Annotated in this window: 53 protein-coding genes and 1 pseudogene (2 of these 54 only partly in view); 21 read left to right on the top strand and 33 right to left on the bottom strand. The window is 68.9% G+C overall.

Annotated elements, in window-relative coordinates; all coding sequences use genetic code 11:
* Positions 1-107: 107 nt before the first annotated feature.
* A complete protein-coding gene (locus tag HYU53_08100) occupies positions 108-413 on the bottom strand; it encodes a hypothetical protein (protein MBI2221157.1) in 306 nt (101 codons plus the stop codon).
* A 92-nt stretch (positions 414-505) separates the two neighbouring features.
* On the opposite strand from HYU53_08100, the gene HYU53_08105 reads away from it, so the two are divergent.
* Complete coding sequence (locus HYU53_08105; GenBank protein MBI2221158.1) at positions 506-1,831, top strand: hypothetical protein; 1,326 nt, start codon at positions 506-508, stop codon at positions 1,829-1,831.
* Between the two features lie 11 nt (positions 1,832-1,842).
* Here the strand turns inward: HYU53_08105 and rnr are convergent, their stop codons facing one another.
* From rnr to HYU53_08150, 9 genes and pseudogenes are all read right to left on the bottom strand, one after another.
* Complete coding sequence (gene rnr, locus HYU53_08110; GenBank protein MBI2221159.1) at positions 1,843-4,104, bottom strand: ribonuclease R; 2,262 nt, start codon at positions 4,102-4,104, stop codon at positions 1,843-1,845.
* A 92-nt stretch (positions 4,105-4,196) separates the two neighbouring features.
* Positions 4,197-5,300, bottom strand: a complete 1,104-nt coding sequence (locus HYU53_08115; GenBank protein MBI2221160.1) for a DUF4147 domain-containing protein — start codon at positions 5,298-5,300, stop codon at positions 4,197-4,199.
* 154 nt (positions 5,301-5,454) lie between these two features.
* Entirely contained in the window at positions 5,455-5,712 is a 258-nt protein-coding gene (locus HYU53_08120; GenBank protein ID MBI2221161.1) for a hypothetical protein, read from the bottom strand.
* 122 nt (positions 5,713-5,834) lie between these two features.
* Positions 5,835-6,728: an ABC transporter permease gene (locus HYU53_08125; GenBank protein ID MBI2221162.1), complete on the bottom strand. Its 894-nt coding sequence runs from the start codon at positions 6,726-6,728 to the stop codon at positions 5,835-5,837.
* Entirely contained in the window at positions 6,729-7,388 is a 660-nt protein-coding gene (ftsE, locus tag HYU53_08130; GenBank protein ID MBI2221163.1) for a cell division ATP-binding protein FtsE, read from the bottom strand.
* A gap of 31 nt (positions 7,389-7,419) precedes the next feature.
* Positions 7,420-8,847: pseudogene (gene gatB, locus HYU53_08135) on the bottom strand (Asp-tRNA(Asn)/Glu-tRNA(Gln) amidotransferase subunit GatB).
* Positions 8,828-10,420: a phosphoenolpyruvate carboxykinase gene (locus tag HYU53_08140; protein ID MBI2221164.1), complete on the bottom strand. Its 1,593-nt coding sequence runs from the start codon at positions 10,418-10,420 to the stop codon at positions 8,828-8,830. The pseudogene gatB and the gene HYU53_08140 overlap by 20 nt, the downstream one beginning before the upstream one ends.
* A gap of 69 nt (positions 10,421-10,489) precedes the next feature.
* Complete coding sequence (locus HYU53_08145; protein ID MBI2221165.1) at positions 10,490-11,581, bottom strand: response regulator; 1,092 nt, start codon at positions 11,579-11,581, stop codon at positions 10,490-10,492.
* 137 nt (positions 11,582-11,718) lie between these two features.
* A complete protein-coding gene (locus tag HYU53_08150) occupies positions 11,719-13,167 on the bottom strand; it encodes a sigma-54-dependent Fis family transcriptional regulator (GenBank protein ID MBI2221166.1) in 1,449 nt (482 codons plus the stop codon).
* 175 nt (positions 13,168-13,342) lie between these two features.
* On the opposite strand from HYU53_08150, the gene HYU53_08155 reads away from it, so the two are divergent.
* The 4 genes from HYU53_08155 to HYU53_08170 all read left to right on the top strand — a co-directional run bounded on the left by HYU53_08155 (position 13,343) and on the right by HYU53_08170 (position 16,868).
* Positions 13,343-14,302 carry a SpoIID/LytB domain-containing protein gene (locus HYU53_08155; protein ID MBI2221167.1) on the top strand — a complete coding sequence of 320 codons (960 nt, stop codon included), beginning with the start codon at positions 13,343-13,345 and terminating at the stop codon, positions 14,300-14,302.
* A gap of 106 nt (positions 14,303-14,408) precedes the next feature.
* Entirely contained in the window at positions 14,409-15,050 is a 642-nt protein-coding gene (locus HYU53_08160) for a sigma-70 family RNA polymerase sigma factor (protein MBI2221168.1), read from the top strand.
* Positions 15,051-15,093: 43 nt separating this feature from the next.
* On the top strand, positions 15,094-15,651 hold the full coding sequence (locus HYU53_08165) for a hypothetical protein (GenBank protein MBI2221169.1): 558 nt from the start codon (positions 15,094-15,096) through the stop codon (positions 15,649-15,651).
* Between the two features lie 62 nt (positions 15,652-15,713).
* Positions 15,714-16,868, top strand: a complete 1,155-nt coding sequence (locus HYU53_08170) for a 4-hydroxy-3-methylbut-2-enyl diphosphate reductase (GenBank protein MBI2221170.1) — start codon at positions 15,714-15,716, stop codon at positions 16,866-16,868.
* On the opposite strand, the gene HYU53_08175 is transcribed toward HYU53_08170, so the two are convergent.
* Positions 16,837-17,184 (bottom strand): hypothetical protein, encoded by a 348-nt coding sequence (locus HYU53_08175; protein MBI2221171.1) that lies wholly within the window; start codon positions 17,182-17,184, stop codon positions 16,837-16,839. The genes HYU53_08170 and HYU53_08175 overlap by 32 nt on opposite strands.
* Before the next feature lie 246 nt (positions 17,185-17,430).
* On the opposite strand from HYU53_08175, the gene HYU53_08180 reads away from it, so the two are divergent.
* From HYU53_08180 to HYU53_08210, 7 genes are all read left to right on the top strand, one after another.
* Complete coding sequence (locus HYU53_08180; GenBank protein MBI2221172.1) at positions 17,431-17,874, top strand: periplasmic heavy metal sensor; 444 nt, start codon at positions 17,431-17,433, stop codon at positions 17,872-17,874.
* A 60-nt stretch (positions 17,875-17,934) separates the two neighbouring features.
* The gene (locus HYU53_08185) at positions 17,935-19,545 is read left to right on the top strand and encodes a TolC family protein (protein ID MBI2221173.1); all 1,611 of its coding nucleotides are present in this window, start codon (positions 17,935-17,937) and stop codon (positions 19,543-19,545) included.
* A complete protein-coding gene (locus HYU53_08190; GenBank protein MBI2221174.1) occupies positions 19,545-20,810 on the top strand; it encodes an efflux RND transporter periplasmic adaptor subunit in 1,266 nt (421 codons plus the stop codon). The genes HYU53_08185 and HYU53_08190 overlap by 1 nt, the downstream gene beginning before the upstream one ends.
* Before the next feature lie 95 nt (positions 20,811-20,905).
* Positions 20,906-24,019, top strand: a complete 3,114-nt coding sequence (locus HYU53_08195; protein ID MBI2221175.1) for an efflux RND transporter permease subunit — start codon at positions 20,906-20,908, stop codon at positions 24,017-24,019.
* Between the two features lie 3 nt (positions 24,020-24,022).
* On the top strand, positions 24,023-24,202 hold the full coding sequence (locus HYU53_08200) for a hypothetical protein (GenBank protein MBI2221176.1): 180 nt from the start codon (positions 24,023-24,025) through the stop codon (positions 24,200-24,202).
* The gene (locus tag HYU53_08205; GenBank protein MBI2221177.1) at positions 24,199-25,776 is read left to right on the top strand and encodes an efflux RND transporter periplasmic adaptor subunit; all 1,578 of its coding nucleotides are present in this window, start codon (positions 24,199-24,201) and stop codon (positions 25,774-25,776) included. Before HYU53_08200 ends, HYU53_08205 begins: the two co-directional genes overlap by 4 nt.
* A gap of 4 nt (positions 25,777-25,780) precedes the next feature.
* Positions 25,781-26,998: an ABC transporter permease gene (locus HYU53_08210; GenBank protein ID MBI2221178.1), complete on the top strand. Its 1,218-nt coding sequence runs from the start codon at positions 25,781-25,783 to the stop codon at positions 26,996-26,998.
* Here HYU53_08210 and folK read toward each other — a convergent pair.
* The 7 genes from folK to HYU53_08245 all read right to left on the bottom strand — a co-directional run bounded on the left by folK (position 26,985) and on the right by HYU53_08245 (position 32,185).
* The gene (gene folK, locus HYU53_08215) at positions 26,985-27,443 is read right to left on the bottom strand and encodes a 2-amino-4-hydroxy-6-hydroxymethyldihydropteridine diphosphokinase (protein MBI2221179.1); all 459 of its coding nucleotides are present in this window, start codon (positions 27,441-27,443) and stop codon (positions 26,985-26,987) included. The two genes, HYU53_08210 and folK, sit on opposite strands and share 14 nt — an antisense overlap.
* Positions 27,444-27,452: 9 nt before the next feature.
* The gene (locus HYU53_08220; protein MBI2221180.1) at positions 27,453-27,941 is read right to left on the bottom strand and encodes a hypothetical protein; all 489 of its coding nucleotides are present in this window, start codon (positions 27,939-27,941) and stop codon (positions 27,453-27,455) included.
* Positions 27,938-28,012 (bottom strand): TraR/DksA C4-type zinc finger protein, encoded by a 75-nt coding sequence (locus HYU53_08225; protein MBI2221181.1) that lies wholly within the window; start codon positions 28,010-28,012, stop codon positions 27,938-27,940. Before HYU53_08225 ends, HYU53_08220 begins: the two co-directional genes overlap by 4 nt.
* Positions 27,994-28,227: a hypothetical protein gene (locus tag HYU53_08230; protein MBI2221182.1), complete on the bottom strand. Its 234-nt coding sequence runs from the start codon at positions 28,225-28,227 to the stop codon at positions 27,994-27,996. Before HYU53_08230 ends, HYU53_08225 begins: the two co-directional genes overlap by 19 nt.
* A 96-nt stretch (positions 28,228-28,323) precedes the next feature.
* The gene (locus tag HYU53_08235; protein MBI2221183.1) at positions 28,324-30,879 is read right to left on the bottom strand and encodes an FtsX-like permease family protein; all 2,556 of its coding nucleotides are present in this window, start codon (positions 30,877-30,879) and stop codon (positions 28,324-28,326) included.
* Complete coding sequence (locus HYU53_08240; GenBank protein ID MBI2221184.1) at positions 30,876-31,547, bottom strand: ABC transporter ATP-binding protein; 672 nt, start codon at positions 31,545-31,547, stop codon at positions 30,876-30,878. The genes HYU53_08235 and HYU53_08240 overlap by 4 nt, the downstream gene beginning before the upstream one ends.
* Complete coding sequence (locus HYU53_08245) at positions 31,544-32,185, bottom strand: arylesterase (GenBank protein ID MBI2221185.1); 642 nt, start codon at positions 32,183-32,185, stop codon at positions 31,544-31,546. Before HYU53_08245 ends, HYU53_08240 begins: the two co-directional genes overlap by 4 nt.
* Positions 32,186-32,228: 43 nt before the next feature.
* Between HYU53_08245 and HYU53_08250 the strand changes: the two genes are divergently transcribed.
* Genes HYU53_08250 through HYU53_08265 form a run of 4 tightly spaced genes read left to right on the top strand, consistent with a single transcriptional unit; the run spans position 32,229 to position 34,215 of the window.
* A complete protein-coding gene (locus tag HYU53_08250; GenBank protein MBI2221186.1) occupies positions 32,229-32,585 on the top strand; it encodes a carboxypeptidase regulatory-like domain-containing protein in 357 nt (118 codons plus the stop codon).
* 12 nt (positions 32,586-32,597) lie between these two features.
* The gene (locus HYU53_08255; protein MBI2221187.1) at positions 32,598-33,380 is read left to right on the top strand and encodes a metallophosphoesterase; all 783 of its coding nucleotides are present in this window, start codon (positions 32,598-32,600) and stop codon (positions 33,378-33,380) included.
* Complete coding sequence (locus HYU53_08260; protein MBI2221188.1) at positions 33,356-33,568, top strand: L,D-transpeptidase family protein; 213 nt, start codon at positions 33,356-33,358, stop codon at positions 33,566-33,568. The genes HYU53_08255 and HYU53_08260 overlap by 25 nt, the downstream gene beginning before the upstream one ends.
* Complete coding sequence (locus HYU53_08265) at positions 33,565-34,215, top strand: M23 family metallopeptidase (protein MBI2221189.1); 651 nt, start codon at positions 33,565-33,567, stop codon at positions 34,213-34,215. Before HYU53_08260 ends, HYU53_08265 begins: the two co-directional genes overlap by 4 nt.
* A 6-nt stretch (positions 34,216-34,221) precedes the next feature.
* On the opposite strand, the gene HYU53_08270 is transcribed toward HYU53_08265, so the two are convergent.
* Positions 34,222-34,500 (bottom strand): hypothetical protein, encoded by a 279-nt coding sequence (locus tag HYU53_08270; protein ID MBI2221190.1) that lies wholly within the window; start codon positions 34,498-34,500, stop codon positions 34,222-34,224.
* A gap of 53 nt (positions 34,501-34,553) precedes the next feature.
* Between HYU53_08270 and HYU53_08275 the strand changes: the two genes are divergently transcribed.
* On the top strand, positions 34,554-35,849 hold the full coding sequence (locus HYU53_08275; protein ID MBI2221191.1) for an amino acid permease: 1,296 nt from the start codon (positions 34,554-34,556) through the stop codon (positions 35,847-35,849).
* On the top strand, positions 35,850-36,932 hold the full coding sequence (locus HYU53_08280) for an aminotransferase class I/II-fold pyridoxal phosphate-dependent enzyme (GenBank protein MBI2221192.1): 1,083 nt from the start codon (positions 35,850-35,852) through the stop codon (positions 36,930-36,932).
* A gap of 18 nt (positions 36,933-36,950) precedes the next feature.
* Here the strand turns inward: HYU53_08280 and HYU53_08285 are convergent, their stop codons facing one another.
* The 6 genes from HYU53_08285 to HYU53_08310 all read right to left on the bottom strand — a co-directional run bounded on the left by HYU53_08285 (position 36,951) and on the right by HYU53_08310 (position 42,588).
* Positions 36,951-37,379, bottom strand: a complete 429-nt coding sequence (locus HYU53_08285) for an OsmC family protein (protein MBI2221193.1) — start codon at positions 37,377-37,379, stop codon at positions 36,951-36,953.
* 22 nt (positions 37,380-37,401) lie between these two features.
* Positions 37,402-38,772, bottom strand: coding sequence for a NapC/NirT family cytochrome c (locus HYU53_08290; protein ID MBI2221194.1), 1,371 nt, complete (start codon positions 38,770-38,772; stop codon positions 37,402-37,404).
* Positions 38,772-39,611, bottom strand: a complete 840-nt coding sequence (locus HYU53_08295; protein MBI2221195.1) for a hypothetical protein — start codon at positions 39,609-39,611, stop codon at positions 38,772-38,774. Before HYU53_08295 ends, HYU53_08290 begins: the two co-directional genes overlap by 1 nt.
* The gene (locus HYU53_08300; protein MBI2221196.1) at positions 39,604-40,902 is read right to left on the bottom strand and encodes a hypothetical protein; all 1,299 of its coding nucleotides are present in this window, start codon (positions 40,900-40,902) and stop codon (positions 39,604-39,606) included. Before HYU53_08300 ends, HYU53_08295 begins: the two co-directional genes overlap by 8 nt.
* A 107-nt stretch (positions 40,903-41,009) precedes the next feature.
* Positions 41,010-41,249 (bottom strand): hypothetical protein, encoded by a 240-nt coding sequence (locus tag HYU53_08305; protein ID MBI2221197.1) that lies wholly within the window; start codon positions 41,247-41,249, stop codon positions 41,010-41,012.
* A 37-nt stretch (positions 41,250-41,286) separates the two neighbouring features.
* Positions 41,287-42,588, bottom strand: coding sequence for a hypothetical protein (locus tag HYU53_08310; GenBank protein ID MBI2221198.1), 1,302 nt, complete (start codon positions 42,586-42,588; stop codon positions 41,287-41,289).
* 207 nt (positions 42,589-42,795) lie between these two features.
* On the opposite strand from HYU53_08310, the gene HYU53_08315 reads away from it, so the two are divergent.
* Positions 42,796-45,081, top strand: coding sequence for a nitric-oxide reductase large subunit (locus HYU53_08315; GenBank protein ID MBI2221199.1), 2,286 nt, complete (start codon positions 42,796-42,798; stop codon positions 45,079-45,081).
* A gap of 42 nt (positions 45,082-45,123) precedes the next feature.
* Here HYU53_08315 and HYU53_08320 read toward each other — a convergent pair whose 3' ends face one another.
* On the bottom strand, positions 45,124-48,177 hold the full coding sequence (locus HYU53_08320; protein MBI2221200.1) for a PAS domain-containing protein: 3,054 nt from the start codon (positions 48,175-48,177) through the stop codon (positions 45,124-45,126).
* A 322-nt stretch (positions 48,178-48,499) separates the two neighbouring features.
* Between HYU53_08320 and nifJ the strand changes: the two genes are divergently transcribed.
* A complete protein-coding gene (nifJ, locus tag HYU53_08325; protein ID MBI2221201.1) occupies positions 48,500-52,099 on the top strand; it encodes a pyruvate:ferredoxin (flavodoxin) oxidoreductase in 3,600 nt (1,199 codons plus the stop codon).
* 9 nt (positions 52,100-52,108) lie between these two features.
* On the top strand, positions 52,109-52,642 hold the full coding sequence (locus tag HYU53_08330; protein MBI2221202.1) for a hypothetical protein: 534 nt from the start codon (positions 52,109-52,111) through the stop codon (positions 52,640-52,642).
* Here HYU53_08330 and hypB read toward each other — a convergent pair.
* The gene (gene hypB, locus HYU53_08335; protein MBI2221203.1) at positions 52,625-53,332 is read right to left on the bottom strand and encodes a hydrogenase nickel incorporation protein HypB; all 708 of its coding nucleotides are present in this window, start codon (positions 53,330-53,332) and stop codon (positions 52,625-52,627) included. The genes HYU53_08330 and hypB overlap by 18 nt on opposite strands.
* A complete protein-coding gene (locus tag HYU53_08340; protein ID MBI2221204.1) occupies positions 53,325-53,672 on the bottom strand; it encodes a hydrogenase maturation nickel metallochaperone HypA in 348 nt (115 codons plus the stop codon). The genes hypB and HYU53_08340 overlap by 8 nt, the downstream gene beginning before the upstream one ends.
* On the bottom strand, positions 53,665-54,495 hold the full coding sequence (locus HYU53_08345; protein ID MBI2221205.1) for an enoyl-CoA hydratase/isomerase family protein: 831 nt from the start codon (positions 54,493-54,495) through the stop codon (positions 53,665-53,667). Before HYU53_08345 ends, HYU53_08340 begins: the two co-directional genes overlap by 8 nt.
* Positions 54,496-54,521: 26 nt before the next feature.
* Positions 54,522-55,280 (bottom strand): hypothetical protein, encoded by a 759-nt coding sequence (locus HYU53_08350; protein MBI2221206.1) that lies wholly within the window; start codon positions 55,278-55,280, stop codon positions 54,522-54,524.
* The gene (hypE, locus tag HYU53_08355; protein MBI2221207.1) at positions 55,274-56,305 is read right to left on the bottom strand and encodes a hydrogenase expression/formation protein HypE; all 1,032 of its coding nucleotides are present in this window, start codon (positions 56,303-56,305) and stop codon (positions 55,274-55,276) included. The genes HYU53_08350 and hypE overlap by 7 nt, the downstream gene beginning before the upstream one ends.
* A protein-coding gene (gene hypD / locus HYU53_08360) for a hydrogenase formation protein HypD (GenBank protein MBI2221208.1) crosses the window boundary here: on the bottom strand, positions 56,302-57,464 show its 3' portion. Its footprint extends 4 nt past the window's final position; only the last 1,163 of its 1,167 coding nucleotides appear in the window; the start codon falls outside the window, past its right edge; its stop codon occupies positions 56,302-56,304. The genes hypE and hypD overlap by 4 nt, the downstream gene beginning before the upstream one ends.
* Positions 57,461-57,464 carry the final stretch of a HypC/HybG/HupF family hydrogenase formation chaperone gene (locus HYU53_08365; protein ID MBI2221209.1) on the bottom strand. It continues 323 nt past the right edge of the window, so the window shows 4 of its 327 coding nt (coding positions 324-327); its start codon lies beyond the right edge, outside the window; its stop codon occupies positions 57,461-57,463. The genes hypD and HYU53_08365 overlap by 8 nt, the downstream gene beginning before the upstream one ends.

Here is a 57,464-nt window from a genome sequence, read left to right on the forward strand (position 1 = left end):
TCTTGCCGTGATCGATGTGCCCGGCGGTGCTGACGACGAGGGAGCGCACGACGATGATCGTGCCACGCCGGCGCGGAAAAGCGAAAGGTGGCCGTCCGGGGCGAGGCCTACTCGGCCGCGCACCGGACGATCGAGGCCGCGTTGGGACAGAGCCGGCGGGCTTCCTCGACGGAGGTCGTGCAGCCGGCCGGCTGCCGGTTCGCGCCGAACGCGCACAGATATCCCACGCTCGACCCGGTTGCCGTCACGCAGCAAGTGCCGCCGGAGACCTGTTGCGGCACCAGTGGGGACTGACAGTACAGTGCCCCGGCGCACTTGGCCTGGGCCAGCACGCTTGGGGCGGTGGGCAGGCACGCGGCCAGGAAAAACGACAGTACGACGGCAAACAGAGTTCCACCGGTCAATCGGCGCATCCGAGCGATCTCCTTTTTTGAGCGATCGGTTGACGTGTTTGCCGACGTTGCGCTCTACCGCTACACTTCGCAAGCGACAAAACATGACAACGATGGACAGTCGGCGGCGGCTGGGCTCCTGGAAGGAGATCGCCGCCTATCTCGGGCGTGACGTTCGCACGGCGCTGCGGTGGCACAAGGATCGCGGACTTCCGGTGCACCGCCCTCCGGGCGGACGCGGCCAGTCGGTGTTCGGCTACACCGACGAGATCGACGCGTGGCTGCGCCCGGCGCCGCCCGCGCCGGCCGTCACGGATCGGGACGTCGGGCGGCGGCAGGCCGCTCCTCCTCCCGCTCCTCCTGTTCCGCCTGCACGGGTGACGCGGCCGCTGGCCGTGGTCACGGTGGGCGTCGCGATCCTCCTTGCGCTCGGCCTGCTGTCGAAGGGCCTGCCCCCGGACTCCGCGCTGGTGAAGGAAGGCCGCCTCATCGCGCTGGACCGGGATGCGCGCGAGGTCTGGAGCATCGACCTGCCAGGCAAGGATGCGAAGCTGGCGACGGCGCCGGGCAGCGGACGATCGATCTACGTCGGCGACATCGACGGCGATGACCGCCCCGAGGTGATCGTCAGCGTCGTATCGCTCCGCGGCCAGCCGGGCACCGCTGATGCGGCGCTCCATTGCTACGAGCACGACGGCCGATTGCGCTGGACGCGGCGGCTCGACACACGCCTCACGTTCGGCTCCGGCGAGTTCGGGCCCCCGTGGATGGGTGCGGACCTGACCGTGTTCGGCCACGGCCGCCGGACGATCGTCTGGGCAACGCACCATGAGATCTGGTGGCCGGCGGTCGTCGCCCTGATCGCACCCGATGGCGCCGTCACGGGCACGTTCGTCCATGCCGGGTGGATCACGCGGGCGGAAGCCACGGCGGAAGGGGATCGCGTGGTGCTGGCCGGCATCAGCAACGCGCAGCGCACGACGATCCTGGCGCTCGTCGACGCCCGGCATCCCGATGGTCACGCGCCGGAAGCGGCCGGGTCGCCGTACGAGTGCCTGTCGTGTCCGGCCGGAGCGCCGTTGCGCTACCTCCGGTTGCCCCGCGCGGAGGCGGGCCGCGTCGACAACGTGCCGCTCGACGCCACGGTGATCGACATCGATTCGGCCAGAACGGTGCGGCTGCGCGTCACCCAGTCTCGCGTGGTCCGGCCGGTGCCCGAAGCGATCTACGAGTTCACGCCGGACCTGCGGTTGAGACGCGCGAGCTACAGCGACGGCTACTGGATGTGGCACGACGCGCTTGCGCGGGCCGGGTCGGTGGCGCACGTGGGCGCCGCCTGCCCGGAACGCAGCGGTCCCGTGGTCGAGGAATGGGTTCCTTCCACCGGCTGGCGCCCCCTGCCGGTCGCGGCGAGCGCCAGGGCGGGGCGGGAGCGCTGACTCGCGGCCGCTCAGCGGCGGCCGCGCCCCGCGGCGCGGTCGCGGCGCCGCGGGCGCTGCCTGCGCGACGGCGTGGACTTGAGGTGCTGCTCCTTCCTGGGCTGCGCCTTGCCGCGGCGCGGCCCACGGTTCCGTTCTGATCGCCGCACGGACTCGAGGATGTCCACGAGACCGAGATCGATCTGCCGGCGCTCCATGTCCACGCGCACGACCTGCACGGTCACTTTGTCCCCGAGCCGGTAGACCTTTCCGGTGTTCTCCCCTTTGAGCGTGTGCGCGTTCTCGACGAACCGGTAGTAGTCGTCCGCCATTGTCGAGATGTGGACCAGGCCCTCGACGAAGTGCTCGATCAGCTCGATGAAGAGCCCGAAGGCGGACACGCCGGTGATGTAGCCGTCGAACTCCTCGCCGACCTTGTTCGCCATGAAGCGGACCTTCTTCCACTGCACCAGCTCGCGCTCCGCCTCGTCTGCGCGGCGCTCGCGCTCCGACGTGTGGCGCGCGACCTCCGGCAGGTCCTCCGTCAGCTCCGCCCGGCGCTCGTCGGCCATGCCGCGCCGTGACTCGCGGAGGGTGCGGTGGACGACGAGATCGGGGTAGCGGCGGATGGGGGAGGTGAAATGCGTGTAGCTTTGCGCCGCGAGCCCGAAGTGCCCGAGGTTGGCGGCGTCGTAGCGGGCCTTCTGCATGGTCCGCAGCATCAGGAACGCGATCGGCTTCTCCTCGGGCGTCCCGTGGATTCGTTCGACCAGCTTCTGGAAGTGCTTCGGCCGCAGCGCATTCTGGGGCGCGCCGAGCGAGTAGCCGAGCGTCGACACGAATTCCTCGAACGCCTCGACCTTGACCGGATCCGGCTCCTCGTGGACCCGGTACAGCGTGGGCACGTTCTCATCGTCGAGATGCTGCGCGACCGTTTCGTTGGCCAGCAGCATGAATTCCTCGATCAACCGGTGCGCCACGTTGCGCTCGAGCGCGATGATGTCCTCGACCAGGCCCTCGTCGTCGAGCACGATCTCGGGCTCCTTGAGATCGAAATCGATGGACCCGCGGGCGTGCCGCCGCGTGTTGAGGATTTCGAACAGCTCGCGCATCGACTCGAACATCGGCACGAGGTCGCGGTACTGCGCCATCAGTTTCGGATCGCGATCCGCCAGGATGCCGTTCACGGCCGTGTAGGTCATCCGGGCGTCGCTGTGGATCACGCCGTCGTGGATCTCGTAGCGGACGACGTGGCCGCGCCGGTCGACTTCCATCAGGCAAGAAAGGACGAGGCGATCGACGTTCGGGTTGAGGCTGCACAGGCCGGTGGCCAGTTCGGCCGGGAACATGTGCACCGCGCGCTCGGGGAAGTACACCGAGGTTCCGCGCTCGTAGGCCTCTTCGTCGAGCGCGCTGCCTTCGGTGACGTAATGCGCGACGTCCGCGATGTGCACCCCGAGCCAGTAGTGGCCGTTCGGCAGCTTCTCGATCGTGATCGCATCGTCGAAGTCGCGCGCGTGCTCGCCGTCGATCGTGACCGTCTGGAGGTGGCGGAAATCCGTGCGCGAGGCGATGTCGCGCGGCCGCACCTCGGCGCCGAGCCGCGTGGCTTCGGCCACCGCCTCCTCCGAATGCTGGTCGGGGATGTTGAACTTGCGGATGATGATTTCAGTATCCACGCCGGGCTCGTCGATGCTCCCCAGCACGTCGGCGACGCGCCCCATGGCGTTGCGCGCCGGCGTCGGCCAGCGCGTGATCTCGATGGTGACCATCTGCCCCGGCTTGGCGCCGCGGGCGTCATCGCGCGGAACGGCGATATCCATCATCACGCGCCGGTCGAACGGGACGACGAAGCCCAGGCCGGACTCGTCGACCTCGTATCGGCCGACGAGCGTGCTCGAGGCGCGCTCGATGATGCGGATGATTCGCCCCTCGGCGCGGTCGCCATCCTTGAATCGCTCGATGCGTGCCGCCACCAGGTCGCCGTGCATCGCCTGATTCAGGTTGGAGCCCGCGATGAAGATGTCGCGGGACACGTTGGCGACCGGGCGCTCGGGGACCACGAACGCGAAGCCCCGCGGGTTCGTCGTCACGCGGCCGACGACGAGGTTCATGCGGTCGGGGACGCCGTAGCGCTCCCCGCGAACCTGGATCAACTCGCCCGACTCGACGAGCTGTTTCAGCTGCCGCTTGAACGCGGCGCGCTCTTCGCGGGGAACTCGGAGCAGCTTGAGAAGCTCGCGCGGAGTGGCGGGGTGGTCGACGCGTTCGCGGATAAGCTTGAGGAGCGTCATAGGGGTCAGATCTAGAATCTTCACTTTTTTCTCGACCTGACCCCTTCACTCTGTCGGATCGCGGGGGTCAGGTCGAGAAAAAAGTGAAGATTCTAGATCTGACCCCAACAAACAATTTGCAGGTCGCCGACGTTGGTGCCGGTGGGGCCGGTGCGGACCAGATCGCCGAGGCGATCGAAATAGGAATGGCTGTCGTTTGCGTCCAGCGCGGCGGCCACCGACGGCGCGCCGAGGGCGGCGGCGCGCGCGAGGGAATCGGCCGTGGCAATGGCGCCAGCAGCATCAGTCGGACCATCAACGCCGTCGGTGCCGACACTGACCAGGACAACGGGCCAGGGAGACTCCGCGAGCGCGGACACCGCCGCCAGGGCCAGTTCCTGATTGCGCCCGCCGCGGCCGGAGCCGCGGACGTGCACCGTCGTCTCGCCGCTGCTGATCACGCAGGTCGGACGCATCCCGGCATCCTCTCGACCCCACGCAAGCGCCCGCGCGACAAGCGCCGGACCGGCACGCCTCGCCTCCCCGAGCGTGGGCTCGTCGATCACGACCGCGCGATACCCGAGTGTCTCCGCCACGGCGCGCGCCCCTTCCATCGCGTCGCGGCGGCTGCCAATCACGAACGCACTCGCGCCGGCCATCCGCGGCTCGCCCGGCTTCGGCGTCTCGCTCACCTCACCCCGCTCCCCTTTCGACAACCGCGCGCGTACTGCGGCGGGCACCTCGTCCCAGAGCCCGTGCGCGCGGAGCGCCCGCACCGCGTCTGCGAACGTGGAGCGATCCGCCACACCCGGGCCGGATCCGATGACGCTCGGATCGTCTTCGGCCGCGCCAATCACGTCTGAGATCGCCAGCGTGCAGCACGCGCGGGCGCGCACCGCGAGCCACCCCCCTTTGACGGCAGAGAGGTGCTTGCGAACGGCGTTCATCTCCGCAATCGGGACGCCACGTGCGAGCATGGCCTGATTGACGGCAATCTTTTCGGCGAGGGTCAGGCCGTCGGCAGGCATCGCCATGATGGCCGACGCGCCTCCCGAGAGCAGGAGCACCAGACACGAGGCCGCGTCCACTCGCGACGCCAAATCGAGCGCGGCACGCGCGGTCGCGACGCTGTCTTCTCCCGGCAAGGGGTGCGGGCCGGTGGCGAGCACGACGTCGCGCACGTTGGCGGGGGCCGCCGGAGCAAATCCGTCCAGCATGCCGCGCGCGGCCTTGCCGACCGCGCAGACGACATGCGATCGGTAGCGCGAGAGGGTCGCTCCCGCCGCGCCGGCGAGCGCGCGCGCGACGAGCGTACAAGGATCGACCGCGTCGAGCGCCCTCAGGGCGATCGCCGTGGCGTGGTCGCGGAGATCAGTGGAATCTGGACGGATGATCCGACCAGGTGGAATACGCGGACAGCCCTGTCAGCGCATCAAACTTGCGCAGCAGCCGGCCGAGGACCAGGTCCACGTCCTTCTTCGCGCACAGGTCATCGAGCTGCTTGAGCACCATGCCGAGGGCCTCCTCGAAGCCGCTAATCGCGCGCTCCGAGTAGAGGTCCCGCTGGCGCTCGAGGCACTCGCGATGCTTGATGAATTCTTCCCGGTAGAAGGCGGTCAGTACTTCCATGGACGCGTGCACGGAGCGTCGATCGCTCTCCAAGCGCATACGACTCCTCTGGGTCAGTTCGCCATCAACTCGCGGATATTTTGAGTGTAGCCATCCATTCGAATCGGTGTCAACGGGAGATCTCAGTTCGTGCGCACGCCGCGCGCCGCGATGTAGCCGCCCACGCAGCCGATGGCCATCCCGCCCGCGACGAGCGACACGGCCAGCCCCGCGGTCATGAAGGACAGCTCCGAAAGTCCAAGAGCGCCGGTCAGTAGCGTCCCATAACGAACCTGTAATGCCAGGAACCCGGTCCAGAGGCCGAGAACGGCCAACAGCGCACCGGCGCCTCCCTGCAGCACGCCCTCGGCGACAAACGGTCCGCGGACGTACACCGCGGGCGCACCCACGAGCTGCATGATCTCGATTTCCTGCCGGCGGGCAACCGCCGCGAGCCGGACCACGTTGGCCACCGTGAAGGCCGCGGCCACGGCGAGCAGGAGAGCCACCACGAGCCCGAGCGCCCGGACCAGGCGCATCAGCGCGGCCAGGCGCGCCAGCCAGGCGCGGTCCGCTCGCACGTCGGCCACACCCGGCATCCTGCCCAGCCGCGTGGCAAGGCCATCGACGTCCGCGCCCGCGGCACGGTCAGGCCGGAGCCTGACCTCGATTGATGCCGGAAGGGGGTTCTGGTCGAGCGCCGCGGCGGCGGCGCCGAGATCCGGGAAATCGCGCCCGAACCGGCGCAGCGCCTCCGATTTGGCAATGAACGACCGGCGGGCGGACACGCCGCTCGCATCGATCTGCCGCTCGATCGCGGCAATGTCATCCGGGCTGGCGTCATCGCGGAGGAACACGGACATTTCGGCGCTCTCCTGCCACCGCGCGAGCAGGCCCTCGACGTTGCGGACGCCCACGGCGAATCCGCCGGGAATGGCCATCGCCGCCGCGATGGTGATGACGGCGAGCAGGCTCGCGCCCCGACGCCTCCAGAGGCTCGTCGCCGCCTCGCTGAGGAAGTAGCGCGCCGCACCCATTCAGAGGACCTCCGCGAGGCGCCCGTGTTCGAGGCTCAAGGATTTTCGACCGACGCGCCTGATGAGCTCGCGATCGTGCGTGGCGACCAGCACGGTGGTGCCCCGCGCGTTGATCTCGCGGAACAGATTCATGATTTCGAGCGACAGGTCCGGATCGAGGTTGCCCGTCGGCTCGTCCGCGAGAATCACGAGCGGATCGTTGACGATCGCGCGCGCGATGGCGACACGCTGCTGCTCGCCGCCGGACAACTCGGGCGGGTAAGCCGTCATCCGATGCTGCAGTCCCACCCACTTGAGCACCTGGTACGTCCGCCGTCGCTGCTGCGAATCGGAGAGCCCGAGCACGCGCATGACGAACGCGACGTTCTCGAGCACGGTCTTGCCGGGAATCAGCTTGAAATCCTGGAACACGAACCCGAGGCTGCGGCGGTACGCCTGGACCTGGGGCGGCCGCATGTCGGACAGATCGCGGCCGTTGACGACGATCCTCCCGGTTGTCGGGAGGTCCTGCCGCAGCAGCAGCCTGAGCAGCGTGGACTTACCCGCTCCACTCGGACCGGTGAGGAAGACGAACTCCCCCTTGTCGATCCGGAGCGACAAGTCCCGAAGCGCATACACTCCCCGGCTGTACACCTTGGAAACGCGGGAGGCTTCGATCACGGGTGTGCGAGGAGGATAACACGGCCCCCTCCACGTGCCACGTGCCGCCGGTGGCCTTCATGACCTGGCCCACCAGGAATCCGAATGTCTTGCCCTTGCCGGCCCGATAGTCCTCGGCGGCCGACGGGTTCGCTTCGAGCACGGCGCGCACGGCCGCACCGATCGCATCCGCATCGTCAATCCGCGCGAGCCCCTCGGCGCTGACGATGTCCGCCGCGGTGCGACCGGTCGCGCACATCTTCTCGAACACGTCCTTCGCGGTGGAACCGCTCACGGCGCCCGTGTCGATGAGGCGGATCAGCTCGCCCAGGCGCTCGGGGGGAATCGGGGCCGACGCGATCTCGGCGCCCGTTTCCTTCAGCTTGCGCTGCAACTCCCCCATCACCCAGTTCGCCGCGGCCTTCGCGTTCCCGGCGCTCGCGGCGGTCGCTTCGAAGTAGCGGCCCACCGCTGCTGTCTGGCTGAGCAGGGCCGCGTCCGCTTCGGGCAACGCGTAGCTGCGCATGAATCGCTGCTTGCGCGCGTCGGGCAACTCGGGCAGCGCGGCACGTGCCGCGGCCACCATCGCGTCGGACACGGCGAGCGGCGGCAGGTCGGGCTCGGGGAAGTACCGGTAGTCGTGCGCTTCCTCTTTGCTGCGCATCGAGACCGTACACCCTTCCCCGCTGTCCCAGAGCCGCGTCTCCTGCACCACGCGGTCGCCCGCGGCCAGGAGGTCGACCTGGCGGTCGATCTCGAACTCGAGGGCGCGCTGCAGGTAGCGGAACGAGTTCACGTTCTTCACTTCCGTCTTGACGCCGAGCGCCGCCGTTCCCGCAGGACGCACCGAGACGTTGGCGTCGCAGCGGAGGCTGCCCTCTTCCATGTTGCCGTCGTTCACGCCAAGGGCCATGAGGATCGCGCGCAGCCGCGAGAAGAACTCGGCGGCGTCGGCCGCCGAACGCAGGTCGGGGCGCGTCACGATCTCCACGAGCGGCACGCCGCTCCGGTTGAAGTCCACGTAGGTCCGCCGGTCGGAGTCCGGGAAGCCGTCGTGCAGCGACTTGCCGGCGTCTTCCTCCATATGGACGCGGATGATCCCGACGCGGTGCGATACGCCGCGGGCGGTGTACTCGAGGAACCCGTCGGTGGCCAGCGGCCGCTCGTACTGGGAGATCTGATAGCCCTTCGGCAGGTCGGGATAGAAATAGTTCTTGCGCGCGAAGACGGACGTCGGCTGGATGGTGCAGTTGAGCGCGAGCGCCGCGCGGCAGGCGTACTCCACCGCGCGGCGGTTCAGAACGGGCAGGGCGCCCGGCAGGCCGAGGCACACGGGACAGACGTGCGAGTTGGGCGGCGCGCCGAAGCTGGTGCTGCAGCCGCAGAAGATCTTCGACGCGGCCAGCAGCTGCGCGTGAATTTCGAGGCCGATGACCGGCTCGAAGGCCGCCGGCCGGGACTCACGCGCGCGGTCCGGCAGCGCCCACCTCGTGCTCGACGGCGTCTTCGTACGCCTTGAAATTGTCGACGAACATCTGCGCCAGCTTGCGCGCCTGCGCGTCGTACGCCGACGCGTCGCGCCACGTGTTCCGCGGCTTCAGCACCTCCGAGGGGACGCCGGGACAGGCCGCCGGCACCTCGAGGTTGAAAATCGGATCGGTCTCGTACGGCACCTTGTCGAGCGCGCCCGACAGCGCCGCGTGGATCATCGCCCGCGTGTGGCCGATCTTCATCCGCGCCCCGACACCATGCGGCCCGCCGGTCCACCCGGTGTTCACGAGCCAGACCCGCACGTTGTGTCGCGCGATCTTCTCTCCCAGGAACTTCGCGTACACGTTGGGGTGCAGGACCATGAACGGCGCGCCAAAGCAGGTGCTGAACGTCGCCTTCGGTTCGGTGACCCCCTTCTCGGTACCGGCGACCTTGGCCGTGTAACCGGAGAGGAAGTGATACATGGCGCCCGCCGGCGTCAGCCGCGCGATGGGGGGCATCACGCCGAACGCGTCCGCCGTGAGCATGACGATGTTCCTGGGGTGCCCGGCGACGCCGCCCGGGATCGAATTGTCGATGAACGACAGCGGATACGCGCCGCGTGTGTTCTCGGTCAGCGACTCGTCATCGAGGTTCAGCCGCCGGGTCGCGTCGTCCATGACGACGTTCTCGAGCACCGTGCCGAAGCGCCGCGCGGTCGAATAGATTTGCGGCTCGGCCTCCGGCGACAGCCGGATCATCTTCGCGTAGCAGCCCCCTTCGATGTTGAAGACGCCGCGGTCGCTCCACCCGTGCTCGTCGTCGCCGATCAACTGCCGCTCGGGGTCGCTCGAGAGCGTGGTCTTGCCGGTGCCCGACAGGCCGAAGAACAGCGCGACGTCGTCGGCGCGCCCCACGTTGGCGGAGCAGTGCATCGACAGCGCGTTGCGCAACGGCAGCAGGTAGTTCATCACCGTGAAGATCGATTTCTTGATCTCGCCGGCGTAGCTGGTGCCGCCGATGAGCACGAGCCGCTTCGCGAAGTTCAGGAGGATGAAGACCTCGGAGTTCGTCCCGTGGCGCGCCGGATCGGCGGTGAAGCTCGGGATGTCGATGACGGTGAACCCGGGCTTGTGCCTGGCGAGCGCCTTCGTGTCCGTCCCGTTGATGAACATGTGCCGGGCGAACAGGCTGTGCCACGCCATCTCGGTAATGACGCGGATCGGCAGGCGGTAGTCCGGGTCCGCTCCGGCGTATGCGTCGAGCACGAACAGCTCCTTGCCCGCCAGATAGGACAGGAGCTGCTCGTGGAGCGCGTCGAACCGCTCCGGATCGATCGCGCGATTCACCTTGCCCCACCAGACGCGATCGGCGCTCGAAGGCTCCTTGACGATGAACTTGTCGTTTGGCGACCGGCCGGTGTGCTGCCCGGTGCGGCAGACGAGCGGTCCTTCCTGCGCCAGCAGGCCTTCACGCCGGCGGACCGTCTCTTCGTAGAGCGCGGGCACGCTCAGATTCCAGTGCGCGCGCGCGAGATTCACGATGCCCTGCGTTTCGAGTCCCGACTCCTCGACCTGCGACATGAAAGCTCCCCTGCCTCCCCCGGTAAGGGACGCGGCAAAAAGAGAAATCGTACTACAAAAGACGGGAATTCAGTGCGTGCGCAGGAGGGTGACGAACAGAGGCGCGAGCGCCGCGTCGAACTGCGATCCCGCGCCGCGCTCGAGTTCCAGCAGGGCCTCGCTCGGGGGCAACGGATCGCGGTACGCGCGCGTGCCGATCATTGCGTCATAGGCGTTCGCGATCGCCACGATGCGCGCGCCGAGCGGGATCGCCTGGCCGGACAGTCCATAGGGAAAACCGCGGCCGTCCGGGCGCTCGTGCGCGCAGCGGACGAGTGCCGCCGCGTCGGCCAGGAAGGGAATCGCGCCGAGAAGACGGAACGCGCGCTCCGGGTGCGTGCGCACCAGCTCGTACTCTTCGCCGGTGAGCGGCGCGGGCTTGTCGAGGACGGCGGCCGGAATCGCGCTCTTGCCGACGTCGTGGAGCAGCGCCGCGCGGCGAATGACCACCTTTTCCGCGTCGGGGCGCCCGAGGTGATCGCAGAGCAGCACCGCCAGCGAGGCCACGCGCCGCGCGTGCGCGTACGCGGCCTCGTCGTGCCGTGTGAGCGTGGAGAGCAGCCTGTCGACCGCTTCATCGGTGTCGACCACCAGGCCCCGCATCGCCTCCATCAGGCGCTGTTCGAGCTCCAGCGATTCCCGTTCGAGCTGCGCCGCCCACTTCCGCTCGGTCGCCAGATTCAGATGCCAGTCCATCGCGCGGCGGACCGCGGCACCGAGTTGATCGGGCGTGAACGGCTTGGTGAGATAGTCCACGACGCCGCGGCGCAGGCTGACGACGGCCGGCGCGACTTCGTGCGAGGCGGTGGCCATGACCACGGCGGTATCCGGGAACTCGTCGCGCAGGCGGTCGAGCAGCCACAAACCGTCGCGCCCGGGCATCCGGATGTCGCACAGCGCGACGCCCGCGGGCTCTTCGGACATGCGGATGAGGGCCTCATCGGCCGTCGCCGCCGTGCGCACGCGGTACCCGCGCGAGCGCAGCCAGCGCGACATCACCTCGCGGATCCCGTCTTCGTCGTCGACGATCAGGACCGGGTGAGGGCACTGGCGGCGAATCCATTCGGCGAGCAGGGCCGCGCCGGCGACCTGCGGGCGCGATTCGGTCGGTTCGATGGCCATGATGGCGAACAAGGTGGTGCGTGTGCAAACCGGCTGCCGCACGAGTGGCGCGGCTCCGAGGCCGTTTTCACGGCGTTTTTACGCGGGGGCTCCGTGCGCGAGCGCGCCCCGCTGAGCGGAGCGCGCACACGCGCGGATTACATGTACGTCGCAGCCGACCGCCGGCGGCGCGAAATCGTATCCGCGAGCTCGAGGCGTTCGAGCCGGCGGTACAGCGCGCGCCGGCTCAGGCCCAGCATCTGCGCCGCCGCCTTCTTGTTGCCGCCCGCCCGATCCAGCGCCCGCTGAATGTGCTCGCGCTCGATGGTCGTGAGCCGCTCGACCTCGCTTCGCTCAGCCGTGACGGGACCGGCGGCGACGACCGGACCCCCCACCAGCGGATGGACGGGATATGGCGGCAGCGACGGCATCGACGCCCCCACCTCGCGGTCCGTCACGAACTCGGTCTCCGTGAGAATGCAGGTGCGTTCGATCACGTTGCGCAGCTCGCGAACGTTCCCGTCCCATCGCGCCGAGACGAGCAGGCGCTCGGCCGCCGGCGTGATCCCCACGATCTTCTTCTCCAGCCGCTCGCTGCACGATCGGATGAACGTGGCGGTCAGATAAGGAATGTCCTCGCGGCGGTCCCGCAGCGCGGGCAGCCGGATCTCGACCACGTTGAGGCGGTAGTACAGGTCGCTGCGAAAACGACCCGCGGCGACCTCGTTGCGGAGGTCGCGGTTGGTCGCCGCGATGACGTGGACGTTCACCTTGCGGGACTCGAGGGAGCCGACGCGGTTGACCTCACCGGACTCGAGCACGCGCAGCAGCTTCGCCTGGACGGTCAGCGGCAGCTCGCCGATCTCATCGAGGAAGATGCTGCCGCCGTCTGCGACTTCGAACAGGCCGGGCTTGGTGTCGGTGGCGCCCGTGAACGCGCCGCGAACATGACCGAACAGCTCGCTCTCGAACAGCGTCTCGACGACCGCCGAGCAGTTGATCGTGACGAACCGCTTGTCGCGGCGCGGCCCGAGCTTGTGGAGCGCGCGCGCGACCAGCTCCTTGCCCGACCCCGTTTCGCCGGTGACCAGCGCGACGTGGACGTGCGGCGCGAGGCGGCGCACCAGACCGAACAGCTCCTGCATGACGGGGCTGCGCCCCACCATGCCACAGAACTCGAGGCGTTTGGCCACGTCGCTTTCGATGGCCATCAGCCGCTTCCGGCGCTCGATTTCCTCGCGCACCGTCGTGAGCAACTGCTCGACGCGCGCGAAATCCAGCGGCTTGTTCAGATAGTCCATCGCGCCGAGCTTGATCGCCTCGACCGCCGTGTCGATCGTGGCGAAACCGGTCATGAGGATGGCCTGGCAGCGCGAGTCGGCTTCGCGAATGGCACGGAGCACCTCGAGGCCGCCGATTTCCGGCATGCGCAGGTCAATCATCGCCACGTCCACGCGGTGCGCCGAGAGATACTCGATCGCCTGCCGGCCTCCCGAGCAGGTGATGACGTCAAAGCCGGACCGCCGGGCGAACCGTGCGAGGACGTCGAGGATGCCGGGCTCGTCATCGACGAGCAGAACGACAGGACGGTCTGAAAGTGTTGCCATGCTCCACCCAATGGCAAGAGGTGGGCCGCCCACGGGATGCCGCACCCGGCCGCTAAGTCGTTGGTTTGCGGTAGGTTGCAACCTCGCGATGCGGGACGACCGGTGTGCGCAAGCGTGCGCGCCTGTGCGGCGCACACGCGTCGCGCCACGAAAAGCCGAGAATAGAAACATAACGATGCGAAGGATCCTCGTCGCGCTCGTGCTTGCGATGGCGGCGGCGTGTGCCCCCAGGCCGCAGCCGCGCCTGCCGGCGCCGGCGCCGACCCCAGAGGCACCGCGGCTGGTGCGCGTGCGGATCTCGACATCGCCAGGCCGACACGAGGTCGTAGGGGTGCCGCTCGAGGAGTACGTGCTGGCCTCCGCCCTGTCGGAGGTCGCTCCGCCGGCCAAAGACACGGCGGTGGTGGCGCGGGCGTTCGAAGTCCAGACCATCGTCGCGCGCACCTATGCCGTCGCAAACCTCCGGCGGCACGCGGCCGAGGGGTTCGACGTGTGCGACAGCACGCATTGCCAGCTGGTCGATCTCGATCGCCCGCGCCGATCGCGCTGGGCGAACATCGCCCGCGCGGCCGTGGAGGCGACGCGCGGCCTCGTGCTGTATCACGGCGAGCACCCGGCGCTGGCGCTTTTTCACGCCGACTGCGGTGGGTATCTCGCGGCGGCCGCCGACGTGTGGGGCGGGACGGCCGTGCCCTACCTGCGTGGGGGCGCGGACCGCCTCCCGGACGGCAGCGCGCACGCCTCCTGGCAGCTGGCGATCGAACGCGAGCAGCTGCGCGCGGCGCTGAACGCGAGCCCGCGGACCGCGGTCGGCGCGCGGCTCGACACGATCGACGTCCAGAGCCGGGACGCGTCCGGGCGGGCGCGCCTGCTGCTGCTCAACGGCGCCCGCGCGCCGGTGGTCCGTGGTGAGGATTTTCGGGCCGCCCTGTCGGCCGCGCTCGGCCCGCGCGCGGTCCGCAGCGCGCGCTTCGACGTGCGCCGCGAAGGGGACAGGTTCTTCTTCGAGGGGCACGGCTTCGGCCACGGGGTCGGCCTGTGCCAGCGAGGCGCGCTCGCTCGCGCCGCCGCGGGCGAGCCGGTGGAGAAGATCCTGGCGTTCTACTACCCCGGCACCCGGTTACGAAAAGCGTAAAAAGGGGTCGGGAGCCTTTTCCGCGGAGTGCGGCGGCGCGGAAAAGGCTCCCGACCCCTTTTTACCTATAATGTAAACACCTCGTAAGTCCCCGACGTAACAGCACATGAAAGCCGTCGCTCACCCGCTTCCGCCGGCCGAGGCCGCCCGACAGGCCGACCGCGAGGCCGCCCGTGCCGTTCGGGCCCTGCGGCGCGAGGGAGAGCACGACGCCGCGTCAGAGCGCTACGCGGAGATCGTCGAGCGTCACCAGCGACGGGCCTCGCGCATCGCGTTTCATTACTTGCGCGATGCCGCGGACGCAGACGATGCAGTGCAGGACGCGTTCATCAGGGCGTTTGTGAACCTCGACACGTATCGTGACGAGCTGCCCTTCGAGGTGTGGTTCACCCGCATTCTCGTGAACGGTTGCCTCGATCGCATCAAGGCACGGACGCGCCGATCCCGGTGGATGGTCGCGCTCGAAGACCACGGCCCGGGGGGCGGGAGGGAAGCGCTGGATCCGCCCGCGGCACAGCCGACGCCGGAAGCGCAGGCGCTCTCGGCCGAACGCCGGCGCCAGCTCTCCGAGGCACTGGCCCGGCTTTCCGAGCGGCAGCGGGCGGTGTTCGTGCTGAGCCACGAACAGGGCTATTCGTCTCGCGAAGTGAGCGCGATGACGGGCATGAAGGAATCGACGGTCCGCGTGCATCTGTTTCGCGCGATTCGGAAGCTGCGGACCTTGCTCCACGGAACGCTTGATGGCTGACGCACCACGCCTCGCCCGCCTGCTTCGACAGCTGGGCCGCCGTATGCGCCACCTCAGCGACGAAGACCTGCTCGCGCTCGTCGAGCGCGCGACGCCGCACGCGCACCTCGACAGCTGCGATCGCTGCGCGACGCGGCACGCCGAGCTGCTGTGCGTTGTCGCGGAGCTGGACATCGTGCACGCCGAGGCGGACACGGTGTTCGACGACCAGCGGCTGCTGCATCAGCGCACGCATATCCTGCGGCGGCTCGACCGGAACCACGGGCCCGCGCGCGTCCTGCCCTTCCCCGCCGCGATGGAGGGGGCGCGGAGCATGCACGTGCTCAGCGCGGCGGGCCGGCGCTGGGTGGCGGCCGCGGCGATTGGCGGCGTGCTGGTCGGCATCTTCTCCGGCCGCCTGCTCACCCATCGCAGCGACAGGACGCCCTCCGAGCCGATCCGCGAGGCGCGCAGCGTCGCGGTGAGCCGCGGCATCGTGCCGGCCGACCTGCGCGGCGCGGGGCGCGAGGAGGCCATCCTCGAGGAAGTCGATTCCGTGCTCGCGCATCCCCCCGTGGGCGAACTGCGCGCGATCGACGCGATCACGCCCGCCGCGCGCTGATCGCACCGCGTTCACCGTATAATTTCTCTGTGCCGCAGCTGATTTTCCGGAAGGGCCTCGGCATGAAAGAGGCCGTCGCCGCCGAGCTCGCGGCCGAGTACCACAGCGGTCTCGTGCAGCGAATTCGCGACGAGGGTTTCGTGCTCCGCAGCGGCCGCCTCACGATCCACCTGGCGAAGGAGTTCGGCTTCTGCTACGGCGTCGATCGCGCCGTCGATTATGCCTACCAGGCCCGGCGGCGGTTTCCCGAAAAGCACGTGTTCCTCACGGGCGAAATCATCCACAACCCGCACGTCAACGACCGGCTGCGCGCGGCCGGGATTCGCTTCCTGACGGATCCGGGCGAGAGCCTCGATCGCGTGGCCTCTGCCGACGTCGTGATCCTGCCCGCCTTCGGCGTGACGATCAGCGACATGGAACGCCTCGACCGCGTCGGGTGCACGCTCGTGGACACGACGTGCGGATCGGTGCTGACCGTGTGGAAGAACGTCAAGCGGTACGCGGCCGAGGGTTTCACGTCGATCATCCACGGCAAGGCCCGGCACGAAGAGACGCGGGCCACCGCGTCGCAGGCGCTCAAGTCGCCGAACGGCCACTACCTCGTGGTCCTCGACAAGGACGAAGCGCAGTTTGTGTGTGACTACATCCGTCACGGCGGTAATCGCGACGCATTCCTCGCCCGGTTTGCCGGGGCCGCGTCGCCCGGGTTCGATCCGGATCGCCACCTCGAGAAGATCGGCTGCGCCAACCAGACGACAATGCTGATGTCGGAGTCGCTGGAGATCGAGCGGATGTTCCGGCGCTCGTTCGTCGACCGCTACGGCGAGGCGGCCCTGACCGATCGGTTCCGCGCGTTCGACACGATCTGCAGCGCCACGCAGGAACGCCAGGACGCCGTCATCACGCTGCTCACCTCCGAACGGCTCGACCTGATGATCGTGATCGGCGGGTACAACAGCAGCAACACGTGCAACCTCGCACGGATCTGCGCGGAACGCGTGCGGACGTATCACATCGCCAGCCCGGACTGCGTGGTGTCGGCCGATGAAATCCGCTGCCGGCCGGTCGGCCAGCCCTCAACCGGCATCGTGAACGAGACGATCGAGCGGGAGTGGCTGCGCGGCCGCGACGTGGTCATCGGCCTCACGGCCGGCGCCTCGACGCCGAACAACATCATCGGGGAAGTCATCGAACGGCTGCAGTCGCTGACGGCTTGAGCCGGCGGCTGATTTCGCCGGCGCCACGCCCGCTGCCGGGCCCGAGCGCGGGCTCCGTGCGCAGCCCGTCGCGCGTCACGCCAATCATGAGGCGGACCCGTTGGCCGCGGTGGGCGGCGAGCCAGCTGTGAAGCTCGGAACCCGGGCGGACGACGACCGTCGCGCGGTCGCCAAACGAGAAGTACCCCTCGTCCACCTCGTGATCGGCAGCCGTCAAGTGCGCCACGACCGCCGTCTCATCGAGACCGGCCGCCACGGCGCCGCCGAACGCGCCAAACACCGCCGCCGCCACGAACCAGGCCAGATGACGTCGCATCGCGGTCCTCGCGCGAGATCGGCGCCCAGGCTGGCCGTCACGCGCTCACGGGTTCGGTAAGCAACTTCGGTGCCCGCAGGCAGGTGCGAGGCACGAGTCCCCGGCACGAGGAAATACACGCGAGTTTACGGTCTCGTGGGCGCTGCTCGTGCCTTGAGCCTTGTGCCTCGTGTCCGCCTGCGTAAACGCCCACCCACCCGGCGGGCGTATTCCTCACAAATGACGGTTTATGGCAGAGGTGTGCCCATGGCAGGCGTGCTGGCCGCAGTGATGGCGGCCGTACTGGTGGCTCCCCCCCTTTTCGCGGAGGCGCAACAGCAGCAGCGCTGGAAGTGGTGGCAGGACGAGAAATCCAGGGTCGAGATCGGATTGACCGACGAACAATCCGGCGCGGTCGAGGAGGTCTTCCAGGCGGCGCTGCCGAAGCTCAAGGCGGCCAAGGCGCAGCTCGACCTGCTGCAGGCTGATTTGTCGCGGATGATCCGCGAGCGCACGGCGGACGAGAGTCTCGTCGCGGCGCACATCGACAAAGTGGAGGCGGCACGGGCCGAGCTGAGCAAGACGCGCACCTTGATGCTGTACCGGATGCACCGCATCCTCACCCCCGAGCAGAACACCCGGCTGCAGGCGATCCACGATCGCTGGGAGAAGGAACGCGGAAGAAGTCCCCGCAGGCCGGAGTCCAGATAACGGGTGGGATTCCGGACCATCGACATCGCCCAGAGACGCATGCGAAGAATGCCAGGAACGTTGTTGCTGCCTCTTTTTGCCGCGGCCGTCGCGCTCGCGACGCCGGCCGGCGCCCAGACCACCGCACCCCCGCTGCGCGCGGTGGTGGACTTGACGATTGACGAAACGGCCAAGCGGGCGCTCGAGCGCAATCTCGACATTGCCGTCGAACGCCTGAACCCACAGACCTTCGACCTCTCGCTGGCCGCGCTCGAAGCGAACTATCGGCCGACCTTCACGTCCACGACCGGTTATCGCGACGCCAACCAGTTCACCACGTCGCAGACGGCGGGGGCCGACATCCTGAACACCGTGACGTTCACCGCGAACACCGGCCTCGCGCAGAACTTCAAATGGGGCGGGGGCAGCGCCGCCGTCGCGTTCAACAACAACCGGATCGAGAACTCGAACCGCTTCGCCACGCGCAACCCGACGCTGAACGCCGGGTTGACCGCCACGCTCGTGCAGCCGCTGCTGCGGGGGTTCCGGATCGACTCGAGCCGCGCCACGCTCCGGGTGACCCGCCTGAACCAGCAGATATCCGAAACGCAGCTCGCGGCCACGATCACCAACACGCTGGCGACCGTCCGCAACGCCTACTGGGATCTCGTGTACGCCGTGCAGGCCGTGCAGGTGGCGCAGCGCTCGTTCGAACTGGCGACGCGGCTCGTGCAGGACAACCGCACGCGCGTCGAAGTGGGCACGATGGCGCCGATCGACGTGGTGCAGGCCGAGGCGGAAGCGGCCACGCGGCGGCAGACGCTCGTGCAGGCGCAGGCGGCACGCCGCACCGCCGACCTCGCGCTCAAGCGCCTCATCGTCTCGGGCACGGACGATGAGATCTGGAGGGCGGAGCTGAACCCGGTGGATCGCCCGTCGTTCACGACGGTGGCGGTCGACGTGGACGCGGCCGTGCGCCGCGCGCTCGCCGAACGGACCGATGTCGCGCAGGCGAAGCGGCAGCTCGAGATCAACGACACGAACGTCAAGCTGCTGCGCGACCAGACGCTGCCCGCGCTCGACCTGACGGCGAGCTACGGGCTCGCGGGGATCGGCGGCACGCAGTTCGTACGCAGCGGGCTGGGCGGCGATGTCACGCAGATCGTCGAGAGCGGCTACTGGAGCGCGTTGCGCACGCTGCGTGGCGTCGACGCCCCGACCTGGAACCTGTCGGTGGCGCTCAGCTATCCGATCGGGACGAGCAGCTCGGACGCGAACCTGGCACGCGCGCGCGTGCAGGTCCGGCAGGCGCAGGCGCAGATCAAGTCGCTCGAGCTGCAGATTGCGACCGAGGTCACCAACATCGCGCTGACGCTGCAGAGCAACGCCGAGCGCGTGCAGGCGGCGCGTGCCGCGCGCGAGCTTGCCGAGAAACGCCTCGAGGCGGAAAACAGCAAGTTCGAAGTGGGCATGTCCACCAACTACTTCGTCGTCCAGGCGCAGCGTGACCTGGCTGACGCGCAGAATACCGAGCTGCGGGCGCTGCTCGATTACAACAAGTCGGTCGTCGATTTCGACCGCGTGCAGCAGACCTCGCTCTCGCGCGCCAACATCACGCTCGTTTCCGGTGGAGGGGGCACGGCCACGACCACGACCCGCACCACGGGCACGACCGGCCAGGGAGGGTTCTGATGCGGAAGGAGGGGGTCATCGCGGTGGTCGTGTTCGCCGCGCTCGCCGGCGTGATGGTGTTCCGGGGCAACGGCGGCGAGCCCGCGGGCCAGCCCGCGAGCGCCAACGGCGCTCCCGCGCGCCGTGGCGGCCAGCGGGGCGGGGGGCAGCCACCCGGCGGCGCCCCGGGCGCCGGTATGCGCCCGCCGATGACCGTGGAGGTTGCGCCGGCACGCCGGGAAACGGTGTCGGAGCACATCACCGTGGTCGGCAACCTCATTGGCGCCGCCACGGTGGAGGTGGTGCCGAAGGTCAGCGGCCGTCTCCAGACCATCTCGGTGCGGCTCGGCGACGCCGTCCGCAAGGGACAGACGCTGGCGAAGGTGGAAGACCGCGAAATCCGCGAGCAGGTACGGCAGGCGGAAGCCTCGTTCGCCGTCGCCGGCGCCACGATTCGCCAGCGCGAGGCGGACCTGAAATTCGCCGAGACGAATCTCGATCGCTCGCGCAGTCTCTTCCAGCGCCAGCTGCTCCCGAAGCAGACGCTGGACGATGCGGAGGCCCGCTACCAGGCGGCGGTGGCGCAGCTGGACCTCGCGCGCGCGCAGTTCCAGCAGGCCCGGGCGCGCCTCGACGAGCTGCACATCACGCTGTCGAATACCAGCATCCTGTCACCGGTTGACGGCTTCGTCGCGAAGCGGAACCTCGATCCGGGCGCGTTCGCCGGCCAGAACTCCCCGATCGTCGCGGTGGTCGATCTCAGCACCGTCCGGATGGTGGCGAACCTCATCGAGCGCGACGCCCGGCGCGTGCACCCCGGAACGATGGCGGCCGTCGAGGTTGATGCGTATCCCGGCGAGCGGTTCGACGGGCGTGTGGCGCGCGTGGCGCCGGTGTTCGATCCGGCCACGCGCACCGCGGAAATGGAAATCGAAGTACCGAACCCGAGCGGACGGCTCAAGCCCGGGATGTACGCCCGCGTCAACCTGATGGTCGGCGAGCGCGCGAACGCCCTCGTCGTCCCGCGCAACGCCGTGGTGGACATCGAGGGACGCCGCGGCGTCTTCGTGCCGCAGCAGAACCGCGCGGCGTTCCGCGCCGTGGAGACCGGGCTGCAGGATGAGAACAGGGTGGAGATCACCAAGGGGCTCGGCGATGGCGCGCAGGTGATCACCACGGGCGCCGTCGCGCTGCGCGACGGCGATCCGATCCACATCCCAGAACAGCGCCAGCAGCCCGGCCGGCCGATGGGGACCGGCGGCCGGCGGCCGGACCAGGGCCGCTAGATCGAGCCGCCGGCCTTCCGCCTTCGCGCAAGGCGTCGGCGGACCGCCACAGCCGGGGCGGCGGCGGTCAGGCCGGCGGGGGAGAGTATCGCGTCATGTCGATTCCGCGTCTTGCCATCCACCGGCCGATCACGATGTTCATGATCAGCGCCGTGATCGTCCTGCTCGGCGCGATCTCGCTGCTGCGGCTCCCGGTCGACCTGATGCCGGACGTCTCGTTCCCGAGCATCACGGTGCGCGTCGGGTACGCCGGCGTCGGGCCGCTCGAGATCGAGGAGTTGATCGTCCGCCCGCTGGAGCAGGCGGTGAGCGCGGTCGCGGGGCTCGAGCGCCTCGAGTCGACGGCGGCGGAGGGCAGCGGACGCGTCACGCTGAACTTCGCGTGGGGCACGGATTTGAACGAAGCGGCGGACGAGGTCCGGAGCCGCATCGATCGCATTCGCGCGCGGCTGCCCGAGGAAGCGGACCCGCCCACGATCTTCAAGTTCGACTCGACCGCGATGCCGATCATGGGCATCGGGGTCGAGGGGGACCTCGACCGGGTGACGCTGCGGGAAGTGGCGCAGAACGATCTGTCGGTGCGCCTCGAGCGCGTGCCGGGGGTGGCGTCGGTGTCGGTCGAAGGAGGCCTGCGGCGCCAGATCCACGTCGATCTGTCGAAGGAAAAAATCACGGCGCTCAACCTGCCGGTCGAGCGCGTCGTCGCCATCATCCGCAGCGAGAATCAGAACACGCCGCTCGGCGAGGTGGACGAGGGGGATACGACGTACCTGGTGCGCAGCCAGGGGCAGTACCAGCACATCGAGGACATCCGGAACCTCGTGGTGATGACCCGGCAGGGGGTGCCGGTGTACCTGCGCGACGTCGCCGAGGTGTCCGACTCCACCGAGGACTTCCGGTCCTTCACCCGGATCAACGGGCGGCCCGGCGTGCGGATGCGCGTTACGAAGCAGTCGGGCGAGAACACCGTCGCGATCGCGGACGGCATCCGCCAGGAAATCGAGCGCATCAACCGCGAGGTGCCGAAGGTCCGCCTGTCGGTCCTCGACGACAGCTCGCTGTTCATCAAGCGGTCGATCAGCTCGGTCCAGGAGCACGCGCTCATCGGCGGCGTCCTCGTCATGCTCATCATCTTCCTGTTCCTGCGCGACGTGCGCGCGACGGCGATTGTCTTCACGTCCATTCCGATTTCGGTCATCGGCACGTTCGCGCTGCTGTACTTCGCCGGTTTCACCCTGAACACGATGACCTTCGGCGGCCTCGCGCTCGGCATCGGGATGATCGTCGACGCGTCGATCGTCGTGCTCGAGAACACCTTCCGGCACATGGAACAGGGCAAGGACCGGATGCAGGCCTCGCTCGACGCGAGCGAGGAGGTGTGGTCCGCGATCCTGGCGTCGACGCTGACGCATATCGCGGTGTTCATCCCGTTGCTCTTCCTGACGGGGGTCGCGAGCATCCTGTTCACGCAGCTCTCGATCGTCGTCATTTTCTCGCTGTCGATGTCGCTGTTCGTCGCCGTCACCGTCGTGCCGGTGCTCTGCTCGATGTTCCTGAAACTGCCGAGGGCGGCGGCGGACCGGCGCGGCCCCTTCGCGCGCCTGCACGCGTGGAGCGAGCGCGCGCTGAACGGCATGGACGAGAGATACCGGCAGCTGATTCACGCCGCGCTGCACCACAGGCCGACCGTGATCGGCGTGGGCACCGGGCTGTTCGTGCTGGCCCTGGCCCTGCTCCCCACCCTGGGCTTCGAGCTGATGCCGCAGGCGGACGAGGGAGAGGTCACGGTGGACGCCGAGCTGCCCGTCGGCACGCGCATCGAACGCACCCACGCCGCGATCGAGCGGCTTGAAGAGATGATTCGGCAGTCCACGCCCGAAGCGACGATGCTCATCAGCAACGCCGGCGGGGGCGGGTTCTTCGGGGGGTCCACGGCCCGCGGCAGCGTGAACGTGCGCCTGGCGCCGCGCACCGAGCGCGAGCGCTCGAGCGATGAGATCGCGCAGGACCTGCGGCGGCGGCTCGCGGGGATGCCGGGGGTGATCATCCGCGCGAGGCCTTCCGGCGGCAACTTCCAGATGAATCGCCTGCTCGGCGGCGGCGGCGCCGGCCGGCTCGCGCTCGAGATCCGGGGCCACGAACTGGACGAGGCCCGGCGCGTCGCGATCGAGGCGCGGAACGTGATGGAGCGCACGCCCGGGATTGCCGACGTGCGGATCGGCCGCGACGAAGGCCGGCCGGAGCTGGCGATCCGCGTCGATCGGCCGAAGGCGGCGCTGCTCGGGCTCTCGGTGTCGGACGTGGCAGAGACGATCCAGACGAACGTCGCGGGCACGCAGGCGGCGTTCTTCCGCGAGCGCGGCAACGAGTACCCGATCGTCGTGCGGTTGCGGGAGGAGGACCGCGGGCGCATCTCCGACGTTGACTCGGTGCTGCTGGCCACCCCGTCGGGCCGCGTCGTGCCTGCCGGCAACGTCCTGGCGGTGCGCACCGAGACAGGGCCGGTGCAGATCGACCGCAAGAACCAGGAACGCATCACGCGGATCAGCGCCGAGCCGGAAGTTGCGTTGAGCGACGCGGTCAACCGCGTGAACGAGCGGCTTGCGCAGATCACGCGCCCGCAGGATTTCCAGGTGGGATTCGGATCGGAGGTCGAGGAGCAGGCGCGCGCGTTCAGCCAGCTGCAGCTCCTGCTCGTTCTCGCGATCCTGCTCGTCTACGCCGTCATGGCGTCGCAGTACGAGTCGCTGCGCGATCCGTTCATCATCATGTTCTCGGTGCCGCTCGCCGCCATCGGCGTCGTGCTCGCGCTGAAGCTGACCGGCACCAATTTCAGCCTGCAGGCGTACATCGGCGTCATCATGCTCGCCGGCATCGTCGTCAGCAACGCCATCCTGCTGGTGGACTACACCAACGTGCTGCGGCGCCGCGATGGCCTCCCGCTGCGCGAGGCGGTGGAGCGCGGGGGACGGACCCGGCTGCGCCCCATCCTCATGACGTCGCTCGCGACGATGCTCGGCCTCGTGCCCATGGCGCTCGGCATCGGCGAGGGAGCCGAGCTGCAGGCCCCATTGGCGCGCGTCGTGATCGGCGGGCTGCTGACCTCCACCATCATCACGCTCGTGTTCGTGCCGTGCGTCTACACCATCTTCGAGGAGGGCTGGCGGGGGCTCTGGCGCCGTGCGCCGTCCGATCCTGCCGGCGCATAGTTCGTGACCCGGCATCTCGTCGCGCTCGTCGTCCTGACCGTCGGCGTCGGCATCGGCGCCGGCGCGTATTACCTGACCCGGAGCGATGCGAAGCCGGAGGTCCTGACCGCCCCGGTCACGCGGGGCGACGTCATCGAGGCGGTGAGCGCCACGGGTGCGCTCGAGGCGGTCACTCGATCGTGAGGCGAGGCCAGGTCATCGCCAGGCTCGATCCGTCGCTGTTCCAGACCCAGATTGATCAGCAGCGGGCCAACCTGCTGCGGTCCGAGAGCGAGGTGGAGCGCCTGCGCGTCACGGTGGAAGACGCGCGCACGAAGCTCGCGCGCGCCGCGGAACTCTCCGAGCGGCAGCTGATTTCCGCCAGCGAGCTCGAGGCGGCGCAGGTGAACGTGAAGGCGGCGCAGGCGCAGCTCCAGGCCGCGCAGGCGCAGGTCACGCAGTCGCGTGCAAGCCTCAACCAGGCCGAGGTCAACCTTCGTCACACCGTGATCGACGCGCCGATCGACGGCATCGTGATCTCGCGCAACGTCGACGTGGGACAGACCGTCGCCGCCAGCATGCAGGCGCCGACGCTGTTCGTCATGGCTGCGGACCTGACGAAGATGAAGGTGAACGCGAACATCGACGAGGCGGACGTCGGGCGCATCCGCCCCGGCCAGCACGTGACGTTCCGGGTGGACGCCTACCCCACCGAGGAATTCGAGGGCACCGTGTCGCAAATTCGCCTGCAGCCGACGACGGTGCAGAACGTGGTGACCTACGCCACCGTCATCGACGTCCCGAACGGGCAGCTGAAGCTCAAACCGGGAATGACCGCGAACGTCTCCATCCAGGTCGCGCGCCGCACCGACGTGCTGCGGGCGCCCACCATGGCGCTGCGCTTCCGGCCCACGGCGGACATGTTCGCGGCGCTCGGCCAGGAGCCTCCGGCCAGCGGCACGGACGCGTGGCCACGGCCGCGCGGAACGTCCGGCGACACGGCAGCCATGGCCGGCGCGGATGGCGGTTCGGCGCCGCAGGCGGGGGCGCAGCGGCCGGCGGGGGGCCAGGGCCGTCCCGACTGGCAGAACATGACGCCCGAGGAGCGCCGCCGCCGCCTGGAAGAACGGCGGAAAGACGTGACGCCGGAAGAGCGCGAGCGGATCATGCGGAGGCGGGAAGGTGCTCTACGAGGGGCTCCAGGTGCTCAGGGTGCTCCACGTGCTGGAGGTGCGCCTCGCACGATCGACGCTCTGTTCGGCCCGCTGCCTCCGACCGAGTCAATCGGTCGGGTGTGGCGGTACGCGGACGGCCGGCTCACGGCAGTGCGCGTGCGGCTCGGCGTGACCGACGGCACGAACACCGAACTCATCTCGGGCGATGTGCCGGAAGGGGCGCCGGTGGTGACCGGCGTGCTCCTGCAGCCGGCCGGTCGCGCGACGCAAAGGGGGCGCCCGCTCGCCTCTCATGGGTCCGCAGCGCCCGCCGGGCGCGCAGCGCGGCCCGTCCGGGCCGCGGTAGCCATGGCCCTGATTTCGGTCCGCGAGCTCACCAAGACCTATGTCGTCGGCGAGGTGGACGTCCGCGCGTTGCGCGGCGTCACCCTGGAGGTCGGCGCCGGCCAGTTCGTCGCGGTCACCGGCCCGTCCGGGTCCGGCAAGTCGACGTTCATGCACATCCTTGGCTGCCTGGATCGGCCAACGAGCGGCCAGTACATCCTGGATGGGCGCGACGTCTCGGCGCTGTCGAGAGACGAGCTCGCCGGGGCCAGGGCCTGATCCCATGTCGCTGCTGATGATCCTCCGCATCCCCGTGACGGCGCTGGCGCGCAACAAGATGCGCACCACCCTGACGACCCTGGGCATGATCATCGGCGTCGCGGCGGTGATCACGATGGTCGCGCTCGGTCGCGGCGCGCAGCAGACGATTGAAGACCAGATCAAGTCGGCGGGCACGAACATGATCATGGTCATGTCGGGCAACTGGACCGTCGGCGGCGTCCGTCAGGGACAGGGGGCGTCGAGCTCGCTCACGCCTGAGGACGCCGAGGCCCTCAGGAACATCCCCGGCGTGCAGTACGTCGCAGCCGCCGCGAACACGCGCGCGCAGGTGATCGCCGGCAACCAGAACTGGCAGACGCGCGTCGAGGGCACCGACGTGGACATGCCGCTCATCCGATCGTGGCCGCCGACGTTCGGCGCGTTCTTCACGCCCCAGGACGTGTCCGGCGCGTCGAAGGCCGCCGTGCTCGGGTCGGTCACCGCCGAAGCGCTGTTCGGGCCGGACTTCGATCCGACCGGGCAGATCATTCGCATCCGCAATCAGCCGTTCAAGGTCGTCGGCGTCATGTCCAGCAAGGGCCAGTCGGCCATGGGCCAGGACCAGGACGACATCGTGTACGTGCCGTACACGACCGTGCAGAAGAAACTGCTCGGCATCCAGCACGTCCACAACATCATCGTGTCGGCCACGAGCGCCGCCGCCACCGCGTCGACCGCCGAAGCGGTCGCCGCCGTGCTGCGCGGGCGCCACAAGATCCCGCCAGGCGAGCCGGACGACTTCATGGTTCGCACGCTCGAGGAAATGGCGAGCGTGCGGACCGAAGCGACGCGCACCATGACCATGCTGCTCGCGGGCATCGCCGGCGTATCGCTCATCGTCGGCGGCATCGGCATCATGAACATCATGCTGGTATCGGTGACCGAGCGCACGCGGGAGATCGGCCTGCGGCTTGCGATTGGCGCGCGGGGGCGCGACGTACTGCTGCAGTTCCTTGTCGAGGCGGTCGTCATCAGCCTGTTCGGCGGCCTGCTCGGCCTCGCGCTCGGCTTCAGCGTCTCGGCGGGCATCCGCCAATTCCTGCAGTGGCCCGCGGTGATTCCGGCCGACGCGGTCGCGCTGGCGTGCGGGTTCTCGGCGACCATCGGCGTCTTCTTCGGGTTCTACCCCGCGCGGAAGGCGGCGCGGCTCGACCCGATTGAAGCGCTCAGGTACGAATGAGCGCCTCCAGTAGCTGAGCGGCCGTGCGGCCGGTCACCGGGTCGACCAGGCCTGGGGCCAATTCAACGAGCGGCTCGAGCACGAAGCGGCGCTCGCGGAAGCGGGGGTGCGGCACCTCGAGCGACGGCTCCTTCAGCACGACGTCACCCAGCAGGATCAAATCCAGGTCGAGCGTCCGCGGCGCCCCGGCGTGCGGGCGCGCGCGGCCACGCTCCCGCTCGATCGCGAGCAGCCGTTCCAGAAGCGCTCGAGGTTCGAGCGGCGTCCTGCCGATGACGATGGCGTTCAGATATGCCGGATCCGAGAGGCGCGCGGGGGGCTCGGGAGGCGTCTCACGGCAGGCCGAAACACGAACGCCGTCGAGCACGGCGCGAAGCCGGTCGACGGCGTGATCGAGATGCGAGGCGCGGTCGCCCTGGTTCGTGCCGAGCGCGATGACCGCCAGGCGCAGGACTTATTCCACCCAGCGTGCGGGCAATACGCCGCCGCCCGTGCCGGCCCCGTCCATCCGCCGGCCGAGCAGGTCGTCGCGTCCCGCGATCGCGAGCTCGAAGAACCGCTTGTGCTCGATGGTTTCGCCCAGGATGACCCGCAGCATGCCGCGGTGTCTCGCGTGCGTGACCTGCTCGACCCGCGGCCGCCAGCGATCGACGAACTGCTGCGCGGCGTCACGGTCGTCGCTCACGATGCGGCGTGCGGCCTCGGGTCCCTTGCCTTCGACGGACAGCTCCGGCTCAGCAACCTCGGCCAGCGCGCCACCCAGTTCGACGACCGCCGCCCGCAGCCATGAGAGCTGCAGGTCCTCGCGGTTGACGACGTACTGGTACGTGTTGTTGACCTCGTACGAGCTGATGAGGCGCGCCGCGGCGACGTGGCGGTTCCGCATGGCCAGCTTCTCGCCGCAGAACTCCTGCAGCAGCGCCCTGAGTTCGTTGGCAGTCACGAACTTTGCTTTTCCTGGCAGGTGATGCAGACGCGCGTCCACGGGATCGCATTCAGGCGCGCCTCCGAGATGGACTCGCCGCAATCACGACAGACCCCGTAGTGGCGTCGGTCTGTTTCAGCTTCAGCTGGATATGAACTTCGTTGTTTCCGTTGGCCTGGTCGGCGAGATCACCCTGCCGGGTGTTGGTGTCAATCGACGCCTGCAACGGCTTCGTGGCGCCGCCCGCGGCGAGTATCTCACCCCGCTTCCGCAGCAGCGCTTCCTTGTGGGACGTAAGGTCCATCGGTCTTCTCCCAGGGTGCCCGGACAACAGGTGATGATAGCACGTAACCCCATCACCGATGCGGCAACCGGCGCGGCCCGCGAAAGACCCGCAGCCTCATTCCGACCGCAGCGTCGACAGCGGTTTTTGCCGCAGCACCTCCAGGCTCGCGGCAACGCCGACCACGAGGACGAGGACCCCCGTCAGCGCGATGCCTGCGCCGGTAGTCCAGGGCGCGATGACCCAGGGGATCTCGAGCAGGCGGGTTGAAATGCTCCAGGCGAGCACCGTGGCGCCCACGGCGGCGATCACGCCGGCGAGCAGGCCGAGCAGGCCGTACTCGAACGCGAGCATGGCGGCGAGCGTCCTGGTCGTCGCCCCGAGCGTGCGGAAGATCGCGGCCTCGTACACCCGCTGGAACCGGGTCATGGCGACGGCGCCGGCCAGGATCAGCACGCCCGCAAACAGCGCCACGAACCCGACGACCGTCACGGCAAGGCTGACGTTCTCGACGATCGCCTGCGCGCGCTCGAACATCTCGCGGGCATCGACGATCGACACGTTCGGAAGCGCCGCGGCGACCTCGCGCTGCACGCGGGCCCGCGCCGCCGTGTCGGACGGCCCCTTCAGGAACCCGATGTAGGTGGCGGGCGCCCCCTGCAGCGCGCGCGGTTCGAAGACGAACATGAAGCCGCCGTTGCGTGACTCGCCCCAGTCCACGTCCCGCACGCTCCCGATCCGCGCCTCGAGCACACGGCCCATCACGTCGAACCGCATGATGTCGCCGACGCGGAGATCAAAGCGGTCGCGGAGAGATTTCTCGATCGAGACGTTCGATAGGTTCGATGGGTTCGAGGGGTTCGATGGGCTCGACGCCGCCAAGGTGCCTTCGAGGAGCGTTTCGTTCGGCTCGAGGCTGTCGCGATAGGTAATGACGTACTCGCGGCCGAGGGAGCCACGGCCGCGGACTTCCTCGTAGCTCTCCAGGTCGACGAGCTGGCCGCGCACGCCGGTCACGCGCGCGCGCAGCACCGGCACCAGCTTCGGATCGAGCGCTCCGGCTGCCACGACCGTCCGCCTGAGCGCGTCGCGCTGATCCGGCTGGATGTCGATCAGGAACATGTCCGGGGAGTCCTCCGTAAACTCGAGCCGGATCGCGTCGAGCAGGCCGATCTGCACCAGCCGGACGCCAAGCACGAAGAAGGCCCCGAGGCCGACCGCCATCAGGATCACGCGGGTCTGGTTGCCGGGCCGCCGCAAGCTCAGCACGGCGTGCCGCACGGCAAATCGCCGCGAGGCTGCCAGCGGCTCGACGAGCCGGACAATGCCCATTCCGGCGAGCGTCAACACACCGGCGAGCACCAGCAGGCCGGCGAGCACGGCGAGACCCGCGTTGAGCGATCCCGACTGCCACACGGCAATCGCACCGAGCAGCACGACCAGCGCGGTCGACGCCAGGAGCTTGACCGGATCGAACCGCGCCGGCCGCGTCTCGCTCAGCCCTTCTCGCAGCAGAATCAACGGCCGGATCCGGCGGACGTCCATCAGGGGGACCAATGCGAACAGGAGCGACACGAGCGATCCCACGGCGGCCCCCTGCACGACGGCCGCCGGCGTGAGCCGCACCGCGGGCCCGCCAAGCGCGGTCACCACGCGATCCGGAATCGCCGCCAGCCCGACCCACCCGATCGCGACACCCATGGCGCTCCCGGCAACGCCAAGCAGAAAAGACTGCAGGAGATAGGTGGAGAGCACCTGGCGGTTGGTCGCGCCCAGGCACTTCAACACCGCGATGCTGCGCAGCCGTTGCTGCAGGAACACGCGCGTCACGCTCCACACTCCGACGCCCCCCAGCACGACGATGATGAAGCCGATGAGGCTGAGGTAGTCCTCAGCGCGTCCGAGGTCCTCTCCCAACGCCTCCTCCGTGGATCGGTGCGATCGCACCGCCACGAAGCGGTCGCGGTACTTGTCGCGAATCTCCTTCGCAATCCGCTCGGCATCCGACTCGCGGCGGAGGCGGACCAGGACCTCGTGCCGGGCGCGACTGCCGTGCGCGAGCAACCCGCTGGCGCGGAGATCTTCGAGCGAGACCAGCACGCGAGGGCCGAAACTGAACGCACTGGGAGGCGAGCCCGGCTCCTTGGTGACAACGCCGCGGATCGTAAACGGCGTTCCGCCAAGCAGGATCCGGTCGCCGACGCGCATCTCGAGCTGCGCCAGGAGTTCCGGGCGGACGAGCGTGCCGCCGCCTCGCAACAGCGAGTAATCGTACCGGCCTCCCTCGACGACAACCTCGCCGTAAAGCGGGTACGCCGGCTCGATCCCGAGTAGCTCCACCATCCTCGCCACGGGACGCCGTTCCACCGCGGGCCGGGCCATCGTCGCCGTCTCGACCGACTCGGTGCGAATCGTCACGACGTCGGACGAGAGCCGCGCATCGACGTCGCGTTTGACGTCGGGGTCCCACGGCCGCCGCGTGGAGACCACCAGATCCGCGCCGAGCCACGTCCGGGCTTCGGCGACCAGCATTCCGCGCACGCTCTGGACAATCGACCGCAGCGCGACGATCGCGCCGACGCCAATCGCCACGCACACGAAAAAGAACAGCAGGCGGCGCCACGAAGCCCGCATCTCGCGGGCGGCCATGCGGACGACGAACGGGACGGTCACGCCGGAAGCCCTTCGACGACGCGGCCGTCGCGCAGCGCGATGGTGAACCGGGCCCGGCTGGCGATCTCCTGGTCGTGCGTGACCAGGACGAGCGTCGTGCCGCGCGACGCGTTGACCCGCTCGAGCAGATCCACGATCTGGCGCCCGGTGCTGGAATCCAGGTTGCCGGTGGGCTCGTCGGCGAGCAGCACCGGCGGATCGTTGGCCAGCGCTCGCGCGATCGCCACCCGCTGCTGCTCGCCCCCCGAGAGCTGCGACGGGTAGTGGTGCCCGCGCGCGGTCAGGCCCACTTCCTGGAGCAGGGACCGCGCGCGCGCGCCGGCGCCGGTGGCGCCCGCCAGCTCCAGCGGCACGAGGACGTTCTCGAGCGCGGTGAGCGACGGAATCAGGTGGAAGAACTGGAACACGAAGCCGATCTTCGCGCCGCGCAGGCGCGCGAGCCGGTCTTCGCCAAGCGCCGTGATCTCCGTGCCGTCGACCAGAATCCGCCCGGTCGACGGCGCATCAAGCCCGGCAATGAGACCGAGGAGCGTGGACTTGCCGCTCCCCGAGGGCCCCGTAATCGCCGCGAAGCTGCCGGCGTCAATCGACAGCGTGACGGGATGCAGGATGGTCAGGGGGCCGGATCCGCTCGTGACGGTCTTGGAGACTTCGTGCAATGCAATCATGTGTGGACCAACAACGGCTCCAGCGCGCGCCAGACCAGGTCGGCCACGCGGCGCGCCCCCTCGGCATTGGGATGGATGCCGTCTGCCTGGTTGAGCGCGGGATCGCCCGCCACTCCATCGAGCAGGAACGGCAGCAGCGTCGCGCCGTGTTCCTGCGCGACGTCCCGGAACACGGCACGGAAGGCGGAGGTGTACTCGGCGCCCATGTTCGGCGGCGCTTCCATGCCCGCCACGAGCACGATCACGCCGCGCTTCCGAGCGCTCTCGACGATAGCCGTCAGGTTCCTCCGCATTTCGGCGACCGGCAACCCTCGCAGGCCATCGTTCGCGCCGAGGGCGACCACGAGTACATGGACGTCATCGGAGAGCACCCAGTTCAGTCGCCTGAGCCCGCCCGCGCTCGTATCGCCTGAAACGCCCGCGTTGACGACGTCGAACGGCAACTGCGCCCGGTTGATTCGCTGCTGCAGCAGCGCCGGGAAGGCTTGATCGGCCGGCAGGCCCAGCCCCGCCGTGAGGCTGTCGCCAAGCACCACGATTTTCAGGCGAGAGTGCGGCGCAGCGGCCTCGCGCCCTGCCGGGCTTGTCTTCGGGAGCGGCGCATCGCTCTGCCCGCATCCGGGGGCGCCGGCGAGCAACGCAAGGGCGACGAGAAAGGCAGAAGCGTAACGCAATGAGCCTATGGTACTTCAGGCGCTGGACCGCCCAAATAGGTCGGATATAGAGTCACCCGCCGCCGAGCCCGGACCGGCCGGCGGATCGGTCCGCGGCCGCGTCGTCGACGCGAGCGGCGGCGTCATCGTCGGCGCGGAGGTGCAGCTCGAGCCGGCCGCGGGTGGCGCGACGGTTTCCGCCACGACCGATCGCGAAGGGTACGCCTTCGAGGCGGTGGCGCCCGGCGCGTACCTCGTGACCGTTCGCCACGCGTGGCCGCGCTCGCATCCGTTGCGCTGCTCTCCGCACTCGGGCCCGCGTGGCTTGCGGCCGGCTCGAGCTGGGCCTTTCCGGGCAGGCTTCTTGCTCGATCCGTCCTTTTGAAACGGAGGGCAGATGCCAACGGTGGTGAAGGATCGGGTGCGGATCGCCGCGATCGCAGATCTGCACTACACGCGCACGAGCCAGGGCAGCTATCAGCCCCTGTTCACACGGGTTACCGAAGACGCTGACATCCTGCTGCTCTGCGGCGATCTCACCGACTACGGGCTCGGAGACGAGGCGCGCCTGCTCGCCAAAGAGATCACGGCCTCGCTGAAGATTCCCGCCGTCGCCGTGCTCGGCAACCACGATTACGAGGCCGACCAGCAGCTCGAGATCCGCGACATCCTGTCCGGGGCCGGCGTGGTCGTGCTGGACGGCGATACGTACGAGCTGCACGGCGTCGGCTTCGCGGGCGTGAAAGGATTCGCCGGGGGCTTCGATCGCGGAACCCTGGGGCCGTGGGGTGAAGCCGCGGTGAAAGCGTTCGTCCGTGAAGCCGTGGACGAGGCGCTGAAGCTCGAGACCGCGCTGGCGCGACTGCGCACCGACACGCGCATCGCCATCCTCCATTACTCCCCGATCCGGTCCACAGTCGAGGGAGAGCCCGCGGAGATCTTTCCGTTCCTTGGCTGCAGCCGGCTCGAAGAGCCGATCACGCGGTACCCGGTCACTGCCGTGTTCCACGGGCACGCGCACCACGGCAGGGCCGAGGGGCGCACCCGCAACCAGGTGCCGGTCTACAACGTCTCGATGACGCTGCTGCGGCACCTGATGCCGGACAAGCCGTATCGGATCATCGAGGTTTCACGACCGGCAGCGAGCGCGACCCGCTGCCGATCGGCGAGTGGACAGTGACCGACATCCTGTGGAATCCACCATTCCACTACAACCCCGATCTCTTCTGGGACGCGGACCCCGGCACGCCGGAACCCGCGGCGGTCGGCAAGACCGCATCCCACGGCTGCGTTCGGCTCACGAATTGGGATGCGGCCCGCCTCGCCGCCCTCGCGCGACCGGGAACGCGGGTGATCTTCGAGCCATGACATTCCGGCCGCGGTATCCGAGACTCGTCATCGCCGTGCTCGGCTTCGCGAGCGGGGTCTTTGCGACGGCGTTGTTCGTCTGGCAGCAAGGGCCGTTCGTCATCGCGGCGCCGGAGCGCGCCGTCGGCGTCCAACGCGTGGCCTCCCCGGCCGACGCGCCCCCTGCGCCGGAGGGAACGTCCGGCAAGCCGGTGAACGCGGCGCGCGAGCTTGACGACCGGGGGCTCATGGTCCCCGTCGAAGGCGTGCAGCGCGAGGCGCTGGTCCAGACCTTTGACGATGCCCGCGGCGGCGGGCGCCGGCACGACGCGCTGGACATCCTCGCGCCGAGGCACACGCCCGTGCTGGCGGTCGAAGACGGCGTCGCCGCGCGACTGTTCAGGAGCGCGCAGGGGGGCATCACCATTTACCAGTACGATCCGTCGCACGAGTACGTCTATTACTACGCCCACCTGGACCGGTATGCCGAGAATCTCAACGAAGGGGATCGCGTCAGCCGCGGGCAGGTGATCGGCTACGTGGGCACGAGCGGCAACGCCACGAAGGGCACGCCGCATCTGCACTTCGCGATCTTCAAGATGACGGACGAAAAGCGGTGGTGGGAGGGAACCCCGATCGACCCTTACGAGATCCTGCGCAGGCGGTAGCCGGCCCTACACGGCGATGCGACGAGCCTGGCGCGGACGGGCATCCGGTACCCGCCAGCCTTGCGAGAGAAGCGCGTCGCGGAGCCTGAGCGACCGCTCCATCAGCACCGTGGCGTCGGTGAACGCCTCGACCTGCTCGCTGCCGTCGGGATGCGTGATGACCAGCTCGTACTCGGTGCCCTCTGTTGCGCGCCGAATCTCGTAGGAGAGGCGTGCCTGCTGGCGCTCGAAGAACCAGATCATGCCGCAGGATGTATCGGCCGCAGCGGCGTGGGCTTTAGGCACGAGGCGCCACGCGGGGTTCAGGGTTCAGGGTTTAGGGTGTAAAGTTCCGTGTCGTGTCGTTCCGGCGCGTTCTGACCCCTTTCGACGCCACGATGGTGGTCATCGGGGGCATCATCGGCTCCGGCATCTTCATCAATCCCTACATCGTCGCGCAGCGGCTTTCGAGCGGCCCGCTGGTGCTCGTGGCGTGGGTCGCGGGAGGTGCGATCGCGCTGGTTGGCGCGCTCGCGTACGCCGAGCTGGGCACCCGGTCGCCGAAGGCAGGCGGGCAGTACGTCTACCTGCGCGACGGTCTCCATCCCCTGCTTGGATTCCTGTACGGCTGGGCCCTGCTCGTGTCGATTGAAAGCGGCGCGGTGGCAGCCGTCGCGCTGACGTTCGCGCAATACGCGCTGCGGCTGGCCGGCGGCGCCGAATCCGCGGCGACGCCGCTGGCGGTTGCGGCGATTGTCCTGCTCTCGGGCGTCAACGCCGCCGGCGTGAAGCCGGGCAGCCGCGTGCTCAACGTGTTCGTCATCCTCAAGGTAGCGGCGCTCGCGGTGTTGATTGGGGCGGGGCTGTTCTTCGCGGGCAGCGGCACCTGGCGGCAGCAGACCCAGGCCGTGCCGCACGCGCCCCTCCTGGCGTTCGGCACCGCGATGGTGCCGATCCTGTTCGCCTACGGCGGCTGGCAGAACGCGAACTACGTTGCCGAAGAGATCGAGCGGCCGGAACGGACGCTGCCCCTCAGCCTGCTCGCCGGCACCGCGCTCGTCGTCCTCGTCTACGTTCTCGTGAACCTCGTGTACCTCCGCGCGCTGGGACTCGAAGGCCTGGCCGCGACAAGCACGCCGGCGGCGGATGCGGCGCAGCGCATGTTCGGCGGCGCGGGGCGGACGTTCGTCACGGCCGCCATCGCGATTTCCACCTTCGGGTTTCTCGATCTGGCGATCCTGGCGCCGACACGCGTGTACTATGCTGTCGCGGCCGACGGCGCCTTCCCGCAGGCGCTGGCGCGCCTTCATCCCCGCTTCGGCACGCCGGTCCTCGCCATCGCCCTTCAATCCGGGTGGTCGATCGCGCTGCTGCTGACGGGCAACTACGGCGAGCTGCTGAACACCGTGGTGTTCGCCGACTGGATCTTCTTCGGGCTGACGGTGCTGTCGCTCTTCGCCTATCGGAGCCGATCGCGCGGCGAAGCGACGGGCTATCGCATGCCGGGCTATCCGGTGCTCCCGGCGGCATTCGTCGCGGTCGCGGCGTTGATTGTCTACAGCGTCGTGCGGGCCGATCCGGTGCGCGCCGGCATGGGAGCGGTGCTGCTCGCCGCCGGGGTGCCTGTGTACTGGTGGTTCACGCGAGGACGATGAATGCGTTTCCAGGCTGCTTACATGACGTGGGCCAAAGCGCGGCCGCACGTTCGCGTCGACCTCGCCGTGAGCAACGTTCTTCCCTGCTCCGTCGAAGAGGTGCAGGGGGCCGCGGCCGCGCTCGATTTTTCCGGACGCAACGACGACGGCTTTCCGCCGCTCCTCGACGCGATCGCGAACCGCTACGGCGTGGCCGCCGATCGAGTGGCGACGGCGATCGGCACGTCGGGCGCGAACTTCCTCGCCGCGCTGGCGCTGGTCGGACCGGGAGACGACGTCCTGGTGGAGGGACCCGCCTACGATCCGCTGCTCGCCATTCCCCGGGCGCTTGGCGCGAACGTCGTTCGCTTCGCGCGCCGTTTCGAGGACGGCTTCGCCATCGATCCCAATGCGGTCAGGCGCGCGATGACGCGCGCGACGAAGCTGATCATCCTGACGCAGCCGCACAACCCCAGCGGCGGCCTGACGCCGGACGGGGACCTCGCCGCCGTCGCGCACATCGCTGCGGAGCACGGCGCGTTCGTGCTCGTCGACGAGGTCTACCTGGATGCCGCGCGCGGCTGCGGCGCGCCACCGGCCGCCGGCATCGCCGATAACGTGATCTCCACCAACAGCCTCACCAAATCGTATGGACTGGCTCCGCTGCGCTGCGGGTGGGCGATTGCATCGGCGCCGGTTGCCGAGCGCATCCGCCGGGCGCGCGACGTCGTGGACGGCACGGGATCGATCCCCGCCGAGCGGCTGTCGGTGATCGCCTTCAGCCAACTCGAGCGGCTGGCCGCGCGCGCGCGCGCGATCGTGGAACCAAACGTGGCAACCCTGCGCGGGTTCCTCGCGGCGACACCTGAGCTGCAGGGATTCGTGCAGCACGGGACTGTCGCCTTTCCGCGCTTGAGCTCAGGTGGGGACGCGACGATATTTGCCGAGCGGCTCGCCCGCGAGCGCGAGACGGCGGTTGTGCCCGGGAGGTTCTTTGAAGCGCCCGCACACTTCCGGATCGGGATCGCCGTTGCGCCGGACGTCCTGGCCCAAGGCCTCTCCGCAATCTCCGCGACGCTGCGCTCCGAGCCGCGAATCCCCTGAAGCCGGACGCCTGATCCCTCAGGACTTCAGGCTGACGTTCACCGCCACACCCTGACGAATGCTGGCCGTCACGGTGCAGAAATCTTCGAACAGGGTTGCGCAGCGCTCGAACTTCGCGGAGTCGGCGTCCGCAAACGAGGGCTCCAGCGCGACGTCGATGTGAGAGATGCGCAGCCGCCCTCCCTCGCTTCTCGACGTGTGCGTGGTGACCGTCGCCGCCAGCCCGGTCACGTCGGCGCGCGACTTCTTCAGGCAGAACATCAGGCTCGCGGCGAGGCAGTTTCCCACCGCTGCCGCGAGCATGTCCAGCGCGTTCGGACCCGTCGCGTTCCCCAGGGGCGCCGGCTCGTCGAGAACGATCTGGGGCGCGCCGGGAACGCTCTCGAACGTCGCCCGGCACCGATATCCCTCCTCGAACTTCAACGTGACGGTGTGCGTATCAGCCATCCTGACCCCTGACCCCTGAACCCTATTCAATGGTGTGACAGGTCTCGCAATCCTGCTTGATGACCGACCCGTCCTGCGCCTTGTGGCTGTCGTCGTGGCAGCGGAAGCATCCCGGGAAATCCATGTGCCCGATGTTGTTCGGATACGTGCCCCACCCGACCTTCATCGACGGGAACACGTTGCGCCGATACAGCCCCTGGAGCGCATTGACGGCGCGCTCCACGTCCTGGCGGCGCTGGGCGTACACGTCGGGGTACGTCGATCGGTAAAATGCCCGGACCTTCGACGCGATCGCATCGAAGGCCGCTTGCTGCGAGGAGTGCTCGGCTTTCAGGACCGCCACCCCCTCGCGTCGCACGAACGGAAGGTCGCGCGGAATCTCGTTGCTTCCGATGGCGCCGTCCACGGCGCGTTCTGCCGACGGCGAAAACGGATGGCTGGGACGGTTGTGGCAGTCCACGCAGTCCATGAGCCGCAGCTCGTTCCTGTCCAGCTCCGCCTGCGTCACCCCCTCGCTCCGGTACTCCTTCACATTGCCGAAGCGGTCCGTGAACTTCACGTACGGAATCACCTGGCGTTTCTCGTCGGTCGCGATGTACTCGACCTTGTTCGCCAGGGCCATGTGCCAGTGGATCCCGGAGACCTGGCCCAGGCCCGGATCCCCTCCGCCGACGTGCACGCGCAGCGTCGTCACGGTTTCAGAGTTCGTCTCGTCCGACGCGTATTCCCGGCTGACGCGCACGATGTCGCCGTGGAACTTCGCGGGCCAGTGACACTGCTCGCAGGTGTCCCGCGCCGGGCGCAGGTTGTGCACCGGCGAGGGAATCGGTCGCGAGAACGTGCTCAGCATCACCGCGAACACCTGCCGCGTGCCGGACAGCTTCGACCGGACGAACCACGGCGCGCCCGGCCCGATGTGGCAGTCGACGCAAACCACCCGGGCGTGCGGGCCGGCCTGGTTCGCCACGAACTCGGGCTCCATGACCTCGTGGCAGACCTTCCCGCAGAAGGTCACCGAGTCCATGAACTCGAGGCCGCGGTACGCCGCGAGCGACACGATCACGGCGTTGACGAGCGTCAGCAGCACGATGCCGAAGACGATCTCCCGCTGCCGCACGTCGTTCAGATCGACCCGGGGCCACTCGGCCGGCGGCTTCCCAGCCAGCCGCCGGCGGCGTTCGAGCCACGCGCCGAGCGGCATCAACAGCAGGCCGAAGATGAACACCCCGGGGAGCAGCAGGAAAAACAGGATCCCCAGATAGGGGTTGCCATGCTCGCGGAACAGGTCCAGGACGAAGAACGCCAGAAACGCGAGCGCACCGATAGTGGCGAGGGCGGCGCCAATCGCGATCAGCGGGTGTCGCCCCTCCCAGAACTTGTAATTGATGGTCATCAGTTCAGGAAAGCGTAAATGATCATGACGAAGAGGGAAAGCCCCACCGTCACCGCAACGGTACCGCCGAGGCGGCCCCAGCGCAGCAGGCGCGGGTTGGGCGGGGTTCCGATGAGGGCGTCAATGTGCACGCCGCGCGCCGCGAGCCGCGCCAGTTCCAGGGACCGCTCATGCCGGAACTCCTCCTCCGAGACGCGCCCCGTGAAGATGACGAGGTCCATCGGGAACTTTTCCGGCCGCAGGTGGCCGTTGAAAAAGTGGATGGTGAAGATGAACCCGACGGCGAGCAGCGCCTCCTCGCCGTGCACCAGCATCGCGATGTTGAAGATCCATCCCGGGACGAACCATGAGAACAGCTCCGGGAACCACAGCATCAGCCCGGAGCCGCCGATGATGAACATCCCCCAGAACACCGCCCAGTAGTCGAACTTCTCCCAGTAGGTGAACCGATCGAACTCGGGGCGCGGGCCGACGCGAAGGAACCACTTCACGTGCTGGTACAGCTCGATCAGATCTCTCGGCTGCGGGCTCATCGAGGCGGGCCCCCACAGCATGCCGCGCTCCTTCTTCACGAAGATGCGATACGCGAGCCAGCCCACGTGAAACACGAACACGCCGATGAGCGCCAGCGCGAAGAACCGGTGCAACAGGCCGGCGAACACGAACCCGCCGAGAAGGCGCGCGAGCACGCCGGCCCAGGCCTCGCCGCTGAACAGCAGCGGCAGCCCGGTCGCCGCCAGCGCCAGAAAACTGGTCATCAGGATGCCGTGCTGGACCCGCTCCGCCCTGCCGAAGCGGACGATGTAGCGGGGCTCGGTCGCCGCGCGCGTCTCAGTCACCGGTCACCTCCCTCTTGCGGGGCGCCGGCTTCTCCACGGCCCGCAGCGCCGGGTGCTTGGCCGGCGGCGGCACGTGGGGGACCCGCGCGGTGCGGCCGCGCGAGAACCACAGCATCGTGTGAACCCCGAAGAACCCGAAGACGAACACGAGCAACCCCTCCATGAACCGCGCGGAGTAATACAGCAGCGGCAGGCGGGACTTGTCGTGCTTGTTCGCGTGCGGGTTGTATGCGACGAAATTGGCCGTCGCACCCTCGTGGCACTGCCCGCAGGTCTTGATCAGGTTCGCCTCGGCGACCGCCGACCGCCCGTCCTGCCTCGGCAGCACTTCGTGCGCGCCGTGGCAGTCCACGCACTTGGCAACCGGCGTGAAGCCGAGCGCCGTGACCTGGCCGTGGAACGTGTCCCGGTACGTCTTCAACGACTCCTTGTGGCAGGTGCCGCACTGCTCCACCGCGTGCAGCTGCCAGTCATCCGTGTCCGTCCGGGCGATGCCATGCGCCGAGTGGCAGGAGGCGCAGTTCGGTGCCGACAGGTTGCCGCCGGCCAGCTTCGCGCCATGGATGCCTCCGGCAAACTCGTGGCGGATGCCTTCGTGGCACTTGCCGCACGTGACCGGCACGTTTCTCGGGGACACCGGGCTGTCCGGCAGGCGCTTCGGGACGATCGCGTGGTTGCCGTGGCAGTCGCTGCACGTGGGTGCGACGACGAGCCCTTTCTTCGCGAGCGCCTGGCCGTGAATGCTGTCGTGGAACAGCGCGGCGACGGCGCCATTCCGCCCGCCCGAGAGGTTGACGGGCGCCTTGTTCCCGTGGCATTTCGCGCACGTCCGCGCCACCTTCAGCTTGTTGGTGGCCGATTCGGGGTCGCTCGACGGCAGGATCCCGTGCGCGCTCCCGCCATGGCAGTCCACGCACGTGGCGGCCCGGCTGTTCGGATCCTTGTGCCGGGCGTCTGCGTGGATGCCGTGCTCGTACTGCTCCACGGACTGCTCGTGGCAGGTCGCGCACTTCACCTTCGCCAGTTTGTCGGGATGGGGGAACTCGACGCCTGCCGCGAGATCGCTGTGGCAGTCCACGCAGCTCAAGGGACCGTGCGCCGACTTCGCGAACCGCTCGGTGTCCACCACAACCGGCGCGCCGTTCGCGCGGGTTGCGGACGGGTCGCCATGACAGGCCTGGCAATCCTCGTTGGCAGGGACCGGCAGCTTCGGCGCCGGGGTCTGCGCGAGCGCGGGCACCGCGGCCAGCAGCAGCGCGCTCATGCACCACGCGGCTATTCGACCTCGCACGCCCGCAGCTCCATGAGATCCTTTCACCTCGCGGTCACACACTATGCCGGCACGGGGCTCGCGCCCCACACCACCTTCGTCATCTCTCCTCCAAGAGAATGGATGGCTCAGCAGATCTCGCGCACGCCGAACAGCCGCGCGAGCACGGGCGCGAACCGCTCGCCCTCGGATCCCTCGAGGCGCTCGGTCGTGCGCGCGGCCATGCCGCGCACGACTTCGAGCGTCACGGCGTCCACGGTGGCCCGGGCGGACGGCTCCAGGCTCGCCGTCTTCTTCTTCAGGCGCGCCAGTTCTGCGCGAGAGACTTCCTCGAATCGGCTCTGGATGGCGCGTTTCAGGGGGCTCACGCCGGCCGAAGTCGCAAAGCGAGTGCCAGTGAAATATTCAGCGATTTTCGGCCGGCGAGCCGCCAGTTGACGAGCGACCGTCAACGTTCTCAACAGGGCCGGCGGGTGGGATGACGGATTTCCGGCGACCGCGTCCGGGCCGCATCTTCATCGCGAACACGGGGCGCGCGGCGATCTTCACCGCCCGCCGCCAGAACTCGTAGCGGTAGAACGCCCCACTACGTGGCGCGATCAACGCGGCATCATCCGGGTTGACGACGAGGCTGACCTCGATGTTGGGTGCCGCGCCGATCGGCAGTCGGTGCCGGCGGCACGCGTCATAGACCGCGCTCATCACGACGCGCATGTCGTCATAGCGCGGCGGTGGCCAGCCCTCCATGTCCGACCCGATCGTCGGCCGGAAGATGCACACGGTCGGGAACGCGCCGCGCGAGGTAATTTCCTCGATCGCCCGCAGCGTGCTCTCGATCGGCTCGAGACCGGCGATGATTTCCCCGGAGACGGCGCCCCGCGGCATCCGCGCGGCGCAGTACTCCAGCGCCTGCATGAACAGCGGCTGCCCCAGCATGCGGTCCTTGCCCGGGCAGATGTCGGCAAACCATTTCGGATCCAGGAACTCGAGACAGAACGACAAGTGGTCGACGCCGGCATCCAGCAGGCGATCGTACTGCTCGAACCGTTTCTCGGGTGCGAGCTGCACGCCGACCAACAGTCCGACCTGGTCCTTGATGCGCCGGACGTACGGTTCGGTGAACGCAATCCCGCGCGACCCCTGATAGCCGCCGTTCAAGTGCGCGAAGGTGACGCCGCTCTCCTCCTTCGCCGCCCAGCAGGTCTCGATCACGTCTTCGATCGCCTTGTCCGGTTCCTCGCTCCGGCCGACGTTGCGTCCGGTCGTGCAGAACTTGCAGTTCAGCGCCGGCTTGTAGTTCCAGAAGGCGCAGACCGGATTCACGTAGATGGCAAGGTAGGTCCCCTGCATCACGGCGATGCGGTTCATCGGCACGTCGCGCGAGGTGACGGCCGAGTACCACTGCGGCTCGCGCGGCACGCCAATCACGTACACCGCGCGATCGCGCTCGTCCACGATGCGGTACCCGTTCGCCGGATCCCCGGCGAGCACGTACGGGGAATCTTCCACGAACTTCTCGACGACCGGGACGTTCGCCCAGATCTGCCGTTTCAACCACGCCGGCGCCGGGATCGTGATCTCGAGACCGGAGCCGAGCCCCGCGCGCGTGCGCTGGAGTCCGCGGGCCCCTTCCAGACTCACGCCGTCAGGCACCCGGAGTCCGCGGCACAACAGATCGATCTCGAGTTCGCAGGCGTTCAACGGCATCGGCCGCCCTGACGCAATCGCCGCGCCGCGCCTGCCCCCCTGAAAACACTGGGCAATCGTGGCCCCATGCGCGCCGCTGCCGGATTTCCGGCAGAGCCGGACATGGCCCGAGAACCCGCGGCAGCAGGGAGGCAAGTTGCGGAGGCGCAAAGACGCGCGGCCCGCCCGGGACCTACGCTTGGCCATTCATCTGGAGGACACGTCTTCATGCGCAAGTACTGGACTGGCTTCATCCTCGTGGTCGTTCTCTCGTTCGGAGTCCTCGGCTGGGTCGGCACGCGCATTTACCAGTCGATGCCACCGGTGCCGGTTCGCGTGGTGGCCAGCGACGGCGCCACGGTCGTGCCCGACGGCGACATCGCCGCGGGGCAGAACGTGTGGCAGTCGATGGGCGGGATGGAACTCGGGTCGATCTGGGGCCACGGGAGTTACGTCGCGCCGGACTGGACGGCGGACTGGCTGCATCGTGAAAGCCTGCTCATCCTCGACGACTGGAGCGCCGCCGGGCACGCGCGCCCGTACGCGGACCTGCTGCCGGAACAACAGGCCGCGCTGCGCGAACGGCTCGAGCGGGTGATGCGGCAGAACACGTTCGACGCCGGTACCGGCACGCTGGTGCTGGACCCGGCGCGCGGACGCGCGTTCGCGGCCAACGCGGCGCACTACGCGGATGTGTTCGGCTCGGGACGCGCGGAATACGCCATCCCGCGCGACACCCTGACCGACCCGCGGCGCGCGCGGCAGCTCGCCGCGTTCATCTTCTGGACCTCGTGGGCCGCGTCGACCAACCGCCCGAACGAACGCGTGAGCTACACCAGCAACTGGCCGCACGAGCCGCTGGTGGGCAACCGGCCGACGGGTGACACCGTCGTCTGGACGGGCGTGAGCATCATCATGCTGCTCGCCGGGATCGGCGTCATGGCGTCCTGGTACGCCACCCGGCGCGAAGAGGCGCCCGGCCCGATGCCGCTGTACGATCCGCTCCTCGGCAGCCGCGCGACGCCCGCCCAGCGTGCCGTCGTGAAGTACTTCTGGACCGTGAGCGGGCTGCTGCTGCTGCAGATGGCGATGGGCATCATCGCCGCGCACTACGGCGTCGAAGGCGATGCGTTCTACGGCGTGCCGATCTCGTCCTTCCTTCCCTACAGCGTCGCGCGCACGTGGCACGTGCAGCTCGGGATCTTCTGGATCGCCACGGCGTGGCTCGCCGCGGGCCTCTACATCGCCTCCGCGGTCGGCTCGCGCGACCAGGATCCTCCCTTCCAGCGGCTCGGCACGAACGTGCTGTTCGGCGCGCTGGTCGTCGTCGTGCTCGGGTCGATGGCCGGCCAGTGGCTCAGCATCCGGCAGCAGCTCGGCATCGGCGACGCGTGGTTTTATTTCGGGCACAGCGGATACGAGTACATCGACCTGGGCCGGGCATGGCAGATCGCGCTGCTCGTCGGGCTGTTGCTGTGGCTGTTTCTGATGGTGCGGGCGCTCCTGCCGGCGCTGCGCAAGACGGGCACCGAATCGCCGGAGCAGGCCGAGCAGCGACCCATCCTCTTTCTGTTTCTCATCTCGACCATCGCCATCGCGTCGTTCTATGCGGCGGCGTTCGGCGCCGGTCGTCACACGAACCTCGCGATGGCCGAGTACTGGCGGTGGTGGGTCGTGCACCTGTGGGTGGAAGGGTTCTTCGAGGTGTTCGCGACCGTCGTGATCGCGTTTCTGTTCGCGCGGCTGCGGCTCGTGTCGCTGAAGCTCGCGGGCGAAGCCAGCCTGCTCTCGGCGACGATCTTCCTGTCGGGCGGGATCATCGGCACGCTGCACCACCTGTACTTCACGGGCACGCCGACCCTCGCGCTGGCGTTCGGCTCGGTCTTCAGCGCGCTCGAGGTGGTGCCGTTGCTCTTTGTCGGCTACGAGGCGTGGGAGAACCTGAAGCTCTCGCGCGCGACGGCGTGGGCGCGGAAGTACCGCTGGCCGATCTATTTCTTCGTGTCCGTGGCGTTCTGGAACCTGGTTGGCGCCGGGCTGTTCGGGTTCATGATCAACCCGCCCATCGCGCTGTATTACATGCAGGGGCTGAACACCACGCCGGTGCACGGCCACGCCGCGCTTTTCGGGGTGTACGGCATGCTCGGCCTGGGGCTGATGCTGTTCTCGCTGCGCGCCATGCGGCCCGAGGTGGTCTGGAAGGAGAGGCTGCTGTCGTTCGGCTTCTGGGCGACCAACGTGGGCCTGTTCGCGATGGTGGTCCTCAGCCTTCTTCCCGTCGGGCTGATGCAGACCTGGGCGTCGGTCGAAGTCGGCTACTGGTACGCGCGCAGCCCGGAGTTCCTGCAGGGCGGCGCCATCAACGCGTTCCGCTGGCTCCGCATCGTCGGCGACACGATCTTCGCCGCCGGCATCGTCTCGCTCGTGCTGTTCATGTTCGGCCTGAGCTCCGGACACACGGTCCGGGCCGCGGAGGCGGCGGGCGCCGCACTTCCCGAGCGAACCCCCGCGTAATCACGACGGTCTGACAGTCCCGCCTGCCGGCAGGCGGGACTGTCACATCTGCCGCCGATCGGAGAGCATCCGGTCGATGAACTGGAGGACGCGCACGACGTCGAACGGTTTTGCGAAGTGCGCGACCACCTGCTCACCCGTGGCCGTGGCCGCGGCGCCCGTCACGTCGCCGCTGATAATCGCGATCGGAAGCGAGGCGGTCGCGGGGTCTGTCTTCAGGAGGCGCACGACCTCATGGCCGTGCATGTCGGGGAGATTCAGATCCAGGAACAGCACGCCGGGGTGGTGACGCCGAGCGGCCTCAATACCTTCGGCGCCCGTGAGCGCCGTGAGTACCCGCACGCCGGGCCGGCGGGCCATCACGCGCTCGAGCAGGCGCAGGTTCGCCCGGTTGTCGTCGATGTACAGGATCGTGCCCACCACGTCCGGCCGCGCGGGACTCGGGGCGCTGTCGCGTGGTGCCGGTGCGGCCCCGTCGCCCGCGGGCGCCGCCGCACGCGGCAACTCGATCCAGAACGAACTGCCTGCTCCCTCCCGCGTCTCGAGTCCGATCTCGCCGCTCATCGCGCGGGCCAGCTCGCGAGCCACCGTCAACCCCAGGCCGGTACCCTCCGTCTGGCTCTGCTCGGCACCAAGGCGATCGAACGGCACGAACAGGCGCGGCACCTTATCGGGCGGAATGCCGGGCCCCGTGTCGGACACCACGATGCGCAGCCTGTCGAGGCCGTGCGCGAGGCAGGACACCTCGATCGAACCGCCGCGGTGGTTGTACTTCACCGCATTGGACAGGAGGTTGAGCAGCACCTGGGTGAGGCGATGACGGTCCGCGAGCACGTGGTCCGTGCGCGCCTCGCCGTGCACCGGCTTCGATGACACTCCGCGTGCGGCGGCCAGCGGCGCGACCAGGGCGAGGCATCGGTCAACCAGGTCGGCCACGCCCACCGGTTCCAACGCCAGCGAGAGCTTGCCCGCTTCGATCCGGGCGATGTCGAGCACATCGTTGAGGAGGGCCAGCAGGTGCTCGCCCGCCTCCTTGATCTGCGCCACGCACTCCTTCTCCTCGGGGGACAGCGCCTCGATCTGGAGCAACTGCGTGAAGCCGAGGATCGCGTTCAGGGGCGTTCGAAAGTCGTGGCTCATGCGCGAGAGGAACCGGCTCTTCGCGCGGTTCGCCTGCTCGGCCTCCAGGCGCGCGAGCCGCGCTTCCTCTTCGGCCTTCTTCCGCCGTGTGATGTCGACGGCGATGCCGCCGATCGCGTACGGCTTCCCGCCGCCGTCCAGGAGCGGGAAGCGACTCACCATGAACACTCGCGGGCCCGCCGCGGAGGCGGCGTGTTCCTCCCACTGCATCGCCGCGCGCGATTCGCGCACTTCGCGATCGTGGGCCGCGTACACGGCCGCGAGCTCGGGCGGGAACAGCTCGTCGCTGTTCCGGCCGACGATCTCCTGCGGAGATCTGCCGGCGATCTCGCTGTAGAAGCGGTTGACGAGCAGGTAGCGCCCCTCGAGATCCTTGATGAAGATGGCGACCGGGCTGTTGTCCAGCACGGCCTGCAGTCGCTGCTGGGTTTCGGCGAGCACGCGCGCGGTGGCGCGCCGCTCCGTGATGTCGGTGGAGATGCCCAGGAGGTAGCGCGGCCGCCCCTGGTCGTCGCGAATCGGGATCTTCCGCGTGTGCAGGAAGCGCTCGTCGCCCGACGCCGTGCGAATCGCCTCCTCCGGGATATCGACTACCCGGCCGGCGGCGAGCGTCACGCGATCCTGCTGGACGAAGAACTCCGCCTGCTCCCGCGGAAAGAAGTCGAAGTCGGTCCGGCCGATCAACTCCTGGCGCGACAGCCCCAGCAGGTCTTCGCCCGCGCGGTTGAACCGCACGAACCGGAGGTCGCGCGCGTCCTTCACGAACAGCATCGCGGGCAGGGCCTCGACCACCGAATCGAGAAAGGCGTTCGCCTCGGCGAGCTGCGCCGTGCGCTCCTCGACGCGTCGCTCCAGGCTGGCGTTCAGCTCGCGCATGGCTTCCTCAGCTGTCCGCCGCTCGGCGTCCCGCTGCTCCAGGGCGGCAGTCATCCGATCGAACACGGCAGAAAGCCGCGCCAGCTCTCCGGATCCGATGCCGCCGCTGCGCGCCGAGTAATCCCCCGCCTCAACGCGGCCGGCGACATCGAGCAGTCGCCGCGCGGGGCGCAGCACGAGGGTGCGCGCGCCGACCCACGAACCGGCAAAGGCGACCACGAGCGCCGCCACGAGCAGGAGGAGACCGCGTGCCACGAACCGCTGGTACTCGGCGTAGGCCGCAGAGGCCGGGATGCCGACGCTGACGTAGCCGAACGTCTCTCCGGACGATGCGACGGCGACGTACGCATGGAGGCGCGTGATGCCATCGATGCCGGGCGCTTCCACCGTACCGTGATCCGTCCCTCGCATCCGGCTCGTCATCTCAGTTGGCAGGCGGTGGCCCGTATAGCGCAACGGGTCCGGATGGCGCGCCATGATGGTGCCGGTCCGGTCCGCCACGACGAGCGAGGCGCCTTCAGGCAGGCGCGCTTCCGCGGCCAGCTCGTTCAGCCAGTGCTCGTCGACCGCCGCGAAGAGCACGCGCGCGACGGCGCCGTCCCTCGAGAGCACGGGAATCGCCACGTTGAGCGCGTAGCGCGCGGTGAGAAGGCCCTTCTGGAACTCGCCCGCCGCAAACCGCCGCGTGCGAACCGCGCGAATGAAGAACGTCAGGTCCGACACGTCGATCGGCGGCACGAACGGCAGCGCGCTGCACAGCAACGCGCCGCCCGGCCCGGCGACGCCTACATTTGCCAGCCCATGATGATGCGGCAGGATTGCGGCGAGGTACGCGCTGCACTCGCGCGCATTGCCCTGGCGCACGACCGGCACGTCGGCCAGGCCGTACAGCATGCCGCGCACCTCGTCGAGTGTCCGCTCCTGCGCTGCGGCGCTCACTCGCGCGAGGCTCATGCCGTGCTCGCGCGTCTTTTCCGCGATCGATCGCTGCTGGACCACGCCTGCCCACACCGCGAGGCCAAGCACCGGCGTCAGCGCGAGCACGATCAGGGCGCCGAGGCGGGTTGACAGGCTATCCATCAGAAATTGAAGGGGTGGAGCCCGCTCGAATCACCGTCTGCGTTCATGCTGTCGTGGGGGGAGCGGCCGATACGGAGATTTTGCCTGCCCGAAACGGGACTGTCACTCGGATTCTGAGCTTCGCCTTCCTCTTCGGATGCGCTGACGGCGACAATCCAGCATCCGGCCTGAGGCGCCCGGACCCACCTGACGGTAATTCGGCACCTTCCCTGAACGGCCGTCTCGACACCGGCCAAATCGCTGATTTCAGGGGCATTTCCGCGCCCTGCCGCGTGGGCACGGCCGTTGCCTCGTGACCGGTGTTTCCAGGAGGAATTTGTCTATGACGCGCCCGTGGCTGACCCTCGACGGCAACGAAGCGACCGCGAGAGTCGCCTACCAGCTCAGCGAAGTGATCGCGATCTACCCCATCACGCCCTCGTCCAACATGGGCGAGTGGGCCGATCAGTGGGCTTCCGAGCACCGGCCGAACTTGTGGGGGACGCCTCCCACGGTCGTCGAGATGCAGAGCGAAGGGGGCGCGGCGGGCGCCTGCCACGGCGCGATGCAGGCCGGCGCGCTCGCGACGACGTTCACGGCGAGCCAGGGCCTCCTCCTGATGATCCCGAACATGTTCAAGATCGCCGGCGAGCTGACGCCGGCGGTGTTCCACGTGTCGGCACGCGCGGTTGCAACGCACGCGATCTCGATCTTCGGGGATCACTCCGACGTGATGTCGGTGCGCACCACCGGGTGGGCGCTCCTCGCCTCCAATTCCGTGCAGGAGGCCCAGGACATGGCGGCCATCGCGCACGCCTCGACGCTCGAGACCCGCGTGCCCGTGCTGCACTTTTTCGACGGGTTCCGCACGTCGCACGAAGTCGCCAAGATCCAGGCGCTGACCAGCGAGGAGCTGCACGACCTCATCCCCGACGGGTTGATTGAAGCGCACCGCACGCGCGCGCTCTCGCCCGACAGGCCGGTGCTCCGCGGCTCGGCGCAGAACCCGGACGTGTTCTTCCAGGCCCGCGAAGCCGCGACGCCGTACTATCTCGCCGGCCCCGCGCTCGTGCAGCGCGTCATGGACCGATTCGCCACGATCACCGGCCGCAAGTACCGCATCTTCGAGTACTACGGCGCGCCGGACGCGGACCGCGTCATTGTCGCGATGGGCTCGGCTGCGGGCGCGATCGACGAAGCGGTGGACAAGCTCAATCGGTCCGGTGAGAAGGTCGGCGTGCTGAAGATCCGCCTGTTCCGCCCGTTCAGCGCCGTGCACTTCATGCGCGCGCTCCCCGCCACCGTGCGCGGGATCGCGGTCCTCGATCGCACGAAGGAACCAGGCGCGGCCGGCGAGCCGCTATACCAGGACGTCCTGACCGCGATCGCCGAGCAGGGCTCCCTGCTGCAGCCGGCGGAGCGCCCCACGGTCATCGGCGGCCGCTACGGTCTGGGCTCCAAGGAATTCACGCCCGCCATGGCCAAGGCCGTGTTCGACGAGCTGAAGCGCCCGGCGCCGCGCAACCACTTCACCGCCGGCATCGTCGACGACGTGTCGTTCTCGAGCCTTGATCATGACGAGGAGTTCTCGACCGAGCACCCCGACACTGTGCGCGCCGTGCTGTACGGGCTCGGCTCCGACGGCACCGTAGGCGCGAACAAGAACACGATCAAGATCATCGGCGAATCGACCGAGCAGTACGCCCAGGGGTACTTCGTCTACGACTCGAAGAAGTCCGGATCGACGACGATTTCGCACCTGCGCTTCGGCCCGCATCCGATCCGATCGACGTATCTCGTGTCGCGCGCCGGATTCATCGGGTGTCACCAGTGGGAGCTGCTCGAGCGGATGGACGTGCTCGAAGCCGCGACGCCTGGCAGCACGCTGCTGCTCAACAGCCCGTATCCGGCCGGCGAGGTCTGGGGGAAGCTGCCGGGACGGATCCAGCGCGTCATCGCGGACCTCAAGATGAAGGTGTACACGATTGACGCGACCGCGGTGGCCAACGCCACAGGAATGGGCAAGCGCGTCAACACGATCCTGCAGACGTGCTTCTTCGCGCTTTCAGGCGTGCTGCCCAAAGACGACGCGATCGCCGCCATCAAGAAGGCGGTGCAGAAGACCTACGGCGCCAAGGGAGAGAACGTCGTCCAGCAGAACTTCAACGCGATCGACCAGGCACTCGCCCACCTGCACGAGGTGGCCGTGCCCGCCACCTTCGATCTGAACCTCGAGAACGGGACGGCGCCGTGGGACGAGGCCCCGGAGTTCGTGCGCAACGTCCTCGCACCGATGATCATCGGCAAGGGGGACCGGCTGCCGGTCAGCGCGATGCCGATCGACGGCACGTTCCCGGTCGGCACGGCCAGGTGGGAGAAGCGGAATCTCGCGGACCAGATCCCGGCATGGACCGAGCCGATCTGCATCCAGTGCGGCAAGTGCGCCCTCGTGTGCCCGCACGCGGCCATCCGCATCAAGGCATACCCGCCGGCGCTGCTCGCCGGCGCGCCCGCGACGTTCAAATCGATGGACTACAAGGGCGCGGAGTACGCCGGGCAGAAGTACACCATCCAGGTGGCGCCTGAGGACTGCACGGGCTGCGAATTGTGCGCCGAGGTCTGCCCCGCCGCCGACAAGAAGACCGGGCAGCGCGCCCTCGAGATGAAGCCGCAGCGCGACCTGCGCGCGGCTGAGAGCGCGAACTGGAATTTCTTCCTCGGGCTGCCCGAAGTCGATCGCGTCACCGCGAAGAAGACCACCGTCAAGGGCTCGCAGTTCCTCGAGCCGCTGTTCGAGTTCTCGGGCGCGTGCTCCGGCTGCGGCGAGACGCCGTACGTCAAGCTGGCGACCCAGCTGTTCGGCGATCGGATGGTCGTCGCCAATGCGACCGGCTGCTCGTCGATCTACGGCGGCAACCTGCCGACCACTCCGTGGACGACGGATGCCTGCGGGCGGGGGCCCGCGTGGTCGAACTCGCTCTTCGAGGACAACGCCGAATTCGGCTTTGGCATGCGGCTGACCATCGACCAGCTCGCCGAGGAAGCGCGCGCCCTGCTCGCGCGGCTCCGCGCGGTGGCCGGCGAGGGGCTCGCCGCCGCGATCCTCGACGCCGTGCAGGCCGACGAGCAGGCGATCAGCGAGCAGCGCGAGCGGATTGTGGCGCTGAAGCGGATGCTGGAATGGTCGCTGAAACGCCGGCCGCGCGGAGAGACGGCGGACGCCGAGCGCCGGCTGCTCTCGCTGGCGGACTACCTCGTGCGCAAGTCGGTGTGGATCATCGGCGGCGACGGCTGGGCGTACGACATCGGGTACGGCGGGCTGGACCACGTCCTCGCGTCCGGGCGTGACGTCAACGTGCTCGTGCTCGACACCGAGGTGTACTCCAACACCGGCGGGCAGATGTCGAAGGCGACGCCCCGCGCGGCGGTGGCGAAGTTTGCGGCCGGCGGCAAGCCGCTCGCGAAGAAGGACCTCGGCCTGATCGCGATGACCTACGGCAACATCTACGTCGCGTCGGTGGCCATGGGCGCCAACGACGCGCAGACCGTCAAGGCGTTCATGGAGGCGGAGTCCTACAACGGCCCCTCGCTCATCATCTCCTACGGGCACTGCATCGCCCACGGGATCGACATCAGCAAGGGGCTCAAGCAGCAGGCGAACGCGGTGGCGTGCGGTCACTGGCCGCTGTACCGCTTCGATCCGCGGCTGGCGGCACACGGCAAGAACCCGCTGTCGCTCGACTCGAAGCCGCCGAAGATCTCGTTCATCGATTACGCGTACCAGGAAACGCGGTACCGGATGCTCGCGTCGGCCGACAAGAAGGCTGCGCAGACGCTCGCCGAGCTCGCGCAGCAGGACGTGACGCTGCGGTGGAAGATGTACGAGCAGCTTGCGAAGCTGTACGAGACGACCGCCACGGGGGCGGCTGCCGTGAAGGCGTGAGGAGGAGTGATGTCTGGCGCCATGTACGTCGTCCTCGTGCTCGTCGGGGTCGCCGCGTTCTTCGTGGTCATGGCGCTGCGGGCGTACGTCACATACCGCGGCGTGCGCGTCGTGACGTGCCCTGAGACCAAGCGGCCCGCTGCCGTCCGTGTGGATGCGGCGCACGCGGCGGTCAGCGCCGCGTGGGACCACACCGAGTTGCGGCTCGACCAGTGCTCGCGCTGGCCGGAACGCGGCGACTGCGCGCAGCCCTGCCTGCACGAGATCGCGGCCGCCCCGCAGGACTGCCTCGTCCGATCGATCCTCGGGCGGTGGTTCGCGGGCAAGACGTGCGTGTTCTGCCACAAGCCGATCGCGCTCTTCACGCACGCCCAGCAGCCGGCGCTGCGCGATCCCGACGGCCACACGTTCGACTTCGCCGCCCTGCCCGCCGAGGACCTGATCGCGCGATTGCCGGAGTTCGATCCCGTCTGCTTCGATTGTCACATCGCGGAGCAGTTCCGGGCCGACTACCCGGAACGCGTTCTAGACAGAAGGTTCTGAACGGAAGGTTCTCGACGGGTCCTGCAGCCATTCGATCCACTCGTCCAGGCCCTCGCCGGTCGTCGCGGAGAAGGGCAGCATCCGGGGCTCGGGCATGACGCGCTGCAGCGCGTCCCAGATGTGGTCCACCGAGACGCCGGGCAGGTGAGGGAGCAGGTCCACCTTCGTGACGAGGACGAGGTCGGCCTTCTTGAACATCACGGGGTACTTCAGCGGCTTGTCCTCGCCTTCGGTCACCGAGAGCGCGACGACGTTGGCACGCTCGCCCAGGTCGTAGACGGCAGGGCACACGAGATTCCCGACGTTTTCGATGAAGAGGATGTCGAGGCCGCTCCACGCCATGTGATGCAGCGCGTGGTGCACCATCGCGGCGTCGAGATGGCAGGCGTTGCCCGTCGTGATCGATCGTGACGGCACGCCCGCGCGCTGCAGCCGCGCGGCATCGTGATCCGTCGCCAGATCGCCGGCAATCGCACCCAGCTTCCGGCGCCCGGCGAGCCGGCGCGCGGTGGCTTCGAGCACGGCCGTCTTGCCTGCCCCCGGCGATCCCATCAGGTTCACGGCCAGTACACCGGCGGCGGCGAAGTGCTCGCGGTTGTGCGCGGCCTGCCGATCGTTCTCCGAGAGCACCCGATCGTGGACGTCCACCGACACCAGGTGCGGGTCGCCGCATCCGCACGATTCACACATGTTCGACCTCCACGTCGATGGTCTCCAGCACGATTTCGTCACCTTCGAGCAGCCGGACGCCGCCCCCGCACGAGGGGCACGCGAGCCGCGCCCCTGCCGGCGCGTCGCGGTCGCAGGCCGGGCAGCGCCACAGCGCCGGCACGGAGGCGATCTCCAGCTCCGCGCCGTCGCACACCGAGCCCGGGGCGCACAGCTCGTACGCGGTCCGCAGGAGGCCTGGATCGACGCCCGACAACTCTCCGAGCCGCAGCCGCAGGCGCCGCACGCTGCGCACGTCGTATCCGCGCAACGAGTCCTGCACGCGATTCAGCAACGACTGGACGATCGAGTACTCATGCACCGAAGACCGGCTCCTTCTTCGCGAAGAAGGCTTCGAGACCCGCCGCGAACTCGGGCTCGTCGGCGATGCGACTCAATTGCTCCAGCTCGGCGTCCAGGTGCGCGTCGAGCCGATCGACGCCGTCCGCGCGGTTCATCAACGCCTTGGCGATGCCGTACGACCGGGTGGGGCCGGCAGCGAGCTGGCGCGCGATCTCGCTCACCGACGCGTCGAACAACGCATCGGGAACCACGCGAGTCACCAGTCCGATCTCGCGGGCACTCGACGCCGGCATCTTGGGGTTCAGGAGCATCAGCTCCAGAGACCGGCGCAGCCCGATCAGCCGCGGCAGCAGGAACGTGGAGCTCTCCGCGCCGGTCAGGCCCGTCCTGGAATAGGCCCACTCGAACGTGGAGCGCGCGGACGCCAGCACGACGTCGCACGACATCGCCAGCCCGAAGCCGCCCGCGGCCGCGATCCCGTCCACGGCGGCCACGACGGGCTTCGGCGCCCGGCGAATCTCGCTGATGGTGCTGTGGAGGTACTCGAGAATCTGCTTGAAGACCTCCCCATAACCCGACGGGACCGGGCGCGCGCCAGGCGTGAGGTAGCCCAGATCCCGTTCGACCCCGCCCGCGCGGATGTACTTGAGATCCGCGCCGCTGCAGAACACGCCGCCGATGCCGCGCAGGATCATCACCCGCACCGCCGGATCGCGCGCCAGCTGCAGCGCTGCCGCGCGGAGGTCGCGCGCCGTGTCCACGTCGAGCGAATTGAACCGCGCCGGCCGATCGATCGTGACCGTCCCGATCGCCTCTTCCCGTGCGACGTGAATATGGCTCATGGATGCCCTCGCCAGCCTGCGGCCCTCTATGCCTCAACGAGCTGCGCAATCGCCTTCGTCGTACCGTCCTCGTCCAGTTCCAGGGGCCCTGCCGGCTCGCCGCAGGCCATGATTTCGATCGATCGCGCGATCATCGGGCCCCACGCCGATCGCAGCATCCATTCGGTCTGCGCGAACGCGACCGAGCGGAGCACGTCGGAGGCCTGGCGCAGGGCGGCCCAGCGGGCCACCTCCGGCACCGGAAACGGCCAGGACCGCAGCAGCACGGGCCCGGCGTCCAGCTCCGCGTTCACGATGTGCGCGGAGGCGCGGGTCTCGCGTTCGCCGGCCTGGATCGCGTCGCGGACGGCGCGCAGCCCGGGATAGCGCGGGGCGCCGCCGGGCCGGCGCGCGAGCAGGTCGGAGTGGTGGATGTTGACGATCCGGTCGGGAAAGGCGTCCAGCACGGGCTCGGTCAGCCGATACAGGTAGCCGCTGAGGACGATCAGATCCGGCTTGTATGGCGCCAGCTTGCGGACGGTGCGCTCGTCGTACTGCCGCCGGGCCTCGAGATCGCGCAGCGGCCGCCCGGCCACGCCGTAGAACGCGTGGATGGGATGCGGGATCGTCGGGATGCCGCGGCGCTCGACGCGCACCTCCTCGGCAAACGTCGCCTCGCTCGACACGCAGCAGACGATCTCGTACAAGGGGCCCCGGTTCCGGTCGCGGCCGAGCACGTGCACGAGGCCGGGCGCGCGGTGCGAGCAGAGGATCGCGACACGAAGCGGCAGGCGTGGGATCAGCATATGCGCGGCAGGGGCTCCCCTTCGGGCTCGGCGACCAGGCGCCGGCCGAATCCGGTATCCAGAACGAGCAACCCGGGGCGCTCGGCGACGCACGTCCCGACGATCGCGGCATCGCGCCCGAGGGCGTGCCCGCGCAACGCCCGCAGCACGGCATCGGCCTCGCCCGCACGGACGCCGATGACCGCCTTCCCCTCGTTCGCCACGTGCAGCGGGTCGATGCCCAGCAGCTCCGCGGCGCCGCGTACCGCGTCGGAGATCGGGATCGCCCGATCCTCGAGGACGATGCCAACGCGGCTCTTCGCGGCCATTTCGTGAAGCGCGCTCGCCAGCCCGCCGCGCGTCGGATCTTTCATCGCGGTGATCCCGCCGGCCGCGGCCGCCGCGATGGCGGCGCGCGCCAGGCCATTGATCGGCGCCACGTCGGACTGGAGCGTTCCCTCGATCCCGAGCTTGTGGCGCGCAGCCGTCACGGCGAGCCCGTGATCGCCAATCGTGCCGGTCACGATGATGCGATCGCCCGGCTGGAGCCCGGCGTCGCGCACGATCGCCGGCGTGAGCGCCACCCCCGTGGTGTTCACCACGATGCCGTCGACCTCCCCGCGGCCCATCACCTTCGTATCACCCGTCACGATCGTCGTCCCCGCCTCCGCGCAGGCCTGGCGCATCGAGGCGTGGATGGCCAGCAGCGACTCCCGGGAGAACCCTTCTTCCAGCACCATCGCGCACGTGAGGCCGAGCGGTTCGGTGGCGCCCATCATCGCGAGATCGTTCACGGTCCCGCACACCGCGAGCCGGCCGATGTCGCCGCCGGGAAAGAAGGCGGGCTGCACGACGTGCGAATCGGTCGTGACCACCAGCCACTGCTCCCCCACTCGGATCGCCGCCCCATCGTCCATGGCGTCGGCGCCGATCCAGCTGCCCGGCGCGATGCCGTCGAGCAGCACCTGCTCGATCAGGGCGCGCATGGCGCGGCCGCCGGCGCCGTGCTTGAGGGCGATCCGTTCCTCCAGCGACGTGTGACTCATGCGCGCCTCGCGTACGGATCGACGGGAAGCGCCGCCAGGTCCGGGTGCCCGCCGTACTGATGCCAGATGCGGCACGTGCCTTCGCTGCTGACCATGCAGGCGCCCACGGCGGAGTCGGGCAGGCACTCCCGGCCGAACAGCGCGCAGTCCCGAGGCGAGGCGATGCCCGCCATGATGTCGCCGCAGATGCACTGCTGGACGAGGGCCGGGGGGGCGGTGTCCCAGAGCGACGCGACATCGATCTCGAAACGACGCCGCGCGTCCACGCCCGCCCACTCGTCGCGGAGCCGCAGGTTGCCGTTGGGCACGTGCGCGATCCCGCGCCAGCGGCCGCCGATGGGCCGGAACACGCGCCAGAGCTGCTGCTGCGCCTGCAGGTTCCCCTCTTTCGTCACGCAGCGCGGGTACATGTTCGCCACCTCTGGTGCCGCATCCCGCACGAGCTCCACCAGCCGCACGAGGCCGGCGAGGATGTCGAGCGGCTCGAAGCCCGCGACCACGACCGGCTTGCGGTGCCGCGCGACGAATGCTTCGTAGATGCCCCAGCCCGTGATCGTCGCCGCGTGCCCCGCCGCCAGGAAGCCTTCGACCCGCGTGTCCGGCATCTCGGACACGATTGCCATGACCGGCGGGATGTACTTGTGCGCGGAGAGGACGGACAAGTTCGGAGGAGGATCTCCCAGGATGACGGCGGCAGTGGCCACCGCGGTCGTCTCGAAGCCGGTCGCGAAGAACACGAGGGGCTCCGACGGGGTTTTGCGCGCCAGCGCCACCGCCTGGGTGATGCTGTAGACCACGTCGATGCGCGCGCCCTCTGCCTGCACGTCGGCCAGCGAGAGCGCGGATCCGCGCACCTTCAGCATGTCGGCGTAGGTGGCGAGGCGAATGCCCTGCCGAGCGAGCGCCACCGCTTCATCGACCTCGGGAAGATCGGTGATGCACACCGGGCAGCCCGGTCCCATGATCACGTCGAGCGAACGCGGAAACACGGCGCGCAGGCCGAAGCGCGCGATCGCCTGCTCGTGTGATCCGCACACGTGCATGATGGCCACGGGTTCGCGCCGGACCTCCGCCGTGACGCGGTGCAGCGCGCGGACGAGCGCCGCGGCGCGCTCCGGATCGCGGAACTGCAGGCGTGTCAACGCGGCGTGCGCGTCAG

It is taken from the genome of Acidobacteriota bacterium (assembly GCA_016184105.1).
Classification (GTDB): Bacteria; Acidobacteriota; Vicinamibacteria; order Vicinamibacterales; family 2-12-FULL-66-21; genus JACPDI01.

Excerpts from the sequence above, each read along its gene's own strand:
- HYU53_08240 (MBI2221184.1), bottom strand. The coding sequence starts at position 31,547 with ATGATTGCATTGCACGAAGTCTCCAAGACCGTCACGAGCGGATCCGGC.
- HYU53_08255 (MBI2221187.1), top strand. The coding sequence starts at position 32,598 with ATGCCAACGGTGGTGAAGGATCGGGTGCGGATCGCCGCGATCGCAGAT.
- HYU53_08120 (MBI2221161.1), bottom strand. The coding sequence starts at position 5,712 with ATGGAAGTACTGACCGCCTTCTACCGGGAAGAATTCATCAAGCATCGC.
- HYU53_08315 (MBI2221199.1), top strand. The coding sequence starts at position 42,796 with ATGCGCAAGTACTGGACTGGCTTCATCCTCGTGGTCGTTCTCTCGTTC.
- HYU53_08345 (MBI2221205.1), bottom strand. The coding sequence starts at position 54,495 with ATGAGCCATATTCACGTCGCACGGGAAGAGGCGATCGGGACGGTCACG.
- HYU53_08180 (MBI2221172.1), top strand. The coding sequence starts at position 17,431 with ATGGCAGGCGTGCTGGCCGCAGTGATGGCGGCCGTACTGGTGGCTCCC.
- HYU53_08285 (MBI2221193.1), bottom strand. The coding sequence starts at position 37,379 with ATGGCTGATACGCACACCGTCACGTTGAAGTTCGAGGAGGGATATCGG.
- HYU53_08105 (MBI2221158.1), top strand. The coding sequence starts at position 506 with ATGGACAGTCGGCGGCGGCTGGGCTCCTGGAAGGAGATCGCCGCCTAT.
- HYU53_08125 (MBI2221162.1), bottom strand. The coding sequence starts at position 6,728 with ATGGGTGCGGCGCGCTACTTCCTCAGCGAGGCGGCGACGAGCCTCTGG.
- HYU53_08115 (MBI2221160.1), bottom strand. The coding sequence starts at position 5,300 with ATGCTGGACGGATTTGCTCCGGCGGCCCCCGCCAACGTGCGCGACGTC.
- nifJ (MBI2221201.1), top strand. The coding sequence starts at position 48,500 with ATGACGCGCCCGTGGCTGACCCTCGACGGCAACGAAGCGACCGCGAGA.
- HYU53_08160 (MBI2221168.1), top strand. The coding sequence starts at position 14,409 with ATGAAAGCCGTCGCTCACCCGCTTCCGCCGGCCGAGGCCGCCCGACAG.
- HYU53_08170 (MBI2221170.1), top strand. The coding sequence starts at position 15,714 with ATGAAAGAGGCCGTCGCCGCCGAGCTCGCGGCCGAGTACCACAGCGGT.
- HYU53_08330 (MBI2221202.1), top strand. The coding sequence starts at position 52,109 with ATGTCTGGCGCCATGTACGTCGTCCTCGTGCTCGTCGGGGTCGCCGCG.
- HYU53_08320 (MBI2221200.1), bottom strand. The coding sequence starts at position 48,177 with ATGGATAGCCTGTCAACCCGCCTCGGCGCCCTGATCGTGCTCGCGCTG.
- HYU53_08310 (MBI2221198.1), bottom strand. The coding sequence starts at position 42,588 with ATGCCGTTGAACGCCTGCGAACTCGAGATCGATCTGTTGTGCCGCGGA.
- HYU53_08165 (MBI2221169.1), top strand. The coding sequence starts at position 15,094 with ATGCGCCACCTCAGCGACGAAGACCTGCTCGCGCTCGTCGAGCGCGCG.
- HYU53_08290 (MBI2221194.1), bottom strand. The coding sequence starts at position 38,772 with ATGACCATCAATTACAAGTTCTGGGAGGGGCGACACCCGCTGATCGCG.
- rnr (MBI2221159.1), bottom strand. The coding sequence starts at position 4,104 with ATGACGCTCCTCAAGCTTATCCGCGAACGCGTCGACCACCCCGCCACT.
- HYU53_08230 (MBI2221182.1), bottom strand. The coding sequence starts at position 28,227 with ATGGACCTTACGTCCCACAAGGAAGCGCTGCTGCGGAAGCGGGGTGAG.
- hypE (MBI2221207.1), bottom strand. The coding sequence starts at position 56,305 with ATGAGTCACACGTCGCTGGAGGAACGGATCGCCCTCAAGCACGGCGCC.
- HYU53_08190 (MBI2221174.1), top strand. The coding sequence starts at position 19,545 with ATGCGGAAGGAGGGGGTCATCGCGGTGGTCGTGTTCGCCGCGCTCGCC.
- HYU53_08350 (MBI2221206.1), bottom strand. The coding sequence starts at position 55,280 with ATGCTGATCCCACGCCTGCCGCTTCGTGTCGCGATCCTCTGCTCGCAC.
- HYU53_08280 (MBI2221192.1), top strand. The coding sequence starts at position 35,850 with ATGCGTTTCCAGGCTGCTTACATGACGTGGGCCAAAGCGCGGCCGCAC.
- HYU53_08210 (MBI2221178.1), top strand. The coding sequence starts at position 25,781 with ATGTCGCTGCTGATGATCCTCCGCATCCCCGTGACGGCGCTGGCGCGC.
- HYU53_08175 (MBI2221171.1), bottom strand. The coding sequence starts at position 17,184 with ATGCGACGTCATCTGGCCTGGTTCGTGGCGGCGGCGGTGTTTGGCGCG.
- HYU53_08140 (MBI2221164.1), bottom strand. The coding sequence starts at position 10,420 with ATGTCGCAGGTCGAGGAGTCGGGACTCGAAACGCAGGGCATCGTGAAT.
- HYU53_08100 (MBI2221157.1), bottom strand. The coding sequence starts at position 413 with ATGCGCCGATTGACCGGTGGAACTCTGTTTGCCGTCGTACTGTCGTTT.
- HYU53_08145 (MBI2221165.1), bottom strand. The coding sequence starts at position 11,581 with ATGGCCATCGAACCGACCGAATCGCGCCCGCAGGTCGCCGGCGCGGCC.
- HYU53_08155 (MBI2221167.1), top strand. The coding sequence starts at position 13,343 with ATGCGAAGGATCCTCGTCGCGCTCGTGCTTGCGATGGCGGCGGCGTGT.
- HYU53_08265 (MBI2221189.1), top strand. The coding sequence starts at position 33,565 with ATGACATTCCGGCCGCGGTATCCGAGACTCGTCATCGCCGTGCTCGGC.
- hypB (MBI2221203.1), bottom strand. The coding sequence starts at position 53,332 with ATGTGTGAATCGTGCGGATGCGGCGACCCGCACCTGGTGTCGGTGGAC.
- HYU53_08195 (MBI2221175.1), top strand. The coding sequence starts at position 20,906 with ATGTCGATTCCGCGTCTTGCCATCCACCGGCCGATCACGATGTTCATG.
- HYU53_08150 (MBI2221166.1), bottom strand. The coding sequence starts at position 13,167 with ATGGCAACACTTTCAGACCGTCCTGTCGTTCTGCTCGTCGATGACGAG.
- HYU53_08250 (MBI2221186.1), top strand. The coding sequence starts at position 32,229 with ATGGTACTTCAGGCGCTGGACCGCCCAAATAGGTCGGATATAGAGTCA.